This window comes from Methanolobus sp. (assembly GCF_016278385.1).
Classification (GTDB): domain Archaea; phylum Halobacteriota; class Methanosarcinia; order Methanosarcinales; family Methanosarcinaceae; genus Methanolobus.
Genome location: NZ_JADQBY010000032.1, coordinates 1 through 57671, shown reverse-complemented (window position 1 = coordinate 57671; position 57671 = coordinate 1). Strand labels below are relative to the sequence as shown.

Sequence of the window (57671 nt, the reverse complement as noted above, 5' to 3'; positions counted from 1 at the left end):
TCAAGGTCTTCCTTCAATAATCGAAAAATGTAAAAAGAACAAAACAGGGGACTCTGAAACGATGCTTAAACTGATCGAAGATTATTACCAACAGATGGTGGCATTAGACTTGATTATTAAGAACTTAATTGAGTTCACAGAAAAAATTCAAAAGGAGATGGGTAAAGAGTGGGTTTGAATACAAAATTACTATGTTTGCTCTTATTAGTTTTTCTAATTTTACTGGCAGGAACATCTGCTGTTCAGGCAGGAGCTTCTGGTGATGAATGTTTGACAGCAGTTGTAGAGGATATAAGTCCCAGTTCAGTGGGCATTGATGAAGAATTCACTATAGGTATCAGTCTTGAGAACTGCGGTACCAGAGTTCCGGAAAATATCACTTTTGAAATAACAAGTGTCCCTCCGGATATCATAGTTACAGAAGACCTGGCTGCATATATTCCTACATTTATTTATCGTGACAGTCGAAGGCAGCTGATATACCATATGAGAACAACCCCTGATGCAAAACCCGGTTCTCATATCATAAAAATGAGACTGGCATATGGAAATCAGGGTGTACAACAAATTACCTATTATAATGTTGAAGTATTTGTTATAGGTGAACATGCAGAACCAAGGATATCTTCTGTAAAAACTAATCCTGAGTATATCTATGAGGGGGATACAGTTGACTTAAATCTGGGGATAGAAAATCTAGGTAAAGGGATAGCAAAATCTGTAGTCGTTAACTTAAATCACGATTTTAAAGGAATCAAAAGTTCCACGATTGGAACTCTTGATATAAATGCCAGTCAAACTGCATTATTCAAATTCAAAGCAAACAAATCAGGAACATTTGATATTCCTGTTGTTGTAGAATATGAAGACGATTATGGCAAGCAGAAGGATGAGTATGACATCAAAATAACTGTGCTTGACAAAAAAGGAAGTTTGAATATTGCATCTGTTAAAATAAATCCTGTTCTTCCTCAACAAGGAGATACCGTTGAACTGACTATGAGGATCGAAAACACCGGTGAGAATACAATAAGCTCCATAAGAGTATATTATGATCATCCGTTCAAAGGATTAAAAGAGTCTTATATAGGAACTCTTGACCCGAATGAGGATGGACCTGCCGTAATTACTTTTATAGCGGATCAAGCAGGAGAATATGATGTACCGGTAACCATAACGTATAGTGATGATTTTGGAGAAGAACAGATCAAAACGGGCATCAATCTCATTGTCATGGAAAAGAACAGTGGTGTAGGAACCGCTATAATGATATTGATTATTCTGGCAGTCATTGGCGGCCTTATCTATTACAACTACAAAACAGTAAAATCAAAAGATGCAGTGATCAGGCAGTTGATGGAAGGCGGAAGTAACTCTGCTAATAATAAGAAAGAATGAGGGCTAAATATGATCAATGATATCCGGGTGGGAGCTCTCATTGCATACTGCAGTGTAAAGAGAGGAAACAAGAAAACGTTAATATTCATAGTTTTTGTCCTTTCCCTCATTTTCCTGAACTTAGTATTTCTTCCATCAATGATAGGAGGTCTTTCAGGTCTATTTACCGGATTCATGCGGGACTATCCGTATGGAGATATTGTCATTGAACCAACAGGTGATAACACCTACATTAACAATGCAGATCTTGTATTGAAGAAAGTCCGGGCTGTAGAAGGTGTGAGAGCTGCAACAAAACGACTGGATGCGGGAGCATCTATCAATCATAAGCAAAAAGTCGTAGGGGCAACGATAACCGGACTGCTTCCCACAGAAGAGTATGATATTTCGCGATATCCATACATTATAAATGAAGGAGATTTCTTAGGTGAACTTTCCCGGGACGAAATTATCATTGGTGCTATGATAGCAGGGACAGGTTTTGGAGCCGAAATATATGATAATCTGGGTGAAGTCAGGCCCGGAGCGCTTGTTGATGTTACATATAGCAATGGTGTAAAGCGGACCTATAAAGTCAAAGGCATTATGACAGGTTCGATCGAGGTTGTGGATCTAAATGCTCTGGTCAACTACAAAGAGATAGAAGATGTATATGGCCTGGAAGGAAAAGAAGCTACCAGTATAGTTGTAAGGGTTAATAAGGAAGGAACTGAAGCACAGATACAGGACAAGATCCGGGAGGCCGGAGTGAATGAGGAGATATTTACATGGGCTGATAAGTCGGAGGCTCTCATAAAGCAGGCGATGCAAAGCATGGGTGCCATAGATATCATGTCCAAGATAGTGAGTCTGATCGTAGGTGCAGCACTGGTCCTTATAATAATTTACATTAATGTACTGAATAGGAAAAAAGAGATAGGAATTCTAAAAGCAGTAGGTATTACTCCAAGATCAATTGTGCTGTCCTATGCATTCCTCAGTACGTTCTATGTTTGCCTGGGAATTTCCGCAGGATTGATATTATATCTTTCACTCATGCTCTATTTCCAGATGAATCCAGTAACGTTCTATGAGACCATGGAAATAAGTCCTACTATTGATCCGATGCTGCTTATCCAGAGCATTGCCACCATGCTCACGCTGTCAGTGATAGCGGGGATACTGCCTGCATGGAGTGTATCAAAAGAGAGTATACTCAAAGCCATATGGGGACGGTAAAAATGATCATAGTAAAGGACCTGAAAAGGTATTATGGCACAGGGGACATGACTGTCAAGGCTCTTAAGGGTGTTTCATTTGAAATAAACAAAGGGGAATTTGTAGCCATAATGGGTGCATCAGGTAGTGGAAAAACAACCCTCCTGAGAATCCTGGCATTGCTGGATGATGCAACGGATGGTGAATATACCATCCGGGGATTAGAGGTTTCCAGCCTGCCTGAGGCAGAAAGAAGTTATTACCGGCTGACCCAGGTTGGTTATGTGTTCCAGGACTACGCCCTCATCAATGAGATGAGTGCTGCAGAGAATGTATACATCCTCTCCATGATGGAAGGAAAATCAAAGAAAGAATCATATACTACTGCCCTTGAAGCGTTAGCCAAGGTCGGACTGGAAGGAAAACATGACAGAATACCTGATGAATTGTCCGGTGGAGAAAAGCAAAGGGTGGCAATTGCAAGAGCCATTGCAAAAAAACCAGACATTTTGTTTGCCGATGAGCCGTGTGCCAATCTGGACACTGTCAATTCAAAGCAGGTACTGGATGTGTTCAAGGAACTGAATGAAAAATACGGCCAGACAATTGTGATGGTGACCCATGAACTGTGGCATACTGATTATGTTCACAGGGTAATCACCTTCCAGGACGGCAGTATACTTAGTGATGAGAAGAAAACGAAAGGTCAGTAATACACAATCATATCCGATTCTATTTTTTTCTATAAAGCCCAATATACCATAAGTTATTAATGAGAAATACTTTCCTATATTATTCTAATGAACAACAACTAAGCATCCTGTTCTATTGAAAGTTGTTAGCGGTTAATCGAAGATTTCGAGTCCCGGGACCATTTCCCACAAAAGGAGGGCTCATTATGGATTTTACAGATATTATTGAGTTTACAAAGAAACCACAGTTATACGCAGAAGGAAATACAGTTATGTGGACGGATGCCCACATTTCTAAACAGTTGTTGAACATTCATCTTAACCAGGATATCGATCTGGCAAGCCGGAGAAGGTCAAGTATTGAGAGTACGGTTGGCTGGATACTGAATTCGGTCAATATGGAAAAGATGAACATACTCGACCTCGGATGCGGACCGGGTCTGTATTGTGAGATCATGACAAAGAGAGGACATAAAGTTACAGGTGTCGATTTCTCAAAGAACTCCATCGAGTATGCCAGAAAAGAAGCCATGAAAAAAGGTATGGGTATCGAGTATGTGAACCAGAACTATCTAGAACTCAACGAAGAGAATAAGTACGACCTTGTGATGATGGTATTCACTGACTTAGGTGTTCTAAAACCACACGAAAGAGAAATACTCATTAGGAATGTCCACAGGGGTTTAAAGCCAGGTGGAACCTTCATCTTTGATGTCCTGAGCGACAGGAACCTCGATACGAAAGTCTCAGAAAGGACATGGGAGATGGAAGAGAGTGGTTTCTGGAAGGACAGTCCATGCATGATACTCTCAGATTCTTTCCTGTATCTTGATGAGAAGGTGATACTGTACCAGCATATAGTGATGGATGAATCTGATAATTTTGATGTCTATCGCTTCTGGACTCATTTCTTTGAATCTGATGATTTGAGAAAGATGCTTGAGCCGGAAGGTTTTGAGAACATCGAATGTTTTGACGATGTGTTGCCGGAGATTGATATGTGGAATGGGGAGAATGTGCTGTTCTGTAGGGCTAGGAAGGTTGGTATTGCTTACAGAGGTACTGAAGAGGATTCAAGATAAAATCAGGCGAACTAGAGATGTAAATCTGAATGTTAAGTTTATGAGGGAATTTGCGGAAAAGCTCGTGTGAGGGCTAATTCCTCTTTTTTGTCTTACATGCCATCATGTTGCAAAACAAAAACAATTATGTGTTCATATTTTTATCAAAATATTTATTCCATTGAGCAATTTGATGTTTTATTCACTAAAATAACAATAACGAATTACATAACATAATCAAGATATTTTAGATGCAAAATTGGAGGAATTTAAATAAATTCATGTGAACTATTGCTTTTATAAAGAAAGAAACTGCCAACATATCTTCTGAGTATTTAACAAGGATAAACGAAAAAGAAACAGAAGATACTCAGAGCTCTCGTGGAAGTCTCCAGTACAATATCCGATGTCTTGCAAGATATAATCACAAGAAGTTTTCTGAGCTAAAAGAAAGATATTGCCCTGATTTGTCTGAGGAGATAGACATTGGAAAACTTGAAGAGTTTACATTCAGGATTAACATGTATATGGATGAGTATGCTCCCGATCAAAGGGATTTGAAGGAGTATATTCGTATTATTTCCACATATCTGACTTTTATAGCAAAAGAACCACTTCACCCACCGGGAATGTACATAAATGAAAATAAGACGATTTTTGAAAAAGGTAGCCTTTATTACTGTCCTGTAAAAAGTAAACATATATTAGAGGAAATGTCTTTGTGCAAGTACTGTGTTTGCAGGGCAATCAATTAGAACTTATTATTTTAGGTAAGTACAAACAGGATTGACTTTGAACTTTTTGATTTCTTTTTCTAGATACAGGTTTTTAATTGTTTTTCATTTTAACTGTTACTTACCTACATGTAGGTAGGTATATAATATATGAGTATTATTCAATTATTATAAGAATAAGGAAACATGTGAATTTATATGACAGAACTTAACCCTACTAATCAACAGATACTCCATTATGCAGGACACTTTTTGCAATGTAGGGGCTATAATGGATTCAGTTACAAGGATATTTCCCAGAAGCTTGGCATAAAAAATGCTTCAATACACCATTATTATCCTAAAAAAGAAGACTTGGTTGCTGCCTTGCTTGAAGAAAGAAGAAAGAACTTAGCAATATCTATTGCACAAATGATGGAATCCAAAAAGTCTGCTCGTGAGCAGCTTCAATATTATTTTGATTATGCATTGCAGGAGTTTGATGAAGGGAAATGCATCTGTCCTCCTGGTTCAGTGATAATAGATTTTCAAGAACTCCCAGAGAAAGTTAAAAATCAAGATATTTTGTTACTGGACGATATACTTGAATGGCTTGCCAATGTTCTTCAAAATGGCCTGGAACAGGGGGAGTTTAAATTTTTAGATACAGTAGAATCACATTCAGAAATGATAGTTGAAACACTGATGGGTGCCAGACTGTTATCCAGTATTAAAGGTAGAAAGACACTTGTCAGATCAATTTTTTCAATTAAATTAGGTCTTGGATGGAGGGATTGATTTTTTATTCAACCATTTGCCTACCTACATGTAGGTAAATGTTGTCTATTTATCGTATTATTTTTTGAATCTAAAGAAATAAAACTAGTAATATACAAAAAAAGGAGGATATCTGTGATGCCCGTTATGAGTATAATCTCATGTAAGATAATGCAAGATGAAATAGTCTGGCTTTTTACCAATGATTCTGAAATTGATAAGATTATAATCGTAGAAAATGAAAACATTTCAGAATTTAAAGAAAAACTTCGTGAACAGCATGTCTCTTATGATATCATATCTTTTGAAAAGATACCATATCATCTCGGAGAAATGGATGAAAATGAATCAATTGTTGTAGTTAATATTCTGGAACTTGGACTTCATGCAGTACCAAAAACGCTGAAATTCGAGGTTTACCAGAATATTAAGAAAATGATTTCTTTCTCCGATGGTATACTCCTTTTTTACGGCCTTTGTGGTAATGTCCTGGGTAAGGTAGAAGAGGATTTCTGCCTTGAAAAAGATGGTTGCATCGTCAGGATACTCAGAGATGATGAAAGAATTGTGGATGACTGCATTGGAGCTACGGTTGGTGGTGGAGCTAATTATCTGAAATTGCTTAAAGCAAACAGTAAGGAACCTGCTTTCTTCTTCACTCCCATGTATGCCAGTTCATGGAAAGAACTTCTAGGCTTTGCTAAATATCATTCTGATCCCGAAAAAGCGCTCAATATGGCAAAAATGGTCAATGACCTAGCAGGATATTCAAGGGTTGCAAAGGTAAATACAGGCCTTACATATGTGAAAGATATCGATGCAAAGATCGAAGAGTATGCTAGTTTGTTTGGGTACAGTACCTTTGAAATCAGTGGTAATCAGGAAATATTCGAGAAATGTTATCTCTCGATGAAGGATGAAATAAAGAACAAAACTATATAAAAAATAATTATGACAGTGTTAAGTATAGTTGCCTGCGAGATGCTTGAAGATGAATTAGTGTATGTTCTCTCAAAAGACCTTGAAATTAAACAGTTATTTGTAGTAGAGAACATAAACAGTTTAAGATTTGTACAAAAACTTAAGTCTGAAGATCTCAAGCCTTTTATATTTTCATCTGACAGCTTATATCCTATCGTATCCGAAAGTAATAGAAGATCATCCGATAGTTTCATGAAGCTGTTTTCGAATATTCCTATTTTCAAGAAAACAAGTGGTGCATTAAATAAAAAGAAGGGACAACAATTAACAGTTATTGTGAATCTTCTGAGAAAAGATTTGCATTCTGATATTGATCATTTGCAGTCAGAAGTATATCGGAATTCCAAAGAAATATCAAAAATCTCAGATGGAATCCTTCTTTTCTATGGAAAATGTGGTTATAGTTCTGAAAAAGTACAGGACGATTTGCGGAGGCTTGATTGCCCTGTTTATTTTCTAAGAGATAATGAAAGAAACGTTGTTGACGACTGTGTCAGTGTAGCACTTGGAGGAAACGAAATCTATACGAAAACGATGCTACTTGGCAACGGCAGAGGAGCCATATATGCAACTCCGATGTGGCTTTCCAGCCTGAATGAAACGGATTACAGATCGACTGTATCTTTTAAGAATATCAGTAAATATCTCAGCAGTCCGATGTATAGTCTTCTTTGTAAGATCAACAATCAAAATTATAAAGATAATAATTTTCATAGAAATGCTTCTGATTTTGCAAAGATCTTTGACATGGAGACTATTGACGTTGATGGAACAATGGATATAGCTATCAATTCATACACGGAGGCTAAAACAAGTGTTTACGAGAATATGGAGTACTAAAGTCAAAACACATTGGGGTCAAACAAATCTTTGGTTACACCGGAGCGGCGATATTGCCGGTATTCCATGCCTTTGAGAAGAATGATATCGAGATAGCTATCAATTCAAACATCTACTTGATTCATAACGCCAATTTTATTTTCAAGCATAAATTATATATCTTAAATCAACAAAAATATTATTGTGAAGACCATAACAAAGCTCAGGATACTTTATCCGATATGGACTGTCATAAGCATATTTTCATTGTTATACGCACCGACACTAGCTAGCGAATCTACACTTTTCAAACTTGGTCTGTTAGGTCAGATAATTGTACAACTGTTCCAGATAGCAGTTGCATTATTGCTGTATAAATTATTCGTGGAGACTGATAAGGAACAAGCATCGATGATAGTTATATTTGGTCTCTTAGGAGTACCTCTCTCATTGATGGGAATACTCATTCCTGAAGCATCACACTTAGCAGAGGTTTTCTGGGGACTGTGGCTTATACCCATTGGTACGCTGGTTATCAGATCAGGAATGTTCCCTAAATGGATAGGATATTTCTTATATCTGGGATCATTAGGATACTTTGGAGCATCGATCTCATTTTTCCTAATAGGATATGTGCCAGCCTTCGTTGATGTATTCACAATAGGTGAGCTTATCTGGGTGCTATGGATAACCGTCATAGGTGCTAAAGAAATTCAGAACTGATTGTGACTGGAGCTTACGATATAATTATCTTCAAGATATACTAACGGTTTGTACTTGTCATTGAATTTATAGTAATTCATGTATATTTTTGTTAAATGCAAAAAGGATAAATTCCCTGCGTATTACTTGCTACAGAATTGTGTATAATATTATGGTTTTAATAACAAGAGCATACTAATTGGTGACCCATTAATTATATGTAAAGGAACAGAACGAAGGATATTATCATAAAACAGCCTCGCTGAAATTATACACATGTTGAACAAAGCAAGTACCAATGGCTTATCTCCTGATACTTCGGGGATTTTGAAAACATCTGAAGATACTGTCAGCAAAAGAGAAAAACAAATTGTTCTCCTTATTGCAGTACTTGCAGGATTCATTACTCCTTTTGATGGCTCTGCGGTTAATATTGCATTGCCTACCATTGGTGCGGAATTTCACATGAATGCAATTTCTCTCTCATGGGTTGCCACCGCATACCTGCTTTCTTCCGCGGTGTTCCTTGTTCCGTTTGGGAAAATAGCAGATATTCATGGGCGGAAAAAGGTTTTTCTCTATGGCATAGCAATTTTCAGTTGTGCATCTCTGGCGATGACGATGGTCCCATCTACTGGAATGCTGATAGCAATCAGAATCGTGCAGGGTCTGGGAAGTGCCATGATCTTTGGAACGGGAGTAGCCATTGTTACCTCGGTATTCCCACTCGGAGAAAGGGGCGCTGCTCTTGGTATATACATCACCGCAGTTTACATAGGGCTTTCTGCCGGTCCTTTTGTTGGTGGCATAATGACACAGCATCTTGGCTGGAGAAGCATTTTCCTGGTAAATGTCCCTATAGGTATTGCAGCGATAATACTCATTCTGTGGAAACTTAAAGGCGAATGGGCCGAATGCAGAGGAGAAAAATTCGACTTGGCAGGTTCAGTTATCTACGGTTCATCCATAGTGGCTTTAATGTACGGTTTCTCAGAACTGCCTGACTTAAAGGGTGCTTTCCTTATAGCAGGAGGAATTCTTGGAGTGGTGATATTTGCTATGTATGAAATGAGATTGCCTTCTCCTGTCCTTGATATAAGGCTCCTCACACAGAACAGGATATTTGCTTTCTCGAACCTCTCTGCACTTATCAATTACAGCGCAACTTTTGCTGTAACTTTCCTGCTGAGCCTGGATCTGCAGTATACAAAAGGCTTCACACCCGAACACGCAGGTTTTATTCTTATAGTGCAGCCAATAGTTCAGGCTGCAATTTCTCCGATTGCCGGTAGGCTCTCTGATCGAATAGAGCCCCGGATAATTGCGTCTGCGGGAATGAGCCTCACTGCAACAGGACTCTTCATCCTCACGTTTATTACAGAAACAACTCCGCTATGGTACATTATTATCGCACTTCTGGTGCTTGGTACAGGATTCGGGCTCTTCTCCTCCCCGAACACAAATGTCATTATGAGCTCAGTGGATAAAAGGTTCTACGGCGTAGCATCCGGGATGAACGGAACCATGAGACTCCTTGGGCAGATGCTTTCCATGGGTATTGCCATGATGATATTTGCGATAGTTACCGGTCCTGTGGCGATCACACCTGAATACTACCCTCAATTTGTTTCAAGCCTGCATTATGCATTTATTCTGTTTACGATATTTTGTATAGCAGGGGTATTCTTATCTCTGGCAAGAGGGAAAAACAGTACAAAAACACAAGCATAAGATGTTTGACTTATATGTAATTGTGCTCAGGAAACGAATATAAAAACTTATCTGTAAGAACTAATAGTTGATAAGCTACTAAACTAAATAGAGAGTAGAGTTTTCTACTCTCTATTCTCACTCTCCTGATATCAATTTATAATTTATTGCTTTCAACATTTGACCTTTTTCCGTAAGTCTGTACTTTGCTTGCTGCTTCTGGGTTTATCCGGAATGGTCATTTCGATGCTCCCTGTTACTTCTGTCAAAAAGTTTATTCATAATAACATCTTGAATAAATAACATGAATGGTGAATACAGTAACAAAAGAAGTGATGCTTCTGACATCTGCGTTATTCCCGGCTGGAACAGTTCACTTGAATCTGCGTTTTCAGCCTATAAAGGCCCTTATATTCCCGGCAGGATTGCGGCCCAACATAAAACGGTCTGCAATATCCTTACTGAAAAGGGTGAGATACAGGCAGCAATATCAGGAGCAATGCGTAAGGTTGGCAAACAGCCGGTCGTCGGGGACTTTGTTGTACTGCTTGATCAAAGTGATATAAATTCATATACCATTGTAGACATTCTCCCACGAACGTCTTGTCTTTCCAGAGGTTCTGCAGGTGAGTCCAGTGAGGAACAGTTGATAGCTGCAAATATTGATACTATTTTCATTGTTACTGCTGTAGGGAATGACCTCAACGTCAGAAGACTTGAAAGATACCTCACCATCGTTTATTCGTCCGGTGCAAGACCTGTTATTCTCATTAACAAGATCGATCTTGCTGAGAATCTGCCGGATGATCCGTCAGAAACGATACAGGAAATAAGTGATATGGCTGACGATGTCCCGGTAATAACTCTTAGTGCCCTCTCAAATCAAAATCTGGAAAAGCTAGACCCTTTCATGAATCCAGATGAAACGATAGCACTCATCGGTTCCTCAGGAGTTGGCAAATCCACCCTCATCAATGCTCTTTTAGGCCATGATATCCAGAAGACATTAAGTGTACGTGAAGATGATGATAAAGGAAAACATACCACCACTGTCAGACAGCTTTTCCTCCTCCCAAACGGCACGATATTCATCGACAACCCCGGCATCCGCGAGATCCAGCTTGGAGATTCATCCGATGGTTTCGACAGGACATTTTCCGATATTGCTGAACTTGCTCAAAATTGCCGTTTCAAGGATTGCACACATCAGAATGAGCCACACTGTGCCGTCAGGAAAGCAGTTGATGAAGGATTTATTACGCAGAAAAGGTTTGATAGCTATCATAAGCTCAGCGATGAGCTGGCCTTTCAGGCAGATAAGGCTGAGATCGGTTTGAAGGGAATAGAAAAGAAAAAGTGTAAAGGGATAGCACTCGCCAGAAAATATATTGATTCTAAGGGACAGCGATAGTGGGTTGAGTGCGGGAAGAAAGATCGAGTCCGACTTACAGACATTGACAATTGAACAGAACAAGCCGAAATAACTATTCCTCAGATACGTGCAAAACAGTAAAAATAAAAGTAAGAATAAAATCTGAAAATCATTCTTTTTCCGGAATAGTTTTTCTACAGAGCCAAAAGATTTACATAGGAAACAAAAATAAGAAGTTAATATGAGTTTAGACATGTACGTGTATGTTGAAAATATTGACGACTCCTTCATTCCTCTTTGGATCACGAAACTTAACCAATTTGATATGAAATGTGAAATTCATCCAGATTTCTCATTTAATAATCAGTCTGGATTTTTGCCTTTCAAAATCAAGTTTCATGATTCTAAACATCAGGATATGCTAAATGAAGAATTCAGGACGGGGTTCGAATTTGACATCGATGATTTTGATTTTGATTCGGAGATAGAAAAAATAAAGCCTAAACAAAACTTCTTTGAGAAAATCCTGAACAGAAAATTATCAAAGGTCTGTTTTGCGAGTCCTGAAATTGATCAAAAACTTAAAAGATGTAAAAAGGTGTTGTATTTCAGATGGGGATCGTCAGATTCATTTGAATTAAGGATGGCCTTGCTAGGATCTGCAACATTGTCAGTGCTCACAAATGGTGTTTGTTATGACCCACAGGGTGACATCTGGTATGATAACAGCACAATAATTGAGGAAGCCTTAAATGGTGTTCTTGAATATGAAACTGCACTCCAGCCTGACAAATTGGTTTTATATAAGTTTGAAGAATGGTTATAGATTCCCTTTTTACATATGTAGCAGAAAAAAGAAAGGGCTAAGAAATAAAATCTCATTAACCTCTTCTTTTACTATTGCGGACTAATTATTGATTATCACACATAAGGAACCAATTCTACAACAAAATGTTATCATTGAGTTTATCCATTTTTGTTTTTTGCTCAACTACGATAAATCTTAAATATCACCTCCCTCCATCCTTACCTAATGTTAAATCCTACCACAACTAACACTTTATGCAATGTGTCTGTAGTAGTGGTAGTGTTACACGCTTGAGCACGATAATCGGAACTTTTCTGGCTCAAGTGCGCTGTTGTTGGTTAATTTACTGATTAGTGTATCCTGTGCCGGAATCGTTCCTTCCACGGAGAATTGAAAATGGAAGAAATGAATGGAGCAGAGATCTTAGTTAAAAGTCTGGAGGACCTTGGGGTCAAACAAATCTTTGGTTATACGGGAGCGGCGATATTGCCGGTATTCCATGCCCTTGCGCAGAGTGATATTGAGATCGTAGTCAATTCCAACGAGCAGTCATCGGCATTCAGTGCCGCCGGGTATTCCCGGTCAAGCGGTCAGGTCGGTGTAGCCATAGTCACATCCGGACCTGCCATAACCAACACACTCACCAGCGTCGCTGATGCTTTTGGTGACAGCATTCCCCTGCTTGTTTTCGCAGGGCAGGTCCCTGAGCATAAGATAGGCACCGACTCGTTCCAGCATATTAACGTCAAAGGAGTCTTCGGGGATGCAGCCAAGAAGGTCATACAGGTATCAAATGAAGATGATCTCGAGTCAATAATCAAGGACGCCTACTACTTTGCAATGTCTGGAAAACCCGGGCCCGTTGTTATAGATGTTCCTCTGGATAAACAGCAGAAGATGCATGAATACCAGGACATGAACGTTCTTAGGTTTGAGGAAAGTTATCATGATGACAGGCACCTGTGCGAAGAACAATGTGAAGAGTTCTACCAGATGTTCCTTAAATCCAAAAGACCACTTCTCTATCTGGGTGGTGGCCTGAACTCAGAAGCAGGGAGTCATGCCATCAGGGAGTTCAATGAATATTTCGGTGTCCCCTCAGTTAATACTCTTATGGCAAAGGGCGTCGTCGATGCAAGGGATGAGCTCAATCTTGGAATGCTGGGAATGTTCGGCACACCCTATGCAAACATGCTCATTCAGGAGAACGATTTCTTCTTCGCCATCGGCGTCCGCTGGGACGACAGAGTTGCGGAAAAGGTCGGGTTTGCCATAGGCACCGACATAGCCTACATAGATATCAATCCAGAAAAAATGCACCAGATAAAGATAGAACGAGGACCTAAATTCTCATTTATCGGGGATGCAGCCACGGCTATAATGGACCTGCTCAATTATGCTAAAAATCATAACATCACATTGAATATCCATGAATGGCAGCAACGTGCCAGATTCTTGAAGAGGTCCTGGCCATTGGATTATAACAGGGAATCCAAACATATACAATCCGCCGAAGTTATGGCTCTGCTCTCAACTTATGTTGACGGCAACACAAAGATAACCACAGGTGTCGGCAACCATCAGATGCTTGCAGCCCAATATCTGCCAATGCAAAAAGCAAAATCCTTCATGACATCAGGCTCCTTTGGAACAATGGGCTTTTCCATGCCAACATCCATCGGTGTCCATTATGCAAACCCTGAAGCAAGGGTCATAGCAATCGATGGTGATGGCAGTCTGCGGATGAATCTGGGAGAGCTGCATACAATTGCATCACTTGACCTGCCCATCAGAATACTTATGCTGAACAACAGGAGTGATGGCATGGTCCAGAACCTTCAGGATGCAGCTTATGATGGAAAGAGGACAGGAACACAAAGACCAAAGGACGTTCACTTTGCAGAGATCGCAAGGTCATTTGGCTTCAATTATGCAGAAAGGATAACCGACAGGAACGATCTGAAAGGCGGTATGGAAGCTTTCCTTAATGCAGAAGGACCGTGTTTCCTCGAAGTCTGTACGGACAGGGAAGAGATACTCTATCCGAAGGTTCCGGCAGGTGGGGCTTATAAGGACATGATACTGGGTCCGTATATCAAGCAGGTATCCGGTGATACTATCGAGTAAATCCGATGTATATATCGATTAATTGTGAATGGGATATATGAAAAATCCCCATTACACTTATACGATACTGAAAAGCTTATGAGACATTTGAAAAAGTTGCCTGAAATGGTTAAAGAATAGGGATGAACACCGATAATATTCATCGGTTTTCGTGTGGGGTGGTACTAAAAAAGTTCCAATTTTTCAATAAACTAATGTTATATTAATAGATTTGTTTCTGATTAGAACCCTACATGAACAGCGTTATTCCCATGTTCTTTACTGCAAAAATTAATATATGAGGTATTTATGAAAATGGAAAAAATACCTACACCAGTTAAAGTGCCCGTGGAGAAAATAAAAATGATAGCCTGATGAGGCAATCTTTGGTTGGTTGGTTGGAGTTTGGCTCATCATGTTATAAATACGAGTGACTTCTTTACATAGGAGGTATATCGACCTTATAAGATAAGCATTTACCACCCAGTGTGAGTATTCCTACAAGGTCAATGTACTATAAACCCACTCCCCAAAGTTAGTTTATTGTACCCAATAACTACTATGCTGGCAAGGTATATCAAGTAACGTCGACTTAAATTTTAATGCAATTACAATTTTATTTTTTCTATAATAATGGCGTTATTCCCATACCATTAACCGGTGAAAGGTCTTGAAATTGCGTGATTCATCGACTAAAAAATAGTGGTAAGGTTTCAGTGCCCGGACTGCATCTCCCTAACCCTTAGCTTATTGATTCCATTTAAGAAAGTTGCCTGAATTGGTTAAATGTATGAACATTGCATCAGATAAATTCTATCTGATTTGATGGCGGTGTTCTTTTTTCTAAGAATGTGCCACTGCTATTTTTGTAAATATCATTTTAACTTTGACTCTCACCAATGAACATGACCATCAAAAACTCTTGTTTGATAACAGGCGTGCATCAGACATTGCAGCTTACAATTGAATCTTTATACAAAAAAGAACAAATTGAAAGTGAGTATGCCAACTAAATAATAACAAAATAGTAACTAAAAAGGGGTGTGGTTTATGAAAAAAGCGATAATAGCAATCATGTTGCTGGCAGTTGTCCTGACTGCCGGATGTGCAGGTATTGGCAGCAGTCCCACAAAGACTGTGCAGAACTTTGCCTCACAGTTTGATGAAGGGAACTATGACACATGTTATGATCTGATGTCATCAGACTTCAAAGGGAAAACCGGTCTTGCAGATTTTATAGATATCTGCAGGGATGTGAATCCTGACAAGTATGAGTTCATAGAAGTAACTAAAGAATACATTGATGAGGACATAGCAGTGGTTGATGTGCTGGTGAATGAATCCTCTGTGGCTGTCAAATTCTCACTTAAAAACCTCATTGAGGTTGAGCCGGAATTTGAGGCAGTCACAAAACAGATAGAACTGGTAAAACAGGAAGATGAATGGAAGATAATTGAGTTTCCATATGTATTGACCTGATAATCCAGAGTATCACAGTTAATGGACAGGAGTGGGTAAAATGAAAGATGTAATATTATTAATAACATGCAGCCTTGATGGCTTTATAGCAGCAGAGGACGGAAAAGTTGACTGGTTGCTACAGGATGATCAATACGATTTTGACGCTTTCCTTAATGAAGTGGAAATAATACTTATGGGTCATAAGACCTATGAGCAGGTATTGAGCTTTGGTAAATGGCCTTATGAAGATAAAGAGTGCTATGTATTCACAAAGCAACATCCGTACCCTGAGGATGAGAGGGTCATATTTTCCGACGATCTTGTTGGTGCCACCGAAAACCTGGCACTTGGAACCGGAGGGGCAATATGGGTTTTGGGTGGCGCTTCCATCATTTTCCCGCTTCTCAACAAAGGACTTATCAACGAGTTCAGGATAACGATGCAGCCTATAATACTCGGTAAGGGGATACCACTCTTCAGAGACATAAAAAAGAGCATAAAGCTGGAGCTAAAAGGAACACAGGAATATAGTTCAGGGCTTGTTGAGCTTATATACAAAGTGCACTGATAATCAAAATAACAGGGGCGACAGAGAACGACGGAGTAAAATACAATTTAACCGCACTTTTTCATATGTTCCCCACCTGCTTTTTATTTGAGGATAAGTGCTAAGTACAATAACATCGACGCTATTTTATGAAGAAAACTAAACTTATACTAATAGTAATGTTTTGTATGTTACTCTTATTCGGTGTTGGATGCATAGGTACTGATTCAGGCACAAATGTCGACATGGGCAATACCACAAACACAAGTCATCTTATTTCTACAGATGCAGACACAAGTGCAAATTCTGCAGAGCCGGAAACTGTAAACTACAACTATCTGACAAATGCAACATCAACAGCTAATTACGATATTGCAAGTGCGAATAATGCCTTTGCTTTTGACATGTATGCTAATATTAAGAGCAAGGACATGAACGCTTTCTTTTCACCTTACAGCATATTCACTGCAATGGCTATTTGTTATGACGGTGCCGAAGGCTCTACAAAAGAACAGATATCGAATGTTCTTTACTATCCACTCAGTAAGCCTGTCCTTGAAGTAAGTTCAAAAGAAATGATGGATACAATTAATTCAGCTAATGACCAGTATGATCTGAAAACTGCAAATGCTCTCTGGGTACAGGAAAAATACCCGTTGAATACGCAGTTTGTGAGTAACTTGGAGACATATTACAGTGGAAATATAAGGGACCTTGATTTTGCAGGTGAATCGAAGCAGTCCGTTGCTATCATTAATGGATGGGTTGAAGAAAAGACCAATAACAAAATCAAAGATTTGGTCCCGGCAGATTCAATAAGCTCAGATACTGAGATGATAATCACAAATGCAATTTACTTCAAAGGAAAATGGTCCGAACAATTTGATCCGCGGAATACCAAAAAAGAGCAGTTCTATTCTTCAAATGGAAACATAAATTCTGTAGACACGATGTATTCAACGATGCAGGGGTACAGTTATGCTGAAAATAGTAATGAACAAATTGTAGAACTTCCCTACGAAGGTCGTTATCTGTCTATGTATATTGTTCTTCCCCGGGAAAACAACATTTCAGATTTTGAAAACAGGTTCTCACTCTCTGAATACAATAACCTTAAATCATCTATGAATTCAATAAATGAGGTGCATCTCTGGTTACCAAAATTCACATTTGATAAAGAGACCGAACTTTCAGAACAATTGAGCAATATGGGAATTGTAGATGCGTTTACGGATTCAGCCGATTTCCGATATATATACGATGTCCGGAAAGTGCCGGAAGGTTATGGTTTAAAGTTGAGTGCAGTAATTCATCAGGCATTTATCGATGTGCAGGAAGAAGGCACTGAAGCAGCGGCAGCAACTGCAATTATATATGAAACGGCATCAATGGTAGAACCACCAGAGGTGAAGGTAGTGGAATTCAAGGCAGATCATCCTTTCATGTTCTTCATAGAAGACAAGAGAACCGGTTGTATTCTCTTCATGGGAAAAGTTGAAACTCCTGAGTATTGAAGAAATGTCGATTGGCATCTACTCTTTTCTATTTTCTAAAGATATGTGGCCTTAAAACGATTGTCAATCTTACCTACTTTTGGACCCAAAGAATACAGAATTAATTATATAGTAATCTGCAGTAAATAACACCATCTATAACTAAAAAAGGGTATTCAGACGTTTCCCGCATTATAATGAGATGGAAAGATCATGACAGAAGACTTAATCGATGAACATATAAGATGGATTGTAAGTGTTGACCGTCGCCTCATTCTGATGGAATACATGAAAAAACACATGATAACCAAAGCTTCGGAAGTAGCCCAGGAAACGCAAAGGTCAACCCAGAACATCAGTCATGCCTTGAAGGAATTTGAAGACAGGGATCTTATAGAATGTCTGACCCCTACCAAAACCACATGGAAAAAATATGTCCTTACAGACATGGGAAAAACAGTCATGGAAAAAATGGATGGAAAATTTATCTGAGTGACATGTTTCCATCATTTTCTTCTAATCTGTTATTTTTTAATTAGGCTTCTTGTGCGAGATCTTTATAACCATCAACAAGTTTGATATTTGCATTAATAACAGAATTCTTGAACTTAGCAAGATCAGGTGTTATTTCATCAAGTTTTTCCACATCATCCTGCTTTGTAATAACCTGCCCATCGAACACGACCTTTCCTGAAGGTATATCTACAGCACGGACCGTAGCATTATGCAGAACAAGTACATCGTCTCCGATATTGCAGTCAAATACCACAGTGCCGAATCCGACAAAACATCCCTGTCCCAGCGTGCATGGTCCATGAACGATGCATCCATGTGCAAGTGAAGTATCGTTTTCTATTTTAACCTCAGAATTAGACAATGCGTGAATTATCACATTATCCTGCACATTACAGTTATCTCCTATTGTAACTGAAGAACCGGGTTCATCTGCTCTAATGATAGCGTTGTGAGCTACAAACACATTATCTCCAATTGTTACATCTCCTACAATGATCGCAGTTTCAGATATCCATGCATTTTCGCTGATCTTTGGATGTTGGTTTTGGGGATTTGGATAGAGCATTTTTATTACCGCCTTATAATATGAGCTTGATTTTCTGAAGGATAACCTCAGATGTCACTATATATGATAATATATGAGAAGTTATTTAAAGTTATTGATAAAAAAGGCATAATCTAAATATATTTATTATTCAATTAACTTGTGATTTTTATAAAAGGCAGGTTTAATTCCTGAAGAACATAGAGTCATCATAAATATTTATTTTCCGGATCAACAATTATAAAAAGCTCTTAAAACTCACTTAACAAAAGATGTCTCACTTTTAATTCTGATATATTACATATCATGCATAGTGCTGTAGCTGGTGCACGGATTTATAATTAATGATAATGCATTGGTGCTTGTCAACACCATATCAGTGATAATGGGGTTTTTCCTTCTAATTACAAAGTAAAAATGAAATTCAATTTGTTTTTAAAAATCTGAAGCTATTGGGTGCATTATTTTTCAAGGCAGCTCAGATATAGATCTGCCGCAGCCTTCTCTGCTTTGCTTTTACTGTTGCCCGAACCTTTTGCCAGTAACATGTCACCAACATAAAGACCTATAGTAAATTGTTTTTCATGGTCAGGTCCTTCTTCCTCAATAACCATATAACATGGATTTCCAAGCCCATTCTTGTGGAACATTTCCTGTATAATTCCTTTAGGATTTAAAGCGGGGACCTTTTCCAAGGCACCGTCTATATCAAAGAACTTGTAAACAAAATCCCTAACAACAGAATAGTTATTATCATATCTGATTATATTGGTTTGAGAATCAATAAAAGATCCTCCGTCAATATATATGGCACCGATTAGTGCTTCCATAATATCAGATAGTTTACCGTTGATATTTACATGCCCATCTGAGAGCACAAATCTTGAGAGTTTTATTTTTCTGGCTACGGGTTTTAGTCCTTCGTTTGAAGCAAGAATCGTCCTGATCTTTGTTGAAACACCCTCAATTGTAAGACTATTTGCTTTTGCATATTCGTTAATTTTACTGTCATGGTATGCATATTCGGCAATTATCATACCCAGTACCGAATCTCCCAGATACTCAAGTTTCTCATAGTCCTTGTTTTCAAGATTATTGGCTTTCCTAAAAGCACTCAACTTTTCTTTGTCCCCGCTAAAAAGTGAGCCGTGCAACAAAGCCTGTATAAGGTAGCTGGTGTCATTGAACTGGAATCCTATGATATCCTGGAATTCTTTCAGATCATTTTCATTTACACTCAGATTCGGATTAACTCTCATTTTTTACCCACCTATTTCTGTTGAAAATTAGTCCAGAAGCAATATCCCTATACATTTGACCCGGTCAAAATTGCAGTATTCTATTTGCAATCCTTTTTTTTCCATTAGCTTGGACAGGTTTATTCCTACGGCTTCAGGAGGGAAACGTCTCAGTTCCGGCTTATTGCATGTTTCTCCGCAGATATCACATTCATTACAGGCACCGGGCCTGAGTAACTGGGTGAAAGTGAATCCATTCCTGAATGCAAAATATTCTATGTCCAGCATTTTATGAAAAGATCCTTTACGCAGTCTGGACCAGGCATTAAATATGTCCTTTTCGCCGGAAGTATCATGTTCTTCAATTAACAGGATTGCAGTGCTGTATTCAGTTAGCATTTTCCTGAACTCATCAACAGAAAGGATATGTGGAGGACAGCTCAGGCGTTTTTCATAGCCTCTGCATCCATAGGCACATTTGAGTCTGGATCTGTTCTCGACATCAATATCGGATGCTTCTAGCATGTAAGCTGCAAGTCCAAGTTTTTCTGCTTTATTGATAACTGACTGGATTTCCTTTGTCATCTTATCTATTAAGGGGGCCGATTGTTTAAAAAACAGTCGAATCGAAGCATTTACTTTTCTTGTAATAGCTGGAAATGCTACTTTCGACGAGCTTTTCGGTGAACTTTTATACTTATATGTCAGACAATTAATTAACTTAAAGGGGTGATATCCGTGGAAGAAGAATGCTGTCCGAAATTCGATCCTACGCCGTGGGATGAAAAAGTAATTGAATGGGAGAACAAGAGATTCGTCAAAGATAAGGTTCTGACATTATTCTATATGCCGGTCAACTTTGGCGGAGTGATGAAAAAACTTGACAGGAAAGTGCGTGAAGCCGAAGTAAACATCCCGGACTATCTTTGTCTTTCCGACCATACCTCAAAATGGAATATGGATGTGTATCTTGCAGTTGATAAGGAACTTCCCGATGCAGAGAATGTAACCTTGAGCGGGAGATTTCTGAGCAAGGTCTATGAAGGTCCGTTCAAGGATACTAAAAAGTGGTCTGATGACTTTGAGGTATATGCAAAGGAACAAGGTCATGAGATTGTCAAATGGTTCATGTGGTATACGACCTGCCCGAAATGTGCAAAGAAATATGGTAAGAACTACGTTGTGATCATAGCCGAGATCAAGTGAAGGATAATAAAATAAAAAAGAAGATAGCTAAAAGTTGCCTTTACTCAGTACAGTAAATACATGTTTTTCCTTATAGGCACATTCCTTTTCCTTGTGATAACAGTATTAAAATATATTGATAAGGTAAATATACTATTTTTCAGTCAATGACAATATTACCTGCAATTGTACCAGAAATTATAGCTGAAACGCCTGTAAATATAACTGAACCATCAGCCGATCAAAGCACAGGACCTCTAGTTCTCAACGAAACTAATAAACAATCGACTGCTGAGCTATCAATAGAAGAAACAGCAAGGTCGGATAGGATTTTTATTTAAAATGATTATTTGAATGCTGAAGATAAGCTGCCAGTGGAAATCCTAGCAATGATGGTAACCAGAATGAAATCACCCTATAGACAAGGATAACCACAACCATAATAGAAGACTGAACACCAAGTCCACTATAAATTGCGGCCATTGTGCCCTCTACAACCCCAACACCACCTGGAACAAAAAAAGCCATCTTACCAAACAGTAAGGGAAGACCATATCCGGTCAATAGTACTCCAAGACTCACACTATGACCGGCTGCCAGAAAGAGGAAATACAGAGTCATCATATCAAACCCTGTATTCATAACCGCGCCTACTGCCGGACCACGCCAGCCACCACTGCGTAACACCTCCATAGAACCAAACATCTTTGAGACTGCATCTTCAGTTGTACTTGGTGTGTAAGGCTTACGACTCAGACGTGCCAAACGATTTGTGAATCCTATCAAAATTAGAGTGAATTGTTGACGACGGCTATAACCAAAAATAACAAAGCCTGCACATAACCCTATTATTGAAAGTATAAGAATGAAGATAATTGATTGCGAGACGGAAAGTTGATGAACTAGAAGCAAGTGAATCATGCCGAAAATAGATAAAAAAAGCAATAGAACATTGTTGTAAAAAGAAGGGAGAGTTCCTGCCAGCACTGCTCCATCTTCACGAATACCCATTTTTCGCATCCATTTATAAGTGGATGCTGCATTGCCAACCATTCCTCCAGCGATAAGTCCAATACTGGAAGCTGCGAGGTAGATAATTATAGCCCATATTATCGACAAACGTTGACCTACGATAGCAACAGTTTCTTTCAAAAGATAACCACTACCAAAGTAACTCAATATCTGAGCGCCTACAGCAAGAAGTACAGCCCATAATACCATTGTACGGATAACTTGCAATGAATTTCCTAAAGTAGCAAACTGGGGCAAGATGATATGTACTGCCAACCCAAGTAATAGAAGCTGTAATAGATGGCGATTTGTCAATCTCAATTTTGGAGTTGATGAATTGATTGAATTATTTATAGGTTTATTCATTTAAAGAACGTCCTTCAATCGTTGCATTCATAACTATGCTATATGGGCACATAATCACTAACATTAGCCCTTATATAAATACAAGTTTAATAAAGCCCTCTGATAATGTATTGGAGCTAAAAAACCCTGGCTGTAAAAAGAAAGTTTTTAAGCTGGTTTAAAAACTCATTTTGCATAATTAAACCAAATGGTTTTATTTTAATGCTTTATACGCTGGTTTTATTGCAGCCAGCACAAAAATGAAAGCATACCAATACCAATCTAAACGAAGTAATGGCTCCCATAGTTTTGCTACCATTAAAGCAAAGGCTGCAGCACTGATTTTTATTAGTGCCATATCTACCCACGTAGTTTTTTTCAATATAGAATTTGCCCAACTGTTAAAACTCATCTTTTCACCCACTAAAATTAACATTTAATCGAATCTTATATAATCTAATTTTTACAATATAATATGGAAATTTAGAATCTATTTTATGAGCCAACTGTTTAGTTAGAATTTGATAATGATTAACATAAATATATTGACCAATTAAAAGAAAAAAGTTAAATTTAAATAAATTGAGAGGTAAAGTGGTGAGAAAGACACCACTTATTTTTTCTTTACTCAGTAAAGACAACGTTGACCTCTTTAACATCCCAGAGGGATTCGATCTTCTCGAGAACCTCTTCTTTGATGTTTGTTGCAAATTGGTGATTAGATGGCAGATCGATAAGTATCCTTACAACACCATCATTAATCTCCATCTTTGTTACAAGTTCGGTTCTGACAATGTCAAGTCCGGCCATTGGGTTCATGACATGCTTCAACCTGCTTCTGATAACATCTACGGTGGTAGGTTCCTGTTCGGTTACAAGACCGTGCTTTTCCTCATAGTCACGGATAGCGGCTCTCAGACCTTCGACCGCAAGCACGGAACAGTGTGCTTTTACAGGTGGCAGTCCTCCAAGCTGATCTGTGGCTTCCTGCCATGATATCTTCTTTGCTTCCTCAATGGTCTTGCCTTTTGCAAGTTCTGTTATTATGGAAGCAGTAGCAATGTTGGAGGCACAACCGTATGATTCAAATTTGATATCCTCAATTATATGTGTATCCGGGTCAACCTGTAAGTAAACGGCAACCATGTCTCCACATGCAGGACTGCCTTCCAGTCCCTTACCATCAGGATTTTCCATTTTCCCGACATTTCGGGGATTCTTAAAGTGTTCAAGCACTTTCTCAGTATATGGGAATTTCATTTTCTCACCTCATTTATTAAACAGGGGACTGATTGCCCTTAGCTGGCTTACAATTTCCTTAATTGCCTCTACAACTGCGTCCACGTCTTCCATGCTGTTATAGCGTCCGAATGTGAACCTGATGGAACCGTGTGCTCTTTCATGATCACCACCAATGCCAAGTATCACATGGCTGGCTTCAAGTGAACGGCTAAAGCAAGCTGATCCGGTACTCACTGCAAACCCTCTCATATCAAGATGCAAAGTCATTGATTCACCCTCTACATAATGGAATGTGATATTTGCATTTTGGGGAGTTCTCTGCGTTTTACATCCGTTAAGGGTTACATGAGGTATTTCTTCAAATACTCTTTTGATGGTATAATCCCTGAGTGATACAAGGAACTCAGTCTCTTTTTCAGTTGCAAGTTCAACTGCCTTTGCAAAACCTACAGCTCCTGGAATGTTCTCAAGTCCTCCACGGCGATTTGTTTCCTGGAATCCTCCATCCATCCATTTATCAAGAGGTGTGCCTTTGCGGACATACAATGCACCGACACCTCTTGGACCGTGAATTGTATGAGCTGACATTGATATCAGGTCTACCGGTGTTTTTGATACATCTATTGGAACCCGCGCGTAACTGTGTGTGGCATCAGTATGAAACAGTACATCTTTTTCCTTGCATATTTTTGCAATTGAGTCGAGATCCTGAAGGGTACCAATTTCCTGGTTTGCATGCTGAATGGACACAAGGACAGTGTCATCACGTATCTTGCTTTTAAGTTCATCAAGATCTACAATTCCTTCTGCATTGACACTAATGTAATCAACACCATATCCCAGTTTTTCAAGGTTCTTTGCCGTGTTCAGGACGGAAAAATCTTCAATTTTAGATACGACGATGTGCTCTCCTTTCTTTTTCTTTAAAGCAGCTAGAACACCTTTGATAGCCATGTTACTTGCTTCTGTATCGCCGGATGTGAATACGATTTCCTCTGCAGAGGCACCAATGGAGGATGCAATGGTTTCTCTGGCTTCTTCTAGCCCTTCTTTAGCTTCAATACCCATGGAATAACCGAATTCGGATGTAGCTACCGCATAGGTATCAAAGTAGTAAGGTTTCATTGCGTCCATTACCTTTTCATCCAATCGGGTACTGGCGGAATTATCGAGATATATCATTTTGTCGAACATCTGTTACTCCTCTGAAATTGTTATATATTTAAAAGTTAAGTTTAAGTTAAATATGAAATTAGAAATCATATGAAAAGTGTTATCTTAGCATCTTTTGCTTCCATTATGTAAGTGCCTACTGCCCCATATTCATCTATCCATTCAAGGTTAAGTTGCTCAGGTTTTATTCCCATAATTTCCATGGTCATCTCGCAGGCAATAACCTTTCCGCCAAGTTCTTTGTAGTCTTCCATCAGTTTCTCAAGAGAAACAACGTTGGCTTTTTTCATCCTGCTTTTGACCATCCACTTACCCAGTCCCAACAAATTCATCCTGGAAAGCGGGCCTTTATCCAGTCCGTTCTTCTTCAGGCACTGAAGGCCCCAGAACGTAAAGAAGAGGGAAGCATCCATTCCCATTGAAAGTGCGCCGTTTGCAACTATCATTGCACTGTATATTTTATCAAGGTCCCCACTATGGACCACTATTACAGCCTTATCTGTCATATTCAGTCCCCACTTAATGTATCACATATTATGTTTCATTTCTTGATACGTATCTTCCATTCTTTGTCAGTATTTTCTTCTACATTCACAACTTCAAGTCCCATTGCCTCACATGCCATTGGTATCTCTTTTTTGGAAGCTGGATGGGTGCCAAGTATGACAATTTCATCGCCAGGCGCAGCTTTTTTAACAGCTTTACGGCACTCCACAAGAGGGACTGGACAAGTTTGTCCTCTAACATCAATATTCGTTTCAGTCATATGATTCCCCGTATCTATATCTGGTACTGGATAACTTAAATGTTCCCTAACAACTAAGACTATGAGTTTCACATATTTAACAATTGTGAATTAAAATTTATTGTGAATGAGTACTAGCTATCATTTTCTGTTTTTCCAAAGACAAAAATGGATAGTTCTTTGTCTTTTAATGCAGAAAATGCAGCAACATTGGGGTTACCTATATATTCTGGAGATGAAAGAAAAGGAAGGAGTCTTTCCTGAAAATATCGTCTGTTCTTTTAAGAAAAGTATGTAAGTCTTTGTGGCACAAAGCCATCCGACCTTATTGGTTGTTTTTTAGTTATTGATCAATGGATTGGCGAATTAATAAATTAATGAATCAACGAATACTATTCTTTCAATACTTTACGTATAAGTATCAGTCCGGCAAGATTTACCACTCCAATAAGAGTTCCCCCTACAATATAACGTGGATTTTGATAGGATTCACCGTGTGTGGATTGTTTTGATGAAGTGAACATATCTACGATCGTGCTTGATTCTACATTTATGAGTTTCTCGATCTCATCATCTGAATCTGATGACGATACATATTTTAGAATATAATCTATATCCGGTTCAAGACCCATAAATGAGATATCTTCTTGTATTGTGTTTTCAAAAAGAATCTCATTGTTTCTCATAAGAATGAGTTCTCCTTCTTCGGGAACATTGACCTTCAAGTTCACATAGTCTTTGACAGGAATCGCTGTACCATCTGCAGCTCTCAGTTTTCCGGGTAAGTTCAGGACTTCAAGTATTGTGGGTGCAATATCTTCCTGCCCAAATTTCCCTTCTATTACTCCTGTGTTTACATCTTTTGCTGCAATAACTAAGGGAACTTTCTGGGATTCCGTCATTACGGAATACTTGTCAGATTGATGTCCTCCACGAGAATCTGCTGTGGGAAATGCCATTCCGTGGTCGCCTGTAAGTATGAATGCCATGTCGTTCTCCAAGCATGTTTCATATAGGTCCATTGTTGCATTATCTATACCTTCGATGGTTGCAATGTATCCACTATCTTTTTTGTAGTGTCCTGCAGAATCTACACCCCCTACGTTTATGGTGAGGATATAATGTTGCTCCGGGTACTCCTTTTCCATATGATCGATGATGTCAATTGCAGTATCAATAGCCCATATGTCATAGGTGTCATATTTATCCTGTGAACCATCAGGATGTTTATCCAACTGCTCCTGCAGTTCAATTGAATGCCCCTGTATCAGGTCTGCAACTTCAAGGGATATACTCTTTCCATCTCCTGAAAGCATGTTAGTCTCTATGAGCATTTCCGGTTCTGTAATTGAGTTCTCAGCATCATGGACTATTACATTCTGCTTGCTGCGCATACCTGAAGAATCTCCTTTCTCCATGATAGCAAAAGTGAGGTATCCATTATCATGTGCTACATCGTATACTGTTGTCCCAAAAGAACCCACCAGTAGACTATCCGCTTTCGAATACCCTGTTGCGATCACAGAATGTCCTCCTTCTGTGAACGTCTGCGGGGCAGTCACATCCAGTACTCTGCAACTCTGATCGAATATCTGTAATATATTTTCAGGCTCAGCTTTATCCAGCACACTGCCATCAATAGCATAAGGTGTATACTCCGGATATACATAACAGGAACTGAGTCCATCAACAATGAGAATAACAGCACCTTGCGGTGTGTTTACTGGATTAATTTCTGCGACCTCGTTTGCACCGCAGGCTGGAATCAGGAACAAGAGCAAAAAGAATAGTATGGAGAACTGAAAAGCAGTGCGCTTGTACTTGTTATGCCTTTTATTTCCGGGGCATTTATGCTTCATTACGTTTTTACCGGCTGTCATTACTTTATGAAACAGGCGGTTGACATAATAAAGTTTCTATTTGAATCTACTTTTTATAAAATGATGAGGGTTAAATCTAACTTATTTGATCTATTTTTGATTTGGACAATTTAACTCTCATTTTTAATCGAGGCAAGTATATGTAATTGCATTTAGTTACACATACCTCAAAATTAACATATACTTTACTATATATTTATGTGTAATTATATTTAGTTACAAGTGCAACATACTGAAAAACATATGATAAATATGTATACTAATAGTAATATAGTTAATTAAATTTAACTATATTTATATAATAATATTTAGTTTCGTTTGTGTAGAGGTACTAAATATGAAATAGCAAGATAAAACTACCTGAAATAATACAGTAAGTAAAGTTGAATAATCTGTACTGTCTAATTTTATAGTAGATGTATGCCTTGTAAGTTTGATAAAGATCAATTACAGATGTACTTTCTATTAAAACAATTTTTCTTCAACTAGTCTGATTATTTTCACTCCGTTAAACAAACCTTAATTTGTAGAATACCATAAGGGTGGGCTGTGGCAAGTCTACACCCTCCCTCAACATTCACTCCTCACTTTCCACTCCATCCTTCAAAAAAAGCGACAGAACCATAAAAACAGCACTTAAGATAAACACTGCCTGGTAACCCATATCAACAAATAATCCTGCAATAATGGGCATGAATGCGAGTCCTGCATAAGTATATGTATTGAAGATCCCCATGGCAAGACCTCTGTCAAAAGGCATGTGTGAAACAGCTATGGGGAGTCCTATCATTCCTGTTCCTGAGCCGATGCCAAGCAGTGCAAAACCTAAGAAAGGGGACTTTAAAGAGATTACTACGCCGGCTGCTGCCAGCAGGATCCCTGAAAAAATCATCTTTTTAAAACCCAGGTTCATTCTTCCAATAACAATATTGGTAATCATAGAACTAGCATAAAGGATAGCGATAGCAAGTCCAAGTTCCGGTTTGCTCAGCATGTCCTTGCTGTATTCTGAATAAAAGACAAGCATAACTCCTGTGATTCCAAAAATAAGGAATGCAGTTATCCATATGCGCATAAATTTGATATTAAACAATTTACTGACTACATTCCTGGCTTCAAGAATAGGTGATATTTTCTTAACTCTCATTTTTGTTGGCTCTTTTCCCGTAAACATTACAGATGCACCGATAGCCAGTGTTAATAAAGACAGGCCGGTGAATAGGATAATTCCTCCTCTTATTGACCATGCAGCCAGGAAGCCGGATGAAAGAACCCCCACAGCAAGTCCTGCGTTTAATAGAAAATTAAACTCTCCAATATACCGGTTCTTTTCATGAAAACCCGCCATTATTGAATAGGCAGGAGGAAAAAATGCACCACAAGCAATGCCTTCGATGAGTCTGGCAGCGATAAGCAAGTAGATATTCCCGGTGAGTGTCAGTATCGTTCCTGCAAAGAATGTGAGCGCGATGGCAAAAACGATGATCTTTATGCTATCATATATGTCTGCCATGTACCCGAACGGTATCATAGTGAGCAAAGCTCCTATGAAGTATCCGGAAAAGAGCAATGTATATGAGAAGCTTCCTGATGTTACAAAACTGCCTGCTGCAATCTCCGGCAGGACTGGAATAACAGAGTTTGATAGTCCCATAATGAGAAAAACTGTAGAGTATATCAAAATTCTTTTCTTATCCATAAGGGCCACCGATATAGGTACTTACATATACCACACAATATATATGCTTTTTTTGAGTGTTAGGCACTTGTATCCTCTGTGTTCCATTTAACATAAATGGAACTCTCATTAAATCTTTGATTTAATGTGAAGCTAAGCCTCAGGGTTTCATGCTCCATTTATAAAAACAAAAGTATTTAGAGGTCATTTGGTGCCCTTGTACACTCGCATAATCTGTGCTATTACATAGATAATTGCGAGAACAATTAAATATAAGGTACTTGATCCAACTAAAAGTTCCATTCCATTAAAATTGGAGGATCCTACTATTCTGTGCCCTTTAATCTTAATTGACTATATAAGTATGATTGATTATAAATTTTTTATGGCAGTATCGTCCAACTAGTATTGATTATTAGTTGTACAATCGGAGGGATTTCACTCGGGAAAATCATCAAAAGAAAACCTATTAAACCTTTGTTCTATATTTTATTCACATTTTTAGAGCGATATGCTTTAAAATCCTTTGAATTTAAGATTGCAGGATTTCTTCCGGGGTTTATTTTAAAAATAAGCGTTATTAGGCCTTTTTCTTTATTGATTATTTTAACAGAAATGATTTAACTTGAGTTGTGATGTAAAAGCAATGATTTTCCTGATAGGGAAAAACAATGAAGCCAATACTAAATAATGTTTGGTTCTATTTTACGGGGGAAATAATTTTTAATTGCGGAGTGGTAAGGCCATAAAGTATTAATGTAATCGAAATTTCATACGTTTTCAACAATTATAGCTTGAAATTAATTATTATATACTATAGTATATGCTTTGTGAATAGTTGTGAAATGAGATTTGCAACTGCTAACCGTTATATTGTGTGATATGTACTTCAAAGAATCTGTTATAATAATATCATGTATATACCTAATTTACTTATTCGAATTATAAAAAATAAGAATAAGTATCTTTTTTATTAGTCTATTTTTATATTATATTTTGCAGGTCATTTAGTCTAGCCTTTGTATGTAGAATATAATTAAATAAAAATAGCCTTATAATTTTGTAACAGTATACTTTTTTTAGTATTGAATATAAACTTTCACTGCAAGTAACCTCATAATATTTTTGAAACTCGCCTTAATAATAGCGACAGTTTGAAACGTGTCCTAACTATATTATTTTATTGCAAATGTTCATCGTTTCAGTTCAAGTTTGTTCACTCCAGGAAAAAGCAATCATTTTTCAGTACTCATTATCCAATTAACTAACAAAAATGCAACCCATGTAATTACAATGACTATAAGAATAACTCATGTTGATTATAGGGTATAACGATTAGTAGTATTTTCATGCAGATCATCGTAGTGGTGTAAGTCAGAACACATGTATTCCTATATACTATGGAATGACTAGTTTTAGAAAAACATACCCTTTTTGCCAATATTGAAAGATCACCTATTTCATACATATATACTATAGGAATAAGCATATTCTGATATTTTGACACTTGAAGTCATGAAAGATCAGATATTATTTTTAGGAAGTTCTCAATAGCTCATTCAAAATTAAATTAAAATGTGGTCTAAAATAGAGTCACTTTTTATATTATTGACGTTAGTTTTATGTTGCACTTTTCAACGCCCGACCTATAGACTAAACGTGTCTAAAACTATTATATAAATATAGGCTAATTTAAGTGTGTTCAAACTAGGCACACTTACTAAATAATTTAATACATATTACTGTGAATAATATCAGATTATTATTTTATTACATATCATCTGTTTTGTTCACTAAATCGGCAAAATCATCTAGTTAGTTCGTATACTTGCGAAAACAACGATTTGATTAAGTATGTTTTTATAAATATACGTTAATAATATTTTACATTTATTACTTTGTAAATAATAAACGTAACTAAATATTGTTACATCAAAGATTACACTAAAGTATATAGAAAAAGCAAAGAAAATGTAACTAAATATAGTTACATTCTGCTATTTTGGAGACACTTTGAAGTTTTCGCAGCTTTTTACCTGTTTTTCAATACTTCCTAACTTATACCAGACAGATGCATTAATTAGTAAACTTGCACTGTGGTTAAAGATAAAATCAGAGTTTCAATTTCCTGCATTGTCTGCATCTCCTGTTGCAAAGTAATTACGCAACTATTTAGTTATAGATGTCCTATTTAGGTGAATCTATCTTATTTTGCCCGTCATGAATTTAGGTTTATTAACACAATTAGGCAAAAATAGCCTTACTTTGTAACTTTCTGATATATGCGTTTATATAGAAGTGAAAAAAAGGCCAAATAGGTTAGAATACCGTCGGAAGATTAAAGAAAGTTGCCTAATAGAGCCATATGCCAAATTAAAAAAAGAATGGCCCTATTAGTTTTGATACACACAATAAAAAAACTCAAACACACATAGATACAATATAGTTTATTAATATTTATACTTTGGCTAACAAGTATTAGCAGCAATCTAGTACAGAAAATTGCACTCATATCTTTAATAGATTGCAAGCCTTGAATTAAATATAAAGTGTCCATGGGAAGAATTAAAAATATTGAGTCATAAATTCCCATAGTAATGAAATGGGTTATTTATTTAGATTATGTATCCAGTTAGTAACTTTCTAATTTTGATTCATATGCATTTATGCAGATACGGAAAAATACCTATGCAGGTTAAAATGCCGTTAGGAGAATAGTAAAAGTTGTCGGATAGGAGCATGTCAGGGTTGGTATATATCGAGGAGGTCTCGTGGGCAACGAGGGGCATTACACTTTAAATATGCAATTGTTACTTTATAATTATATTATCTCTATGTTATATGAACTAATGTTCGTTTAATCATATAATTACGCCGCTTCATTCTCTTTATGATGGATAAACTCATAAGTAAGGAATATTATTGATTTATTAGGATTACAAGCTAATCCAAATTAAGAGTAAAATACATAAAATGAATCCTGACAGGGCAATTGAGGGAGCAAATGATGGTGGTACAAATATAATATTGGCTAATTTTGGTGGTATTTCGCCCTGATCAGGATATTTGGGTATGTCCCTCTTACATTTTGTATGCAAATGGTGCTATATATACTTTGTGACATGGTTTGCTGAAAATCACAAACTGTAGCCCTGATATACATGTAATCATGAAAGAATAACAACACAATTGACTTGTGATAGTTATGTACTCATAAATTCAATCATATATTTCAGTACGAGTTTAGATAGTCCATGACACTTTTTAATAAAAAGGTGCTAGTTTTTTTGCACTTATTTTTCATTGCAACCATACAGATTTGAAATTAAAATAATATTATAAAAACACGCATATAATAATATCGACTATGTTGTTTTATTAGAAGTGTGCAACTGATACCCCGAAAATGATTTAGCGCAATTACACATACTATTAAAGTTAAACTATTGTATTAATAATATATGGAAGTATTGTTTTAAAGAATTGAGATATTTTTAGATATTAATCTGGATGCCGAATAATTCTTCAAAATCGTTATACTTTTTTCTGGCCCTATAAAGATATTGGCGGATATATTTTTCACCACGTGCTTTCGCATACATGGAGGTTGTTTCTGCTGGTGTAAAGATGGTGGACAGCTTTTTCCTGTCAATGCCTTCGAGATTTCGAAGGTCATTACTGCTTTTGAGGTTAAAGAACTTCGAGATAGTTTCTTCTCCCTTCCATTTCCAGTTCTCATCATACATTATTGCGAAAATTGTGTCGCACAAGCTGCATCTTGCAGCTACTATCATACCACTTTCATATGAGTGATAGCTCAAACTATTTACGTCTGAGTTACAATTACTACAAACACCAATGAAGTTTTTATCTAGGGTATGAGCATATAAATCAACGCCATCAACCTGTATTACACTATTCTCAATATCGTACCTGATCTCCATATAGTCACCGAAAAAACTGAGATGCTAAAGAATGCATTTATCATATTAGTCATTTTACATTGATGAGCTATTAATTCCATCATCCTATAATATTTTAAAAACATATATATAGATTGAAGTTCATATAAAAGGTTGTGCTATATATGAGGTGAAATAATGGACTCAATTCGCGCAAAAATAAAACGAAGATTGCAAAAGTTTATTGAACTTGATTGCAATGGTCTCCGCAGTCATATTCTATCTCTGTTCTTAAATGTGAAAGAGACGACAGTTGATGAACTGCATGCAAACATCACACAAAAGTATGATATTTCACGCAGTGCAGTCGCGTCAATGGTAGGCTACATCTATTCAAAGTTAGGTGTACTCAGGTCTTACAAAGAGTCTTACAAGACTCCTATAGTTTATTCTTTAAAAGAAGAATATGTAGACATGATTAAATCTGCACTGGAATCAAAGTCATCGGCTACCAACTGCTGATAATTGATGTTAATATTACTTAGGCCTCGATTTTAAATGTCTATCGTAAAAAATGCACCGCGAACATCTACTACACTAGTGGTACGTTCAGATGCCAATTCTCGCATTACTCACTCCAGGGACCCATATTACAACCTGATGAGGCGACTTTTCCAGGAAGAGGCAACTGCTGTCAGAGGCCAGAAATTCCTGATGATGGTTGAAGATCGCCAGAAAAGTGGTAACCCTATCAAAACCAGCGAATGGGAAAGCCTGCTTCAGGAACTCGATATCGGTCGCGCTTCTTTCTACTCTATGCGAAACAAATTGCTGGGTGCAGGCCTCATTTCTCATAAAAATCAGGAGTATCGCCTCTCAGGACAGTTCAGTAAAGATCTTGTTGACATGGCAAGATGGTGGTGGACTGCTATCCTTAATGAAAATCCAGAAAGCCTGGAATAAACCTCCAACCGATATCTTAATATCTAACCTTTACAATTAAGGAGATGCATTCACCGTAGCCCGGTAGTGTAGTGGTCAATCATGCAGGACTCTGGATCCCGCAACCTCGGTTCGAATCCGTGCCGGGCTACCAAAATATTTTTGCAGCGTTTTCTTCGATTTTTAATCTTATTTTAGTGTCCTGCAGAGTAATGTTATTTAGTATTTTTAGACTTGCCTGCCAATTGGAATTATCATTAACCAGACTTCAGAACACAGAAAATACAACAATCCAACCACACGTGCCATATTACATCACCACGATGTAAAAAAAGAGTTAATATGGAATCTCAAGTGCATGAATTAGTTTTTCAGTGTTCTCTGGGTTATTCAATGTAAGACGAATATTTCCATTTTTAAAATAATAGAGTTTTATTTTATCATCAATATAGGATTGGCCCGGAGTTATCTTTATTCCTTTTGCTTTTGAGGGAGGTGTAGTGTTCAGAGTTATTTCAACAAGCTTCCCGAGACTTTCAAGGCAACTGAGTGATTGTTCGGTATTTTTTAATGATCTTAATTTAATGACAGTTCTGTTTCTTGTTTCTAATACTTCAGAGGAAGAAACACAGCTGATAGGAATAAGACGCCTGCAATCGCTTTTAATCCTTTTTAGAATGTGACCATCGTTTTGGAAATACTCGGTTTTGATGTGTTCAGCTATCTCGAAGGCATCATAGGTTTCCATTGTTTCAATAAAACTCAGAATGCTGTCATAGTCGACAGAGATCTTAGGATAATTATTGCTTTCAATATGAATTATTTGATTTAAGAATATTTCCTTGATAGCGTTTATTGTCTGATTCAAGTTCACCGAGTCAGTGAAAGGAAATAGGAACAAAGACTGCCGACTGGCAGAAGGAATAATACTTCCAAGATGAGTGTTGATTTCTCTGACATTGGCTTTTGTTTCTTTTTGAGCATTGTACAATAGTTCAATCGTTTCATTCTGTAAAGAGTAAATCGTTGTTCTGAGGTCGTTATTTTCTTCGGCCATCAGGTGTTCTCTTAGCCTTTAAATTATATATATTTTCACAGAGGTGTCGCTGATTTAATAGTAACTTTGGAAAGAAGAGTACATTAATTTTGGCATAAAACAATGAAGTATAATAAATTTAGCGTACCTTTAAATGCCAGTATGAGAAGAAGTTAGTAATAGCTTAAATTTTGGACACAAATGAATCTGTGGAGTGAAGAGATATTTTGGCAAACAATACCACCGAACATAAAGATCCCACAGATGAGGAGCTAATCGAACTTATAGAATCCAGGTTCTTTGGAAGAAATTATCACAATAATTTCTCAAGTGTTCTGAAAAAGAGTAGCCCATCACATCATGCTGATCTTCTCAGAACTGCCTGCATGCTGCTTGATAAAGACTGGACGCTTGCAGGAGTTTTCTTTGAGAATCTTCCCCATGCAGCAGAAAATACAGGGCCTGAAGGAATCAGGAAATGGGCAGGTACCGGGATAAAGATATTTGACCAGGACAAGAACCTGGCAATTGATTACTTTTCCTATTCAGCTCCACTCTTAAAGGATCTGGAGGTCAGTGAACTGGAAGAGTGGGCCCTGAACGGCATAGGTGTCTTTGAAGAAAATCCATCTCTTGGAAAATCTTATTTTTCCCTGAAGTCTGAAAGCTCAAAAGAATCGATTGAACGGCTTAAGGGGTCTGTAGCACTCAATGAGGTCGTAAACGTCCTCAGATACTATGCTTTTGGGTTGTCAGGTGTCAATTTTAAAATCCTTTCCAGAAGGATATTACCGATAGATGAAGAAACGGGTGGTATAAATCCTGTGATTGCAGGCAAAACCATCTATCTTGCACCCCGGATTAAGAAATACGATGATTTTGAAGATAACTTCAAGATATACAAGCTGAGTATAATGCATGAAGTTGGTCATGTAAAGTTCAGTTCTCATAAGCTAGAACATGATGTAGCAACCGGATTGATGGCAGATATCAGAAGAAGGTATGCAACCATAAAGAAAATATCTTATCTATCAGCGCTGCAACCTGAGGGTATTATTGATATAGTTGACATCATAGCTCTGTTTCCCAACAAAGCACTAGCAGGGACAATACTCGGCATTCTGGAGGATGCCAGGGTAGAATACAGGATAATGGAAAGCTACAGGGGAGTTCGCAAAGACCTTGAGAGGATAAGATACCAGATGCTTCTGACAAGGTCTGCCCCGAAAGGTAACCTTGAAAAGTTCATGGAAGCACTTCTGTGGGTCTCGATCGGACATGATCCGGTTTACAATATTGGTGAAGGGACAAAGGCTCTTCTGGACCAGGTAAGGATTCTGCTAAAGGACAGGATCTTCCTTAAAGAATCATCTGTCATTGATTCCCTTGATACGACCTTCAGGATATATACGATGCTTGATGAACATTTGGGTCCGTTAAGCCAAAAGGAGTATGAAGTGCTGAAAAACATAGATTACCGTGGGGTGAGTATCGAAGCGTATGGGAAGAAGAAACCTCTTTCCTCCAGATCATATGAAAATGTTATCAGGAATTTCATTCCCGAAAGTGAAGTGGAGCTGACAGCAGAGGAAGAAAGGCCACAAGAAGAAAAGATCAAATGTCAGCCCACCTATGCTACGGGCAAGAACTGGAAAATACTGGGCAGTTACATGTATGAAGAATGGGATGCTTTAATCAATGATTATAAAGCGGATTGGTGTACGATCAACGAGATCGAGCCTTTTGGAATATCCAGTGATTATTACAAGGATGCATCAAAACAATACAGGAACGAGATAACTCTGATCAAGCAGGTATTCCACAGGATGAAGCCGGAAGCATTCCACAGGATGAAGGAACAGACCGATGGAACTGAAATCGATATTGACGCCTTCATCGATGCCCTGATGCAGAAGAGATGCGGGATAAATCCCGATGACGGTCTCTACCTCAGATGGGACAAACACGAAAGGGATGTTGCAACTCTTTTCCTTGTAGATGTCAGCTATTCTACCCATACGATGGTGGGCTATGAGGAAAAGAGTATATTGGATGTCGAAAAAGACTCGCTTATCATCATGATACAGGCTCTTGAAAGCATAGGTGACAAGTATGCCATCTACGCATTTTCCGGCCAGACAAGAGATGATGTTGAGTATTTTGTCATAAAAGAGTTCGATGAAGAACTGTCGGACGACGTTGCACGCAGGATAAGTCTGCTGGAACCGGTATCCAACACAAGGCTGGGGCCCGCCATCAGGCATTCGATCAGGAAACTTGACAGGGTAGCTGCAAAAACAAAGATAATGGTACTATTATCAGATGGTGAGCCCTTCGATAGCTCCCGGGGAGAAAGTGCATACAAAGGAAGCATTGCTGAAGAGGATACCAGAATAGCAATAAGTGAAGGCAATGCTAAAGGAATACATTTCTTTTGCATAACCGTTGATCCAGATCCCGGCAAGTATCTTGATAATATATTCTCTGATTCTGAATACGCAATAATAGATGATGCCAGTTCACTTCCAGAGACGCTCCCGATGCTGTATAAAAGACTCACTACCTGATTCTATAATACTGGCGCAATATTATCGATTAAAACAAGACATGATAGAGAAATGTAATACAAATTAAATATCAGTTATTGTTGTTGAATCCTTAAGGTAATACTCAAACAACTCTTTTCCCCATTCTAATGCATCTTTATCATTACAGAGAATATATTTGGTATCATATTCACCGTTGCTTTTTAACAGCCTTATCATAAAATAATAGTCGTTACATGCAAAGCCCACAAAACTTAGATTCCCAGGATATACAGAAAAATGAAAAAACTCACTTTGCATGAGTTTTTCAAGTTGTGTGGAGTGTTCAGTTCTAAACCCGTCAAGAACGGATTGATGTACTATCAAATACACATTTACATTGTTTGAGATCATATTTGATAAAAATTGAGTAAATAAGGGATGATAATATGTCACAATTCCGTAATGTGATTTTGAAATAGGGGATGTTTCCAGAATTTCTTCATTGAGTTTATATATATCTGCAAAAGGAGGAGTTATGGCCTTGCATTTTTTAACTTTGTCTATGCGTTTCAAAAGGTGAGGAGAAATAAAACTAAGATTGTGAGTTCCCCAGTAATCAATATTATTATCAAAAGCTTCAAGGGTGCTTAAAAGAGGAGCCATATCATCAACTATCAATTCCCCTATATGAGTCAGTTCATAAATATCATCATAGTGATCAACAAGATGGTGTTCTTCAAGTATCTTCATCTGAGGAAGTAATGCTGTTCTTGTTGTATCCAAAGCATAGAGTAAATCTTTCATTTCCTTTGCTCCATCCCTTAGTAATAGGAGAACCCCCTTTCTCTTATCTGAAGCAAACAACACGGAAGGTAACGTTTTTTTCATTTACTGTACATCCTTTAAAATAATGTATTTCTAATATTGGAAAATATAACTAATATAATTATTGGTTATTCAATTTAACTGAATCACATTGCAGATACTCAATTGAAATTGAAACCATTTATATTTGAAAAACAAAATCTAATCATCTACTATAAATAATTTGCTTACCTGTATAAGCTACTTTGAAAAAAGTGGCTGATCATAGACCGAAAATCCAGGCTAGCCATATTTAAAAATAAGTACAAAGGGAAAAAGACCTACATAAAGGCTGTAACAGAACAGTTTTATCTGTAAACTTTTCGAGGAATAATCCTGTGAAAAGAATTAACTTGAATACTGCAAAAAATATTATACAAAAAAAGAGAACCTGAAGTAGATTTCAGGTTTTAACTCAGGTTAATTTTCCCATTGACCGCTTCATAGTTTTTCACAGCTTTAGGAGTATTGAGAAGTATCTTCCTGATTCGATTGTACACGCTTGGCGTGTGGTCCTTATCAAGCCTGTTCAGGAAACCGACCATCATTCCCACTAAAGGTATGTGATATTCAACTTCCATCTTATCAATATTGGCAAGGACATTGAGTATGCCTACGGTACTGTATTCATTAACCTCTGCCAGCCTGAGAACTATATCCCCAAGCAATTTCCTTCCCTCTTCGGTTTGCAGAGATTTCTTTCTGTTCATTGCAAAACTTCCATAAAGAGCTCTCTGATCATTTGCCTGTTCTATCCTGAAAGTTCCGGATTGTTCAACCTGTCGTATAAGGTCAAATACATCATTGCTACTGCTACTTCCTATAACCCTCAGGAAAGCTTCCCAGCTTACCGGATGTTGTTCTGCCTCCTTCTGGAAAGCCTGCATGAACTGAATCCTGTCAGGTACTGAACTGTTAAGATAATAACTGAAAGCACTTAATTTATCCGTGGCATTTTTGGCTGTCTCGAACTGTTCCCTAATAATATTGTGTACTTTGGGGGTATCGAGGGTCGAAAGGACGGAGAGACATGTATTCTTTACCTGACGAGTCTTGATCGCATTTACCTGCTCATCCAGATAATCCTGGTTTTTATTTTTAGATTCTTTTTCCTGTTCATTGCAAATACGGTAAATGGATATTAGGGAATCTTCGCGCCCGCTTGCGATTGCTTTGTGAATTTTTTGCTTAACATCATACAACAGCTTATACTGATGTGCAAGTTTCTCATGCTCCACGGATTCAAAGATAGTCAAGAATTGAGCACCTGCCTCCTTCATCAGATCCTGATCCTGTATGAGCTCATTATAGAGATCTGTAAACTCTTTTGAAGGAAGACGAGTTGTGTCCTCGATCAGTTTCATTTTTTCTATATCCACAATCTTGTAGAATGCAATGAACCTGTTTATGAGATCCCGGTCCTTTTTAGCCTGCAAGACCAGCTCATCAATATCCGTTTCATGAACGACTTTACCAAAGAAAGAATACCCCCGGTTCAGGGAGGAAAAAGCAGGTTTATCCACATCTGTGATGACTATCTTTTTCTCTTCCCCCTTCATCAGTTCCGTAACTTCAGCAAGATCGTTCCCTTCCCTGTCTACAAGGGCTGCACAGAATGGGAAATCCCAGAATGTTCCACCTTCTGGAACTTCCTGTTCTAGGAATAATGTAAAAGTCCTTTCATTTTCATCATAGGAAGAACTTACATGGACCACTGGGAACTGTGTCTGTTTCAACCAGGTCATTGCCATATCTTTGAATTCCCGTCCGGAAACCTCTTCCATTACTTCTAGCCAGTCCCAGCTTGAAGCATTTGAGTGTTTATATCTGGAATGATATACATTCAGGGCTCTGGTAAATGTTTCTTTACCCATCATGGTTTCTATCATAGTCACAAATTCAGGGGCCTTTACGTAGGTCACTGCAGAGATAAGATCATCTGGATCATTGAATCCATCCGGAATGATGGGCATGGAAGCTGCTCCTCTGTCAAGGGCAAAGGTTCCGGAGCCCGGAGCCAGAAAGCCAAGGACTTCCTCAAGACGGCTATACACCTCGCCAAAATGATAGGCATGATACATTTTCTCTATATGAACGGTAACTGCTTCGTTAAGCCATATTTCAAAAGGACTTTTTCCGGTTACCTCGGAACCGTTCAGGTTATGATAGAATTCATGTACTTTCACTCTCATCAGATACTCAAAAGCACTGTCAGTCATTTGTGGGAAAGGCATTATGCGATTAGTGCTGATGGTCGTATTCCCTACATTTTCCATACCACCAAAATTGGAATTCTGCATACCGATCTCCCTGTAAACGGTACCTGTATACTTATATCCAGTCTGGATCGATCCGACTGCCTTCTTCAATTCATCTCTGATGATTCGAATCTTCTGGTTCTGTTCATCGGAACCTTCCTCCTCACTTTTAAGCAAGTCCCTTTCCCTGACCATATCCATGATATTTCTGCGTTTTTCAAATTGATCATATTGCTCAGGACCAGTAAAAAGATGTATCCACATAATAGAATCATAGAGAACATCAAGAGATCGTTGGGCTATCTGAGAGTCGGAACCAGGAGGTACCAGTAGCTCCAAGTCAAATTTCTGCCCATCTGGATATTCGAACTCTTTTTTGAATGTGTCATAGGTGCCAGCGCCCAGGAAAAAAAGATACGGAGCCATTGGGGTAATTGAATTGTCATAGACAATACTGTCCCTTCCGTCCCCAACCGAGTGCCTTGTCTCTATAATATCGCCATTGGTTATGAGATTTGTATATCTCTCATCGGCAATGATAGTTGTAGTGTAAGTGCATTTGGCTACCATATCATCTATACATGGTACGATCCTCTGGAATCCCCATTGTTGACATTGAGTAATCTGCTGTGGAGGAGCACCTGCCGGAGTTTCATCATAATAGAGACCTTCAAGTATATTTTTAGTAGGTCTGCAAATGGTCTGAGTACTTATTAAGATTTCAGTATTTTCTGGTACTGCCTGACCGAATTTGATCAGGAGGACACTATCTTTTTCCCTGTATTCATGATCAATATCATAGTCCCTGCAACTTACGGATAGAATCTCAAGTTTCTTGCAATTCAGCTCAAGTTCATTGATGGGATTATCAAGGGTTTGTAATTTGAGATGAGATGTTACCATTGTATGATTGTCAAAGATATCAAAAAGAAGGTCCATGTGTACAACTTTGACAGTTAATTCTCCAAAATCTTCCGGATAATATTTGTATATTCTTTCCATCAAATTACCTCTGATAAATTATATGATCTCATAATATTGTTTCACCAAACCGAGCACAACTTTTGTTGACGTACTTCATTCATGTAATATGTCTTTGCAACTACTATTAATTCGTCTTCCTACTCAAGTTTTGGGTCTGCCTCTCTCATACCTGCTATTTATCTATTCATAAAGGGGTTGTAAATGTTTAAAGCGAGCCTGAAAAAGGAAACTCTTTTATAATTAATATTCCTCTTGTTAGCATTCATATAATGGATCATGACATAAATATATCAGTTATGTGGATTCATAGTTACCCACTAAATAATTCTAGAAGATAGCATGAACAACCGGAAATTCTACACTGTTTTGGTAATTACTGTACTGGTAACTTTCGTGTTTATTTCATTATGTGGGTGTATAACTAAAAAAGAATCTGCCAGTCTGGAAGATATGAATGTCAGCAACAATAGTACACTAGGCTTTATTCCAGAAATCAGTTGGATCAATAATGTTACAAACAGTGAAAATCTGGAAATTGACGAAACACCTTTTAATATTTCTCTTAAAAAAACAGCGGTTTTGGAACTGGACAATGGTTATTCCCTCAAGGTACTGGACATTAACAGACAAGAGGAACAAATACAGGTTTCCCTAAGGAAAGATGGTAATGAGTATGATGCTCGCACAATGTTATCAGGTTCTACATATAACGTAAAGGATACCACTGATCTGAATACCATATATATTATTCGTGTTGACAGGATACTCGACAATAGCTTTTTTGTCGAGCTCACCTGTCAGAAAAAGCCTGAAATAATGCTGGAAGCAGGGATTTACGAAGGTAAAATAACTAAAAGTGAATTACGGATAACTGATGATACCATTACAAGAACTTACAAATGGGAATATGATGATACTGATTTCTCTGTCAAATATGAATACAACATTGAATCTTATGACATGTATTCAGAAAGAAGTCGTAACAGGGATTATGCAAATTATGTAAATGATCCTTTTGATGATGAATTGATATCACAGATCACTATACAAATGGGACAACTTGCAGATGAAGCCGGTTACAGTGAAAGTGAAATTCCTTACATTGCCATGGCTTTTGTCCAGTCACTTCCATATGTCAGTGACAGTGCCTCTTCCGGATATGATGAATATCCACGTTTTCCTTTTGAAACACTGTACCATGGAGGTGGAGACTGTGAGGATTCATCATTCCTTCTGGCGGCTATTCTTAATAACATGGGATATGGAGTTGCCTTAATAGAACTTCCAGGTCATATGGCCGTTGGTGTAAAGGGGGATTCAAAACTTGAAGGTAGTTATTATTCCTATTCAGATACACGTTATTACTACTTTGAAACCACAAATTCCGGTTGGGATGTAGGTGTCATACCGGATGAATATGCCAACGCAGAAGCAACCGTAGTTCCAATAATGGGAAGATATCCGGAACTGAGGATTATTTTTAGTGGAACTGGTCAGATCAATAAGTACGCTACTTATGTAGATATAGATATAGAAATTGAAAATGTAGGTTCCTCAATTGCAAATGATGTTGTAATTTATGCTACACTTGAAACTACTACTGATAATCTGATTTGGGATGAACTAAAAACAGATACTAATCTAAATCTTGATGTTGAAGAAACAATTTCGTATACTGTGACAAATCTCCATGTACCTGCAGGTGAAAAATATCGGGTAGGTATTTGGGCATGGGGTTCTAATGCTAATACTGAATATGTTTATAGCGACTGGACAACATCCTGACATTTAATCGATAAAGATAAGGCGCAAAAAATGTGGTAAAAGGAAAGGATATACCTTTCCATTTCAGATCACATATGCTTTCAATGGTGGAAAACCATTAAAAGCCACAGAACTATAACTCTGTGTGTAAGCTCCTGTTGTAAAAATATAGAGCTTGTCCCCCTCTTTTAAAGATAAGGGGAGAAAATATTTATGATGTTCGTAGAGAATATCCATACTATCACATGTTGGGCCTGCTAGTATCGCTTCTTCTTCATAACCCTTGCTTTCTGAGTAAATTGGGTATTTTATACATTCGTCCAGGGTTTCAATGAGACCTCCAAACTTACCAATGTCAAGATACACCCAGCTGTACTGGTTAAGCTTTGATTTCTTTGATATCATTATTACTTCTGTGACGATTATTCCGGCATCAGCCACAAGTGAGCGACCGGGTTCAATGATTATCTCAGGATGCTCCTCTCCAAAGTCTTCCTGAATGAAACGGAGTATCTCATGGGCATATGTTTCGAGTTCATTAGCAGGAGACTGGTACTTAGCAGGGAATCCACCACCAAGATTGATCATTTTGAGTTTGATACCCTGAAGGGCCACAGCTTCAAATAGATACTTGCATTTTGAGAGAGCATTGTCCCATTGTCCTATGTCACGCTGCTGGGAGCCTACATGGAAAGATAGGCCATAGGGTTCCAGCCCAAGGTCATGTGCCTGAAGTATAAGTTCATAGATCATATCCGGGTGAGAACCGAATTTACGGGATAATGGCCAGTCTGCCCCGTCACTTTCAGTGAGCAGACGGAAGAATACCCGGGAGCCGGGAGCCTTTCGTGCAATTTTATGCAGGTCGCTCTCAGAATCAGTAACAAAGAGACGAACACCTTTTTTATATGCATAAGCAATATCTTTTTCCTTTTTGATGGTGTTACCATAGCTTATTTTCTCTGGCTGGACCCCAAGTCTTATCAACTGGTCGATCTCATATATTGTAGCAGCATCAAAATTAGATCCTTTATTCTTAAGGACTGTTATGACCTCGTCAAGCGGATTTGCCTTCATTGCGTAATATATTTTCACAAAAGGCATGTTTTTGACAAGTTCATCGTACATTCTTTCAACTTTTGCCAGATTAACAACAAGGAATGGTGTTTCTTTACCTTCAGAAAACTCCTTGATTTTATCAAAGTCACCCTCAGAGATGAAATCATCTAGAGGAAAATCATATTGCTCTTTTCTCATATCTACTCCTTTTTATGATTAAACAAGTATCATCAGGAGCTAGTAAGTAAATAAAATAAGACTATACTAGTTTATTCAAATTAATACTTGATAATATGGTATTAATATCATATTAAGTATTTAAAATTGATTCTACCAGGTTAATTGGTATATAAATTGAAAACTCACTATTTTTCAATCAGTTCTCTAATTATTGGATTTTCTAAGAAAATGTGCTTTCTTTACCAATTTCGTTTTTAACTCTGATATTGCGCCATGCATTTTCACAAAACTCTTGATTATCACTAAACACAATCCAGTTCCTCTGCATTAAGGCTAAGAGAAAACATTTTTAATAAATCATGTATCTGTTTCTTCTTTTTTATCAGATTTAACAAATGATGAATTCAGGTTTTCTTCCTCGATTAATTCAACAGTTGCAGTTACAAGAATCTGCTGGCTAAGCGGCGTTGTAAGAATAATCCCTGCAATATAAACAGATAAATTAACTGCCATCGGCCATTGCAGGAACATCCCTGCATAATATGGAACTACTCCTGCCAGAGCAACTAATCCAATGATGGTACATAAGATAACACTTGCAACAAAATTCCCTCTAACCAGCCCGATACTTTCTGATATAGCCTCAGTGATAGTATATTTTTTGATTATGAACAGAGGGAGCACATAAAGTACTAAAATAGCAGGAAATGTGACGATAAAAGCCAGTATTATGGAAATTATAACCATCAATGCAATAGTAATAGTTTCAGGTAGTATCGCACCAGTTAATGCAAAACTCATGACAATCAGAATTCCTGCAAAGAAATAAAGCATCATCCACACTACCAGAAGCAATATAATTACAGCTAAAATAAAAAAGGCATATATCCAGCTTCTCACAAAATTTCCGGAACGGAAACCGTCGAATACATCACCAATCTTTACTTTTTCCTGATTAGCTCCTTTTAAAAGCATGGAAACAAACCCATAGAGCAACGGTGGTGCAGTTATCACCAGCATTGAGCCAAAGGTGAAAATAAGTGCTGCCAGGCCATAAGCGATAATGTTACTGGCAGAAACAGTTAATGAGTTTCTGAATAACCTCATATATTCCATTACATTTAATCCTTCTTTTTCAATATAGGCCTTAAATATTATATATATTATTAAAGTTCATGGATGTGTTGTCTGTTCAGTATTCTGTTGTGATGTTGCCTGTGAATTAGCATATAGCACTGTTGCTATTATCACCAGAGTTATTGACAGAGCAAAGACAATATAGTATAATCTATTGCCAGAATCGTCTTGTGACAAATTTCACACCCACTTTTATTTAGTAAAATAAATTTTGTATATTGCATGTTTATATGGTTATCCAGAATTATTCTATAAATCATCCTGAGTTAAAGAACAAAATAATTATTATCTTCATTCCACCACACATAATATATACTAAAATGCTCTTTACCGGATTCAAGATCAGAGCACTTAAATAATAAATGTAAATAAACGAATCTTTTTTATGGTTTAATAGTATTTTATAGAACATTATCCGAATAACTGATCTAAAACAAAATCATCTGCTTTGACGATTTCTTATGAATGAAAAAGACCATAAATTAATTCTTGGATGGAGGGAGTGGGTTGCATTACCTGACCTCGGTCTACCAGCCATCAAAGCTAAAGTGGACACTGGTGCCAGAACGTCTGCATTACATGCTTTTAACATACAGCTTTACAAAGATAATGGTATTGAGATGCTACGATTCTTTGTTCATCCAATCCAAAAAAATCACGATTTTTACATAGAATGTACAGCACCTGTTAAGGACAGAAGACTGGTAACCGATTCAGGTGGTCACAGGGAATTACGTTATGTTATTGAAACGGATATTGTTGTTGCAAACCTCAGCTATCCTACCGAATTAACGTTAACAGACCGCGACACAATGCGTTTTCGAATGTTACTGGGCCGAAGTGCAATGAAAAACTTGATAGTGGTTGATCCCGGCACATCATTTATTTGTAGTAAACCAGACATAAACACAGTATATAATTTTAAACCAGAGGTTGACAAATGAAAATTGCCTTATTGTCAAGAAATCCTAAACTATACTCATCCCGCCGCTTAATTGAGGCAGCAGAAGAAAGGGGACACGAAGTTCAAGTAATAGATGTATTGAGAGCTTATATGAACATTACCTCAAACAAACCTTCCATTCACTATAAAGGTGAGGAACTTGAAGGATTTGATGTAGTTATTCCTCGTATCGGTGCATCTGTGACATTCTATGGTGCCGCTGTCCTTCGACAATTTGAAATGATGGGAGTTTTCCCATTGAATGAATCGGTTGCAATTACCCGCTCCAGAGACAAACTCCGCTCTTTACAGTTACTATCTCGCGAAGGTATCGGTTTACCTGTAACAGGTTATGCAAGTAAACCTGATGACATTAAAGATATGATCAAAATGGTGGGTGGTGCACCTCTTGTTATTAAACTTCTTGAGGGTACACAGGGTATTGGTGTAGTGCTTGCCGAAACACAAAAAGCTGCCGAAAGTGTCATCGAAGGTTTCATGGGAGTGAAAGCAAATATTCTGGTACAGGAATACATCAGTGAAGCCAATGGAGCAGATATTCGTTGTTTTGTGATTGGTGGCAAAATTGTAGCAGCCATGAAAAGACAGGCTGTAAAAGGTGAATTCAGATCAAATATACATAGGGGAGGTTCCGCAGAGATTGTTAGAATAACCCCTGAAGAACGATCAACTGTAGTTCGTGCTGCAAAGATCATGGGACTTAATGTGGCAGGTGTTGATATCTTACGCTCCAATCACGGTCCAGTGGTAATGGAAGTAAACTCCAGCCCGGGTCTTGAGGGTATCGAGAAGGCCACTGGCAAGGATATTGCCGGTATGATCATTGATTACTGCGAGAAGGCCAACAAGCCCGGTAAGACAGCGACGAAGGGAAAAGGCTGATCCATGAGACAACCCATTACAATTGCAGGTACAATCATTCAGCCTGGAACAAGGCAGTCCATTGAATTGCCTATTCCCAGTTTTTATACTCATACATCAGCATCAATGCCGTTGCATATCGTACACGGCCATAAACCCGGACCATGTCTGTTAATATGTGCTGCGATACATGGAGATGAGATCAACGGTGTGGAGATAATACGCCGTATCCTTACACATAAAACGATTAATAATATAAAAGGGACAATCATTGCCATTCCAATCGTAAATGTATTCGGTTTTGTTTCCCAGTCCCGATATTTACCAGACAGACGTGATCTGAACCGATCATTTCCAGGTTCAAAACATGGGTCTATGGCTTCTCGTCTGGCAAACATCATGATGACAGAAATAGTAAGTCACTGTACTCACGTTATAGATCTTCATACAGGAGCTGTCGCCCGGGAAAACCTGCCTCAGATACGCGCCTGCTTAAAAGACCACCCTGAAACCGAAGCTATAGCTCGTGCTTTTGGTGTTCCGGTTATAATTAATTCAGAAGTGCGTGATGGTTCATTAAGAGAGGCAGCCCACGAACATGATATACCGGTCATTTTATTTGAAGCAGGGGAAGCACTGCGCTTTGATGAAGTTTCTATTAGATCAGGTGTAAGAGGTATTCTTGGTGTTATGTCCCATCTGGACATGAGACCAAAAAGCAAGCCGAAAAAAAAGTTCAAAACACTTATTTCCAGCTCGACCCAGTGGGTCAGGGCTCCTGAAAGTGGGATATTGCGTTCAATTGTTCCTTTGGGGATGCTTGTTAAAAAAGGTGATGTTCTGGCTTACATAAATGATCCGCTGGGTGAGGTCGAAACAAAAGTACTGAGTCCGGTATTTGGGATAATTATTGGAAAAACGAACCTGCCACTTGCACATGAAGGTGAAGCTGTATTTCATATCGCGAAGTATTCTAAAGCAGAAGAGGTATCCAATCACATAGAAACATACCATGATGAACTGGATCCCTATACTGATGAAGTAAGAAGTGAACAGGTCCCATTGGTTTAACTCCTTGAATTTAAGTCCTTGTTAAAACATATACGGAGTTTCCTTGGAGCCGGGTGCTTTGGTTTATTCCCATCATTTATTTTTCTACCTTTTTCTATATACCAGTTTTTCTGCTTCTATTACAAAGAACACGGTACTTGATACAAGTAATATAATCATCCAGTCAATAATTTCCAGGGGAGCGGTACGTAGTACACTATTCATCAAAGGACTGTAGGTAATGAAAAGCTGTAGAAGAAGAACCAGGGATATCCCACCCAGCATAATCCTATTTGAGAACATACGTCCAATGACGTTCTCATAGATGGATTTTGAGCTGAAAAGATAAAATACTTCAAAAAGAACAATTGTATTCAACACTATAGTCTGTGCCTTTGATATATTCATATTCTTGTTACTCATTTCGAAGAAGAATAGTAAGAAACTGGCCGTTACCATCAACAAAGCCACAGTAACTATCCTGCGTTTTATGATCGGAAGCAGAAGAGGTTCATCTGGAGAACGTGGGCGTCTCCTTAGAAGATTACTTTCCTTTGGTTCAAATACTATAGGAACACCCAGCCCTATGGCAGTTACAGTATTGATCCATAGTATATGGATGGGTAGGAGCGGAGGATTGGTGATTCCAAGCAACACAGCTGCCATGATAATAAGAGCTTCCGCTGCATTGGTAGGTAGCGTCCAGAGAATGACTTTCTGTATCTTGTCATAGACATCTCTCCCTTCCTCCACGGCATTTACGATAGATGCAAAGTTGTCATCTGCGAGTACCATATCGGATGCTTCTTTTGCTACCTCTGTACCTGATCTGCCCATTGCAATCCCGATATCAGCTCTTTTAAGGGCTGGTGCATCATTGATTCCGTCCCCTGTTACAGCCACTACTTCCCCCCTTTCTTGCAATAGGCGTACAATACGAGATTTGTCTTCAGGAGATGTGCGAGCAAAGACAGATACGTGTTTTAGATTTTCCGATAGATGTTCATCAGACATGCTGTCAAGATCAGAACCAGATAATGCTCCTTTTGTTGTGATACCAAGCTGTCCGGCAATGCTATTGGCCGTAAGCACATGGTCTCCTGTGATCATAATGACCCTGATGCCGGCATTGTTACACTTTTGTATGGCTTCCTTTACCTCATCTCTGGGAGGGTCCATCATACCTTGTAACCCAAGGAATGTAAGGTCATTGATATCTTCCACAGATAACTCTTTTTTATTCTTGTTTACATTTTTGTATGCCATTGCGATAACACGTAAACCACTTGATGCCATTGTAGAAGCTGCTTCGAGTATCTTTCCAGACTCAATCTCAGATTCTTTCTGGCCATCATATTGTAAATTGCACATGTTGACTATTTTTTCAGGAGAGCCTTTTACATATACAATATTTGAAGCCCCCTCTTCTTCGTGCAGAGTTGCCATGAACCGTTTTTCAGACTCAAACGGTAAGGAATCAAGCCGTGGAAGATGGAAACTGGATATCTTCATTGCTGATACAAGTAGAGCGCCTTCGGTAGGGTCTCCTTGAATGTCACCTTCGTCCTTGATATAAGCATCATTGCACAAAGCTCCTGCTTTAAGCGTACCTAGCAGGGATTGATATTTCTGAGCATCTATTTGTCTGTTGTTCAGACTGAACTCACCCTCAATGGAATATCCATCTCCTGTAACGTCAAACAGGCCTTCCATGCTGTAGATAGATGTCACAGTCATCTGATTCATTGTAAGTGTACCCGTTTTATCGGAACAGATAACTGTTGCTGAACCAAGGGTTTCCACAGAGGGCAGGTTCCTTACTATGGCATTCTTTGAGGCCATTGATTTAACGCCTATGGCAAGAGATATAGTTATCAGGGCTGGCAATCCCTCTGGTATGGCTGCAACAGCCATGCTTACAGTAGCCAGGAATATTTCCAGTTTTTCAAAGCCCTGCAATATGCCTACAATATATGTGAAAATCGAAATAAAAACAATTACTTTGAAGAGCATATTTCCGAGGCGATTTACGGTTCGTGTAAGAGGAGTGGAGATTGTCTCGGTATCCCTTATGAGTTCCGATATTTTCCCTATCTCGGTCATAGTACCAGTTGACACAACTATGCCCATGCCAATACCCTGTGTGATTAGTGTTGCAGAGAAGGCCATGTTCTTCTTGTCACCAAGGGCTATGTCTTCACCTGGAATTGGAATACTGTTCTTTTCAACAGCCATGGACTCTCCAGTAAGGGCTGATTCATCTATGCGAAGGTTCTTGTTTTGGAATACTCGCAGATCAGCAGGTACTCTGGAACCAGCTTCAAGAAGCACCACATCCCCAACGACCAGTTCCCGGCTGGGTATTAACTTTCGCACTCCTTCTCTTATTACAATTGCCTCAGGTTGCATCATCTTCGCAAGTGACTCAAGGGCATGTTCAGCCTTGCGTTCCTGAATAAAACCGATGATGGCATTTGCCAAAACCACCCCTGTTATTACAGCGGAATCTGCATATTCATCCAGGATAAAAGTTATTATGGCCGCTGCCATCAGTACATAGATAAGTGGATTGGCAAACTGTTTGATAAATAGATAGACGGGACCATGCTTTTTCTTAGTTTCAACTTCATTGTATCCGTGTTTTGACAGACGCAACGAAGCTTCATCTTTACTGAGTCCTTCTTTTCTGGTTTCCAGAAGACTGAAAGTTTCCTCTGTAGTAGCACGATACCAACTGACTTCTCCGTCCATGTAGAAGATAATACTTCATTGATTAAAATGTTTTGTCAGAGTGGAAAAATGACGAGAAATTTGTGTGATTATATGGTTTTGCCAAAAACTAAAATAGATTGCAGACTATTTGGTTACATGAGTTCAATTCACGAAGATCTGGTCAAGTCTCTTAACTCCAAACAGGAAGAATATGTGAATCTGGAATTACCAGACCCGAGAAACGGGGAATATCTCCTTAGTGTATTTCATATGAGACCTGGAGGTAAGTTCAATTTTTTGCAGGCTGCTGCCGAGATTGCTGCTGAGTCCTCTACAGGTACTAACTTTAAAGTAACTACGGAAACTTCTTTTTCCAGGACAATGAATGCACTGGTATATCAGCTGGACCTGGAAAGGGAACTTATATGGATAGCCTATCCATGGAGACTTTTTGATAGAGGAGGCAATGTCCAGAACATCCTGACCTATATTGTCGGAAACATCCTTGGGATGAAGGAAGTAGCAGCTTTGAAACTGCTGGATGTCTGGTTCCCGCCATCAATGCTTGAGCAATATGATGGTCCTGGCTATACTGTGGATAACATGAGGAAATACCTCAATGTCTATGACAGGCCGATACTTGGAACAATCGTGAAGCCGAAGATGGGACTTACTTCAGCAGAATATGCTGAGGTATGTTATGATTTCTGGGCAGGCGGTGGGGATTTTGTCAAGAATGACGAGCCACAGGCTAATCAGGATTTCTGCCCTTATGACAAGATGGTAAAACACGTAAAAGAGGCCATGGATAAAGCGGTGAAAGAAACAGGACAGAAAAAAGTTCACTCTTTTAATGTTTCAGCCGCCGATTTTGACACCATGATCGAAAGATGTGAGATGATCGTAAATGCAGGATTTGAACCTGGAAGTTATGCATTTCTCATTGACGGAATAACTGCCGGATGGATGGCTGTGCAGACGCTCAGACGCAGATATCCGGATGTTTTCATCCATTTCCACAGGGCAGCCCACGGAGCTTTCACCAGACAGGAAAACCCACTTGGATTCTCAGTACTTGTTCTGTCCAAGTTTGCAAGGCTTGCTGGTGCTTCAGGGATCCATACAGGTACTGCCGGTGTCGGGAAGATGAAAGGAACACCTCAAGAAGATGTTGTTGCTGCACATGGTATCCAGTATATGAATTCCGCAGGTCATTTCTTTAACCAGAGCTGGTCAAAGATACCTGAGACTGACAAGGATGCAATAGGTCTTGTGAATGAAGATATGGCACACCATGTTATTCTTGAGGACGACAGTTGGAGAGGCATGAAAAAATGCTGCCCTATCGTCTCAGGTGGACTGAACCCTATAAGACTGAAGCCTTTCATCGATGTAATGGAGAATGTTGATTTCATAACAACAATGGGTTCTGGTGTCCACGCTCATCCCGGCGGAACCCGGGAAGGTGCCATGGCTCTGGTACAGGCATGTGATGCTTATCTTAAGAATATTGATATTGAAGAGTATGCCAGAGATCATGAGGAACTGGCACAGGCCATCAAGTACTTCACAAAGGCATCAAAAGAGTCTATGTAAGATCGCTTTATGGGTCAATATATATTTTATTTAGTAATGAAAGTCAATGACTGCTTCTGACCTGCCAGTTATAGCAGGTCTGGAACAGTTTTTAAGAGACAATAACCCCTTGTCTAACGAGCAAATATTCCCCACTTGCCCATATAATTGTGATAATTAAAGCCTGAACGTAATAAACCGACATTTTTTTGGAGTAATGTGGGATAGGTTTATTGCGTTCGAGTTTTTATTCGTTTTTTGCTTTAGTTTTAATCATGTCAAGATCGTACCACCGACCGACTATGCAGTTAATCTGAATCTTCAGATTGTGTGACTGCAATTCATAGTACTTTTTACAACTATATAAATATATCTCTAGTTACATATATTATGAGCATAATGATGATGAGGTGTTTGTATTATTAATAAAATCAAAGTTATAGCTGGATCGATTCAAGAAGGATAGGTACCAACCTAACCATTTTACATTCAGAACACACACTATCACATTTTTCAAAGTGCATAACTAAACTGATAAATTTATATACGTAGATGATAAAATTGTAGCATATTTTTATATTAATATAATTATAATAACATGTACTGATCGATATGGTGCTATGGCCACTGGAAAAAATGAATGATTCTATAATGAGATTAATAGAGTCTATGAAGTGTAGTGAAAAGAGGATACTGCTTTTTTTCCTGAGTAGTGCAACTATTCAGGTGCTTATTCTCTATTTTCTTGACGGGAGGAGTCTTATCGATTCGCTGTATGCCACCGCTGCCACATTAACTACAGTTGGTTTTGGGGATGTATCCCCAAGTTCACCACTGGCAAGGCTTCTGTATATTCCGACCATGGGTATAGGTGTACTTATGCTTCCTATTGTTGCCGTATCGATATATGAAATGCATCAGAAGAAGGTGAGAGGTTTGAATAATTCAACTCAGAAGGATCATGTTGTAATTCTTGGAAGTTCAAATGAAATTATTACTTCCACAATAATGGAAATAGCTGACTTTCGGGATATTTGCCTTGTATCGGAGATATATGACTTGAACCCATTTCAAGGGAAAGTCCATTTTATCAAGGGGAGTCCCATTGAAAAGGTATATCTCATCAAAGCAAACATAGCTGAAGCAAAGCATGTAATAGTTGAAACAGGAAATGACAGTACTAATATACTTGCCACGGCTCTTGCAAGGGAACTTAATCCATCGGCTGAGATCATTGCTACCATCACATCAGAAGAGAGATACGGAACCTTGAAATCACTTGGTGCTAACCACGTCATCAACACCGACACTTTCACAGGACGCTTACTTGCATCGGCAGTCTTTGAGCCATCTGTTGTTGATCTGATATCGGACGTCACTACATCCCTTGTAGGTCACGACCTTGTAGAAATGGATGTTCCGGAAAAGCTTCTGGGAAAAGCAGTTGGTGAAATAATATTAGACCTCAAGACAAAGGATAACCTTACCCTGCTTGCCATTTACAGGAACAGGGAGAACATAGTGAATCCTGCTATGGATATGGTTCTTGAGGATGGTGACAAGCTTGTGGTGCTGGTATGAGGTCGTGATCTCATACCAATATTGGAACTCATATTTTATGTTTATTCAGAATTTACCAGTAGCCAGAATTGAATCCGTATATCTGTTCAGATAAGCATGGAGTTCATCTAACCCCCTGGTGTGTGGTAGTGTAGCTATCATTTTTTCATGCAGTCCCTTTTCCTGACAAGGCTTAAAGTTTCCACGAAATATATTAAAGGTAGGTTTTAAATTTATACTTCTACAACTTTAATCCTGAAAGTAAGTGCTTTACCTGCAAGCGGATGATTCAGGTCAAATGTAACTTCATCATCTGTCAAGTCAATTATTTTTGCATGCATCTGCTGTCCGTGTGGGGTTTGCACAACAAAGATCTTACCAATTTCCATTTCCATCATATTTGCCTGAACAAGATCCCGGGATACCGTATCAATGCGTGCCTCGCTGTATTCACCATACGCTTGTGCAGGTTCAAGTCTTAATTCTTTCTCTTCCCCTACTTCCATCTCTCTCACTGCATCGTCAAAACCTTTCAGGACTTTACCGGAGCCGACTGTGAATTCCAGAGGCTGACCGTGAATTTCTGATGAATCAAAAACAGAACTATCATCAAGTGTTCCTGTATACTCTACCTTTATAAATAGAACTGATGCAACCGGAAGATGTTTGATTTGTGTAGGTGGGGGAAATTATACAATTGTTGCAGAAAAATGGTTAAATAGTACTTTAATAACAAACAAAACAAGTTTAATTATTCTGGAAAATGAAAATAGTGATTATGAATTAATCTTGAAAAAAGATTGGTTTTATTGGGCTACTACTGTTAAATATCCTGTATTACGCATAATAAATATAATTATTGCACTAGTTTATAGCTTGCTTTTATGGTATGTAATTGCCATGTATATAGAAATAAAAAACCTAGAACAAAAAAATTGATAACTTTCACAATGAATATTCATATAGGTACTTTAAGGAGATAGAGTTGGATCAAACCATCCTAAAAACCAAACAACTCCTGCAAAAGCAACCATTAAAATAATAATTGCAACCATAAAACCTATTATTTTATCCATAACTAAGTACTTGCATTCGAGTATATATTATTTTATAATGTTTTAGTCATGTAAGTTTAGTTTTAGAATATTCACTTTAGAATTTTTATCCCACATTTCTAACCGTTCCCTAACATGTGCATTCAAACTAAAAGGCTTGTCACTTTTAGCATTCTTTTTCATGTAATGCAAAGTACCATTAGAGAACCACATCTTCTCCCAGTCAGTAGAAGATATACTCAGTATCTCTTTTTAATCATTAACCGGATAGTAATCCGATACTGCAACTGTTAGTTCTGGTGTTAAGTTGTATATCAGGTTGTATTGTACACACTTTGTTTACCGGTGTAGTCAGACTAAAACCTGATGACTCTATAGCATATAGTATGACAATTTATATGCTCTGTAGAAATTTTCATTAAAATAGCAAATATAATTATGATAACTATGTTAAAATTGTACTTGTTATTAAAACGAGGGCGGATTGAGGTTATAGCTGAGAGTGAGTCCTTGCGTGGAAACTGTTTTCCACTAACTTTCATTTTTTCAACTCCATGAATCGAGCCATTTTTGATAGACTGTGTAAGCTCTAATTTAATATAATATAAATAAATTGTTCAATGTGAACGTGATAAAATCATCTGATGTGTATGTGCTATAACAGATACACAGTTATAAGTACTTAGACTGCGTAGTATTAATTATGTCACATGAAAAAGGACACATGGGGATACGTAGACAACAAGGAAGAGGTCGTACTGGTCGAAAATTACCAGTTTGCCATAAATGTAAATCTGCCTACCTTGTTGCTTTGTATGCTCAAGAAACGGCAAACAGTGAAGGTAAAAGAAAATGGATTAAAAAAGGTTATTTTTGCAACAATTGCAATTATTTTGAACCTGTTAAGGATTTTGAAAACATTACGGAGGATCTCTCTACAAAGCTCAACTATAGGTAATAAAAAAGATGGAAACAAAGTTTTAACTTCGTTTCCTGTACAGAACATATCCACCCACAAGCACTGCTGAAATAACTCCAAGCATCACCAAAATACCGGCGGTACTGATACCTTTTGGAGTAGTTACTTCAACCTCAGATGGCTCTTCAACAACTGCTTCTGCACTCTCGTCAGGCACAGACATCACAGTTTCTTCGGGTTCACCTGAAATTGCAAATGGTGAGAATCCGGGTGTTTCTGTTTCAAAGTAAACGTACTCATCGTCTTCTCTCGTAATTGTCGTAGGCAGCTTATTCCATATGTTGTCAGAGTACCTGTAAAGTATTACAGATTTAGCCAGAACTTTGTTATCCTCAATCCAGGATTTCTCAACCTTGAAAGTTATGAGCATATTTTCAACATTGTTTTCAGTTGCAAAGCCGACCTTGCCTACCCAGATGTTCATATGTTGGTATATCTCACCCGGAGCATCTGTATCTACAAGTGCTGAGGTATCCTTCAGAACTTCAACAATGGTCTGAATTGACCCGGAGTTCTTCTTAGAATCAAACTCAATCGTTGAGATGGCATTTCCTTCATTGTTGAATCCATATACTACATGGGATCCTTTGTTGACAAATACACTGTCAACTTCCTTGACTGCAATGTTAGCGTACGTTTCACCGGTTGAACCGCCACCACCACCGCCTCCGCCGCCACCAGAGGAGGAGCTTGAAGTGGATGTGGAACTGCTTGGCGTGCTTATCACAAAATTGGTGTTGAAACTTGCTAAATTGCCTGCATTGTCAGCAACATATACAAATGCAGAATGACTCCCAGCTTCAAGACCGGTTGCATTGTACGCAACAGAGGAATTTGTTATAGTTACATTGCCATCATCAGTGACAT

The 57671-nt window shown here is 38.2% G+C and carries 51 protein-coding genes and 1 tRNA gene (1 of these 52 running past the window's edge); 32 read left to right on the top strand and 20 right to left on the bottom strand.

Going from position 1 to position 57671, the window contains the following annotated elements:
* The 18 genes from QZZ23_RS12535 to QZZ23_RS12450 all read left to right on the top strand — a co-directional run.
* Positions 1–178 carry the final stretch of a hypothetical protein gene (locus tag QZZ23_RS12535; protein WP_292470699.1) on the top strand. The gene continues 320 nt to the left of window position 1, outside the view, so 178 of the gene's 498 nt are visible here — the last part of the coding sequence; its start codon lies beyond the left edge, outside the window; its stop codon occupies positions 176–178.
* 92 nt (positions 179–270) lie between these two features.
* Positions 271–1398, top strand: a complete 1128-nt coding sequence (locus tag QZZ23_RS12530; protein ID WP_292470697.1) for a COG1361 S-layer family protein — start codon at positions 271–273, stop codon at positions 1396–1398.
* Positions 1399–1407: 9 nt separating this feature from the next.
* A complete protein-coding gene (locus tag QZZ23_RS12525; RefSeq protein WP_292470694.1) occupies positions 1408–2616 on the top strand; it encodes an FtsX-like permease family protein in 1209 nt (402 codons plus the stop codon).
* A gap of 2 nt (positions 2617–2618) precedes the next feature.
* Positions 2619–3308 carry an ABC transporter ATP-binding protein gene (locus QZZ23_RS12520; RefSeq protein ID WP_292470691.1) on the top strand — a complete coding sequence of 230 codons (690 nt, stop codon included), beginning with the start codon at positions 2619–2621 and terminating at the stop codon, positions 3306–3308.
* A 185-nt stretch (positions 3309–3493) separates the two neighbouring features.
* On the top strand, positions 3494–4369 hold the full coding sequence (locus QZZ23_RS12515) for a class I SAM-dependent methyltransferase (protein WP_292470689.1): 876 nt from the start codon (positions 3494–3496) through the stop codon (positions 4367–4369).
* Positions 4370–4638: 269 nt separating this feature from the next.
* Entirely contained in the window at positions 4639–5103 is a 465-nt protein-coding gene (locus QZZ23_RS12510) for a DUF2115 family protein (protein WP_366931355.1), read from the top strand.
* Positions 5104–5280: 177 nt separating this feature from the next.
* The gene (locus QZZ23_RS12505; RefSeq protein ID WP_292470687.1) at positions 5281–5859 is read left to right on the top strand and encodes a TetR/AcrR family transcriptional regulator; all 579 of its coding nucleotides are present in this window, start codon (positions 5281–5283) and stop codon (positions 5857–5859) included.
* Positions 5860–5976: 117 nt separating this feature from the next.
* Entirely contained in the window at positions 5977–6780 is an 804-nt protein-coding gene (locus tag QZZ23_RS12500; RefSeq protein ID WP_292470685.1) for a DUF1638 domain-containing protein, read from the top strand.
* A gap of 9 nt (positions 6781–6789) precedes the next feature.
* The gene (locus tag QZZ23_RS12495; RefSeq protein WP_292470683.1) at positions 6790–7659 is read left to right on the top strand and encodes a DUF1638 domain-containing protein; all 870 of its coding nucleotides are present in this window, start codon (positions 6790–6792) and stop codon (positions 7657–7659) included.
* A gap of 183 nt (positions 7660–7842) precedes the next feature.
* The gene (locus tag QZZ23_RS12490) at positions 7843–8361 is read left to right on the top strand and encodes a DUF4386 domain-containing protein (protein WP_292470681.1); all 519 of its coding nucleotides are present in this window, start codon (positions 7843–7845) and stop codon (positions 8359–8361) included.
* 255 nt (positions 8362–8616) lie between these two features.
* Positions 8617–10071 (top strand): MFS transporter, encoded by a 1455-nt coding sequence (locus tag QZZ23_RS12485; protein WP_292470679.1) that lies wholly within the window; start codon positions 8617–8619, stop codon positions 10069–10071.
* A 283-nt stretch (positions 10072–10354) separates the two neighbouring features.
* The gene (rsgA, locus tag QZZ23_RS12480; RefSeq protein WP_292470677.1) at positions 10355–11461 is read left to right on the top strand and encodes a ribosome small subunit-dependent GTPase A; all 1107 of its coding nucleotides are present in this window, start codon (positions 10355–10357) and stop codon (positions 11459–11461) included.
* 202 nt (positions 11462–11663) lie between these two features.
* Complete coding sequence (locus tag QZZ23_RS12475; protein WP_292470675.1) at positions 11664–12248, top strand: hypothetical protein; 585 nt, start codon at positions 11664–11666, stop codon at positions 12246–12248.
* A 378-nt stretch (positions 12249–12626) separates the two neighbouring features.
* A complete protein-coding gene (locus QZZ23_RS12470; RefSeq protein ID WP_292470673.1) occupies positions 12627–14357 on the top strand; it encodes a thiamine pyrophosphate-binding protein in 1731 nt (576 codons plus the stop codon).
* 1029 nt (positions 14358–15386) lie between these two features.
* Positions 15387–15815 carry a hypothetical protein gene (locus tag QZZ23_RS12465; RefSeq protein WP_292470670.1) on the top strand — a complete coding sequence of 143 codons (429 nt, stop codon included), beginning with the start codon at positions 15387–15389 and terminating at the stop codon, positions 15813–15815.
* Between the two features lie 40 nt (positions 15816–15855).
* Positions 15856–16365: a dihydrofolate reductase family protein gene (locus QZZ23_RS12460; protein WP_292470668.1), complete on the top strand. Its 510-nt coding sequence runs from the start codon at positions 15856–15858 to the stop codon at positions 16363–16365.
* Between the two features lie 128 nt (positions 16366–16493).
* Positions 16494–17858 (top strand): serpin family protein, encoded by a 1365-nt coding sequence (locus QZZ23_RS12455; RefSeq protein WP_292470666.1) that lies wholly within the window; start codon positions 16494–16496, stop codon positions 17856–17858.
* Between the two features lie 192 nt (positions 17859–18050).
* On the top strand, positions 18051–18329 hold the full coding sequence (locus QZZ23_RS12450; RefSeq protein ID WP_292470664.1) for a sugar-specific transcriptional regulator TrmB: 279 nt from the start codon (positions 18051–18053) through the stop codon (positions 18327–18329).
* Positions 18330–18372: 43 nt separating this feature from the next.
* Here QZZ23_RS12450 and QZZ23_RS12445 read toward each other — a convergent pair whose 3' ends face one another.
* From QZZ23_RS12445 to QZZ23_RS12435, 3 genes are all read right to left on the bottom strand, one after another.
* The gene (locus QZZ23_RS12445) at positions 18373–18918 is read right to left on the bottom strand and encodes a carbonate dehydratase (RefSeq protein ID WP_292470662.1); all 546 of its coding nucleotides are present in this window, start codon (positions 18916–18918) and stop codon (positions 18373–18375) included.
* Between the two features lie 440 nt (positions 18919–19358).
* Positions 19359–20156, bottom strand: a complete 798-nt coding sequence (locus tag QZZ23_RS12440; protein ID WP_292470660.1) for a ribonuclease III domain-containing protein — start codon at positions 20154–20156, stop codon at positions 19359–19361.
* A 27-nt stretch (positions 20157–20183) separates the two neighbouring features.
* Positions 20184–20720, bottom strand: coding sequence for a DUF2284 domain-containing protein (locus QZZ23_RS12435; RefSeq protein WP_292470657.1), 537 nt, complete (start codon positions 20718–20720; stop codon positions 20184–20186).
* A gap of 153 nt (positions 20721–20873) precedes the next feature.
* Here QZZ23_RS12435 and QZZ23_RS12430 point away from each other — a divergent pair, with 153 nt between their 5' ends.
* Together QZZ23_RS12430 and QZZ23_RS12425 are read left to right on the top strand one after the other, a co-directional pair.
* On the top strand, positions 20874–21341 hold the full coding sequence (locus tag QZZ23_RS12430; protein ID WP_292470654.1) for a hydrolase: 468 nt from the start codon (positions 20874–20876) through the stop codon (positions 21339–21341).
* Between the two features lie 146 nt (positions 21342–21487).
* A complete protein-coding gene (locus tag QZZ23_RS12425) occupies positions 21488–21661 on the top strand; it encodes a hypothetical protein (RefSeq protein ID WP_292470652.1) in 174 nt (57 codons plus the stop codon).
* Here the strand turns inward: QZZ23_RS12425 and QZZ23_RS12420 are convergent.
* From QZZ23_RS12420 to QZZ23_RS12380, 9 genes are all read right to left on the bottom strand, one after another.
* The gene (locus QZZ23_RS12420) at positions 21654–22697 is read right to left on the bottom strand and encodes a lysylphosphatidylglycerol synthase transmembrane domain-containing protein (RefSeq protein ID WP_292470650.1); all 1044 of its coding nucleotides are present in this window, start codon (positions 22695–22697) and stop codon (positions 21654–21656) included. The genes QZZ23_RS12425 and QZZ23_RS12420 overlap by 8 nt on opposite strands.
* Before the next feature lie 193 nt (positions 22698–22890).
* Positions 22891–23100 carry a hypothetical protein gene (locus QZZ23_RS12415; protein WP_292470647.1) on the bottom strand — a complete coding sequence of 70 codons (210 nt, stop codon included), beginning with the start codon at positions 23098–23100 and terminating at the stop codon, positions 22891–22893.
* Between the two features lie 200 nt (positions 23101–23300).
* The gene (locus tag QZZ23_RS12410; RefSeq protein WP_292470645.1) at positions 23301–23936 is read right to left on the bottom strand and encodes an iron-sulfur cluster assembly scaffold protein; all 636 of its coding nucleotides are present in this window, start codon (positions 23934–23936) and stop codon (positions 23301–23303) included.
* 9 nt (positions 23937–23945) lie between these two features.
* Positions 23946–25112, bottom strand: coding sequence for a cysteine desulfurase family protein (locus QZZ23_RS12405; protein WP_292470642.1), 1167 nt, complete (start codon positions 25110–25112; stop codon positions 23946–23948).
* 65 nt (positions 25113–25177) lie between these two features.
* Positions 25178–25597 carry a DsrE/DsrF/DrsH-like family protein gene (locus QZZ23_RS12400; protein WP_292470640.1) on the bottom strand — a complete coding sequence of 140 codons (420 nt, stop codon included), beginning with the start codon at positions 25595–25597 and terminating at the stop codon, positions 25178–25180.
* Between the two features lie 35 nt (positions 25598–25632).
* Entirely contained in the window at positions 25633–25857 is a 225-nt protein-coding gene (locus QZZ23_RS12395) for a sulfurtransferase TusA family protein (protein ID WP_292470638.1), read from the bottom strand.
* A 371-nt stretch (positions 25858–26228) separates the two neighbouring features.
* On the bottom strand, positions 26229–27716 hold the full coding sequence (locus QZZ23_RS12390) for a sulfatase-like hydrolase/transferase (protein WP_292470636.1): 1488 nt from the start codon (positions 27714–27716) through the stop codon (positions 26229–26231).
* Between the two features lie 577 nt (positions 27717–28293).
* A complete protein-coding gene (locus tag QZZ23_RS12385) occupies positions 28294–29415 on the bottom strand; it encodes an MFS transporter (RefSeq protein WP_292470633.1) in 1122 nt (373 codons plus the stop codon).
* A 3473-nt stretch (positions 29416–32888) separates the two neighbouring features.
* Positions 32889–33338 carry a hypothetical protein gene (locus QZZ23_RS12380; protein ID WP_292470630.1) on the bottom strand — a complete coding sequence of 150 codons (450 nt, stop codon included), beginning with the start codon at positions 33336–33338 and terminating at the stop codon, positions 32889–32891.
* A gap of 156 nt (positions 33339–33494) precedes the next feature.
* Here QZZ23_RS12380 and QZZ23_RS12375 point away from each other — a divergent pair, with 156 nt between their 5' ends.
* The 3 genes from QZZ23_RS12375 (at position 33495) to QZZ23_RS12365 (ending at position 34392) form a co-directional block, all read left to right on the top strand.
* On the top strand, positions 33495–33818 hold the full coding sequence (locus QZZ23_RS12375) for a DUF2551 domain-containing protein (RefSeq protein WP_292470628.1): 324 nt from the start codon (positions 33495–33497) through the stop codon (positions 33816–33818).
* Between the two features lie 36 nt (positions 33819–33854).
* A complete protein-coding gene (locus tag QZZ23_RS12370; RefSeq protein WP_292470627.1) occupies positions 33855–34259 on the top strand; it encodes a hypothetical protein in 405 nt (134 codons plus the stop codon).
* Positions 34260–34316: 57 nt separating this feature from the next.
* A tRNA-Gln gene (locus QZZ23_RS12365) sits at positions 34317–34392 on the top strand.
* Positions 34393–34575: 183 nt separating this feature from the next.
* Here QZZ23_RS12365 and QZZ23_RS12360 read toward each other — a convergent pair.
* A complete protein-coding gene (locus QZZ23_RS12360; RefSeq protein ID WP_292470625.1) occupies positions 34576–35295 on the bottom strand; it encodes a hypothetical protein in 720 nt (239 codons plus the stop codon).
* A gap of 206 nt (positions 35296–35501) precedes the next feature.
* On the opposite strand from QZZ23_RS12360, the gene QZZ23_RS12355 reads away from it, so the two are divergent.
* Positions 35502–37841 (top strand): hypothetical protein, encoded by a 2340-nt coding sequence (locus QZZ23_RS12355; protein WP_292470622.1) that lies wholly within the window; start codon positions 35502–35504, stop codon positions 37839–37841.
* A gap of 63 nt (positions 37842–37904) precedes the next feature.
* Here QZZ23_RS12355 and QZZ23_RS12350 read toward each other — a convergent pair whose 3' ends face one another.
* Both QZZ23_RS12350 and QZZ23_RS12345 read right to left on the bottom strand, forming a co-directional pair.
* Positions 37905–38690 carry a winged helix-turn-helix domain-containing protein gene (locus tag QZZ23_RS12350; protein WP_292470621.1) on the bottom strand — a complete coding sequence of 262 codons (786 nt, stop codon included), beginning with the start codon at positions 38688–38690 and terminating at the stop codon, positions 37905–37907.
* 386 nt (positions 38691–39076) lie between these two features.
* Entirely contained in the window at positions 39077–41926 is a 2850-nt protein-coding gene (locus QZZ23_RS12345) for a M1 family metallopeptidase (RefSeq protein WP_292470618.1), read from the bottom strand.
* Positions 41927–42247: 321 nt separating this feature from the next.
* Between QZZ23_RS12345 and QZZ23_RS12340 the strand changes: the two genes are divergently transcribed.
* Positions 42248–43693, top strand: coding sequence for a hypothetical protein (locus QZZ23_RS12340; protein WP_292470615.1), 1446 nt, complete (start codon positions 42248–42250; stop codon positions 43691–43693).
* A gap of 63 nt (positions 43694–43756) precedes the next feature.
* Here the strand turns inward: QZZ23_RS12340 and QZZ23_RS12335 are convergent, their stop codons facing one another.
* Both QZZ23_RS12335 and QZZ23_RS12330 read right to left on the bottom strand, forming a co-directional pair.
* Positions 43757–44929: a type III PLP-dependent enzyme gene (locus tag QZZ23_RS12335; RefSeq protein WP_292470613.1), complete on the bottom strand. Its 1173-nt coding sequence runs from the start codon at positions 44927–44929 to the stop codon at positions 43757–43759.
* Positions 44930–45268: 339 nt separating this feature from the next.
* On the bottom strand, positions 45269–46018 hold the full coding sequence (locus QZZ23_RS12330; protein ID WP_292470611.1) for a hypothetical protein: 750 nt from the start codon (positions 46016–46018) through the stop codon (positions 45269–45271).
* Positions 46019–46509: 491 nt separating this feature from the next.
* Between QZZ23_RS12330 and QZZ23_RS12325 the strand changes: the two genes are divergently transcribed.
* From QZZ23_RS12325 to QZZ23_RS12315, 3 genes are read left to right on the top strand one after another with little or no spacing between them, the layout of a single operon-like run.
* The gene (locus tag QZZ23_RS12325) at positions 46510–46992 is read left to right on the top strand and encodes an ATP-dependent zinc protease (RefSeq protein WP_292470608.1); all 483 of its coding nucleotides are present in this window, start codon (positions 46510–46512) and stop codon (positions 46990–46992) included.
* Complete coding sequence (rimK, locus tag QZZ23_RS12320; RefSeq protein WP_292470605.1) at positions 46989–47894, top strand: 30S ribosomal protein S6--L-glutamate ligase; 906 nt, start codon at positions 46989–46991, stop codon at positions 47892–47894. Before QZZ23_RS12325 ends, rimK begins: the two co-directional genes overlap by 4 nt.
* 3 nt (positions 47895–47897) lie before the next feature.
* On the top strand, positions 47898–48944 hold the full coding sequence (locus tag QZZ23_RS12315; RefSeq protein WP_292470603.1) for a succinylglutamate desuccinylase/aspartoacylase family protein: 1047 nt from the start codon (positions 47898–47900) through the stop codon (positions 48942–48944).
* A gap of 84 nt (positions 48945–49028) precedes the next feature.
* Here the strand turns inward: QZZ23_RS12315 and QZZ23_RS12310 are convergent, their stop codons facing one another.
* Positions 49029–51674 (bottom strand): HAD-IC family P-type ATPase, encoded by a 2646-nt coding sequence (locus QZZ23_RS12310; protein ID WP_292470600.1) that lies wholly within the window; start codon positions 51672–51674, stop codon positions 49029–49031.
* 117 nt (positions 51675–51791) lie between these two features.
* Here QZZ23_RS12310 and QZZ23_RS12305 point away from each other — a divergent pair, with 117 nt between their 5' ends.
* Positions 51792–53231 (top strand): ribulose-bisphosphate carboxylase, encoded by a 1440-nt coding sequence (locus QZZ23_RS12305; RefSeq protein WP_292470598.1) that lies wholly within the window; start codon positions 51792–51794, stop codon positions 53229–53231.
* Positions 53232–53861: 630 nt separating this feature from the next.
* On the top strand, positions 53862–54791 hold the full coding sequence (locus tag QZZ23_RS12300; protein WP_292470596.1) for a TrkA family potassium uptake protein: 930 nt from the start codon (positions 53862–53864) through the stop codon (positions 54789–54791).
* Between the two features lie 212 nt (positions 54792–55003).
* On the opposite strand, the gene QZZ23_RS12295 is transcribed toward QZZ23_RS12300, so the two are convergent.
* Positions 55004–55408, bottom strand: a complete 405-nt coding sequence (locus tag QZZ23_RS12295; protein ID WP_292470800.1) for a peptidylprolyl isomerase — start codon at positions 55406–55408, stop codon at positions 55004–55006.
* 28 nt (positions 55409–55436) lie between these two features.
* Here QZZ23_RS12295 and QZZ23_RS12290 point away from each other — a divergent pair, with 28 nt between their 5' ends.
* Positions 55437–55709, top strand: coding sequence for a hypothetical protein (locus tag QZZ23_RS12290; RefSeq protein ID WP_292470593.1), 273 nt, complete (start codon positions 55437–55439; stop codon positions 55707–55709).
* 819 nt (positions 55710–56528) lie between these two features.
* On the top strand, positions 56529–56783 hold the full coding sequence (locus QZZ23_RS12280) for a hypothetical protein (RefSeq protein ID WP_292470590.1): 255 nt from the start codon (positions 56529–56531) through the stop codon (positions 56781–56783).
* A 22-nt stretch (positions 56784–56805) separates the two neighbouring features.
* Here QZZ23_RS12280 and QZZ23_RS12275 read toward each other — a convergent pair.
* The coding region (locus QZZ23_RS12275) for a PGF-pre-PGF domain-containing protein (protein WP_292470587.1) at positions 56806–57671 on the bottom strand (866 nt) is incomplete at its 5' end.

Excerpts from the sequence above, each read along its gene's own strand:
- QZZ23_RS12525 (WP_292470694.1), top strand. The coding sequence starts at position 1,408 with ATGATCAATGATATCCGGGTGGGAGCTCTCATTGCATACTGCAGTGTA.
- QZZ23_RS12520 (WP_292470691.1), top strand. The coding sequence starts at position 2,619 with ATGATCATAGTAAAGGACCTGAAAAGGTATTATGGCACAGGGGACATG.
- QZZ23_RS12515 (WP_292470689.1), top strand. The coding sequence starts at position 3,494 with ATGGATTTTACAGATATTATTGAGTTTACAAAGAAACCACAGTTATAC.
- QZZ23_RS12505 (WP_292470687.1), top strand. The coding sequence starts at position 5,281 with ATGACAGAACTTAACCCTACTAATCAACAGATACTCCATTATGCAGGA.
- QZZ23_RS12500 (WP_292470685.1), top strand. The coding sequence starts at position 5,977 with ATGCCCGTTATGAGTATAATCTCATGTAAGATAATGCAAGATGAAATA.
- QZZ23_RS12495 (WP_292470683.1), top strand. The coding sequence starts at position 6,790 with ATGACAGTGTTAAGTATAGTTGCCTGCGAGATGCTTGAAGATGAATTA.
- QZZ23_RS12485 (WP_292470679.1), top strand. The coding sequence starts at position 8,617 with ATGTTGAACAAAGCAAGTACCAATGGCTTATCTCCTGATACTTCGGGG.
- rsgA (WP_292470677.1), top strand. The coding sequence starts at position 10,355 with ATGAATGGTGAATACAGTAACAAAAGAAGTGATGCTTCTGACATCTGC.
- QZZ23_RS12475 (WP_292470675.1), top strand. The coding sequence starts at position 11,664 with ATGAGTTTAGACATGTACGTGTATGTTGAAAATATTGACGACTCCTTC.
- QZZ23_RS12470 (WP_292470673.1), top strand. The coding sequence starts at position 12,627 with ATGGAAGAAATGAATGGAGCAGAGATCTTAGTTAAAAGTCTGGAGGAC.
- QZZ23_RS12465 (WP_292470670.1), top strand. The coding sequence starts at position 15,387 with ATGAAAAAAGCGATAATAGCAATCATGTTGCTGGCAGTTGTCCTGACT.
- QZZ23_RS12460 (WP_292470668.1), top strand. The coding sequence starts at position 15,856 with ATGAAAGATGTAATATTATTAATAACATGCAGCCTTGATGGCTTTATA.
- QZZ23_RS12455 (WP_292470666.1), top strand. The coding sequence starts at position 16,494 with ATGAAGAAAACTAAACTTATACTAATAGTAATGTTTTGTATGTTACTC.
- QZZ23_RS12450 (WP_292470664.1), top strand. The coding sequence starts at position 18,051 with ATGACAGAAGACTTAATCGATGAACATATAAGATGGATTGTAAGTGTT.
- QZZ23_RS12445 (WP_292470662.1), bottom strand. The coding sequence starts at position 18,918 with ATGCTCTATCCAAATCCCCAAAACCAACATCCAAAGATCAGCGAAAAT.
- QZZ23_RS12440 (WP_292470660.1), bottom strand. The coding sequence starts at position 20,156 with ATGAGAGTTAATCCGAATCTGAGTGTAAATGAAAATGATCTGAAAGAA.
- QZZ23_RS12435 (WP_292470657.1), bottom strand. The coding sequence starts at position 20,720 with ATGACAAAGGAAATCCAGTCAGTTATCAATAAAGCAGAAAAACTTGGA.
- QZZ23_RS12425 (WP_292470652.1), top strand. The coding sequence starts at position 21,488 with ATGACAATATTACCTGCAATTGTACCAGAAATTATAGCTGAAACGCCT.
- QZZ23_RS12420 (WP_292470650.1), bottom strand. The coding sequence starts at position 22,697 with ATGAATAAACCTATAAATAATTCAATCAATTCATCAACTCCAAAATTG.
- QZZ23_RS12410 (WP_292470645.1), bottom strand. The coding sequence starts at position 23,936 with ATGAAATTCCCATATACTGAGAAAGTGCTTGAACACTTTAAGAATCCC.
- QZZ23_RS12405 (WP_292470642.1), bottom strand. The coding sequence starts at position 25,112 with ATGTTCGACAAAATGATATATCTCGATAATTCCGCCAGTACCCGATTG.
- QZZ23_RS12400 (WP_292470640.1), bottom strand. The coding sequence starts at position 25,597 with ATGACAGATAAGGCTGTAATAGTGGTCCATAGTGGGGACCTTGATAAA.
- QZZ23_RS12395 (WP_292470638.1), bottom strand. The coding sequence starts at position 25,857 with ATGACTGAAACGAATATTGATGTTAGAGGACAAACTTGTCCAGTCCCT.
- QZZ23_RS12390 (WP_292470636.1), bottom strand. The coding sequence starts at position 27,716 with ATGACAGCCGGTAAAAACGTAATGAAGCATAAATGCCCCGGAAATAAA.
- QZZ23_RS12385 (WP_292470633.1), bottom strand. The coding sequence starts at position 29,415 with ATGGATAAGAAAAGAATTTTGATATACTCTACAGTTTTTCTCATTATG.
- QZZ23_RS12380 (WP_292470630.1), bottom strand. The coding sequence starts at position 33,338 with ATGGAGATCAGGTACGATATTGAGAATAGTGTAATACAGGTTGATGGC.
- QZZ23_RS12375 (WP_292470628.1), top strand. The coding sequence starts at position 33,495 with ATGGACTCAATTCGCGCAAAAATAAAACGAAGATTGCAAAAGTTTATT.
- QZZ23_RS12370 (WP_292470627.1), top strand. The coding sequence starts at position 33,855 with ATGTCTATCGTAAAAAATGCACCGCGAACATCTACTACACTAGTGGTA.
- QZZ23_RS12360 (WP_292470625.1), bottom strand. The coding sequence starts at position 35,295 with ATGGCCGAAGAAAATAACGACCTCAGAACAACGATTTACTCTTTACAG.
- QZZ23_RS12350 (WP_292470621.1), bottom strand. The coding sequence starts at position 38,690 with ATGAAAAAAACGTTACCTTCCGTGTTGTTTGCTTCAGATAAGAGAAAG.
- QZZ23_RS12345 (WP_292470618.1), bottom strand. The coding sequence starts at position 41,926 with ATGGAAAGAATATACAAATATTATCCGGAAGATTTTGGAGAATTAACT.
- QZZ23_RS12340 (WP_292470615.1), top strand. The coding sequence starts at position 42,248 with ATGAACAACCGGAAATTCTACACTGTTTTGGTAATTACTGTACTGGTA.
- QZZ23_RS12335 (WP_292470613.1), bottom strand. The coding sequence starts at position 44,929 with ATGAGAAAAGAGCAATATGATTTTCCTCTAGATGATTTCATCTCTGAG.
- QZZ23_RS12330 (WP_292470611.1), bottom strand. The coding sequence starts at position 46,018 with ATGAGGTTATTCAGAAACTCATTAACTGTTTCTGCCAGTAACATTATC.
- QZZ23_RS12325 (WP_292470608.1), top strand. The coding sequence starts at position 46,510 with ATGAATGAAAAAGACCATAAATTAATTCTTGGATGGAGGGAGTGGGTT.
- rimK (WP_292470605.1), top strand. The coding sequence starts at position 46,989 with ATGAAAATTGCCTTATTGTCAAGAAATCCTAAACTATACTCATCCCGC.
- QZZ23_RS12315 (WP_292470603.1), top strand. The coding sequence starts at position 47,898 with ATGAGACAACCCATTACAATTGCAGGTACAATCATTCAGCCTGGAACA.
- QZZ23_RS12310 (WP_292470600.1), bottom strand. The coding sequence starts at position 51,674 with ATGGACGGAGAAGTCAGTTGGTATCGTGCTACTACAGAGGAAACTTTC.
- QZZ23_RS12305 (WP_292470598.1), top strand. The coding sequence starts at position 51,792 with ATGAGTTCAATTCACGAAGATCTGGTCAAGTCTCTTAACTCCAAACAG.
- QZZ23_RS12300 (WP_292470596.1), top strand. The coding sequence starts at position 53,862 with ATGAGATTAATAGAGTCTATGAAGTGTAGTGAAAAGAGGATACTGCTT.
- QZZ23_RS12280 (WP_292470590.1), top strand. The coding sequence starts at position 56,529 with ATGTCACATGAAAAAGGACACATGGGGATACGTAGACAACAAGGAAGA.